Source organism: Microvirga sp. 2MCAF35 (assembly GCF_052115545.1).
Lineage (GTDB): Bacteria > Pseudomonadota > Alphaproteobacteria > Rhizobiales > Beijerinckiaceae > Microvirga.
Window position 1 is genome coordinate 1 of sequence record NZ_JBFRGW010000036.1, and the last position, 42,721, is coordinate 42,721.

44 protein-coding genes are annotated in these 42,721 nt (G+C 64.1%); 11 read left to right on the forward strand and 33 right to left on the reverse strand.

Features of this window, described 5'->3' with window-relative positions:
• Nucleotides 1-432 precede the first annotated feature (432 nt).
• Nucleotides 433-1,227 (reverse strand): bestrophin-like domain, encoded by a 795-nt coding sequence (locus AB4097_RS16650; protein WP_442041531.1) that lies wholly within the window; start codon nucleotides 1,225-1,227, stop codon nucleotides 433-435.
• 238 nt (nucleotides 1,228-1,465) lie between these two features.
• On the opposite strand from AB4097_RS16650, the gene AB4097_RS16655 reads away from it, so the two are divergent.
• Nucleotides 1,466-2,275: a class I SAM-dependent methyltransferase gene (locus tag AB4097_RS16655; RefSeq protein ID WP_442041533.1), complete on the forward strand. Its 810-nt coding sequence runs from the start codon at nucleotides 1,466-1,468 to the stop codon at nucleotides 2,273-2,275.
• Between the two features lie 76 nt (nucleotides 2,276-2,351).
• On the opposite strand, the gene AB4097_RS16660 is transcribed toward AB4097_RS16655, so the two are convergent.
• From AB4097_RS16660 to AB4097_RS16685, 6 genes are all read right to left on the reverse strand, one after another.
• Complete coding sequence (locus AB4097_RS16660) at nucleotides 2,352-2,840, reverse strand: hypothetical protein (protein WP_442041535.1); 489 nt, start codon at nucleotides 2,838-2,840, stop codon at nucleotides 2,352-2,354.
• Between the two features lie 81 nt (nucleotides 2,841-2,921).
• Nucleotides 2,922-3,149: a DUF6894 family protein gene (locus AB4097_RS16665; RefSeq protein WP_442041537.1), complete on the reverse strand. Its 228-nt coding sequence runs from the start codon at nucleotides 3,147-3,149 to the stop codon at nucleotides 2,922-2,924.
• 84 nt (nucleotides 3,150-3,233) lie between these two features.
• Nucleotides 3,234-3,557 (reverse strand): hypothetical protein, encoded by a 324-nt coding sequence (locus AB4097_RS16670; RefSeq protein ID WP_442041539.1) that lies wholly within the window; start codon nucleotides 3,555-3,557, stop codon nucleotides 3,234-3,236.
• A 304-nt stretch (nucleotides 3,558-3,861) separates the two neighbouring features.
• Complete coding sequence (locus AB4097_RS16675) at nucleotides 3,862-4,074, reverse strand: DUF6894 family protein (protein ID WP_442041541.1); 213 nt, start codon at nucleotides 4,072-4,074, stop codon at nucleotides 3,862-3,864.
• A gap of 81 nt (nucleotides 4,075-4,155) precedes the next feature.
• Nucleotides 4,156-4,371, reverse strand: coding sequence for a DUF6894 family protein (locus tag AB4097_RS16680; RefSeq protein WP_442041543.1), 216 nt, complete (start codon nucleotides 4,369-4,371; stop codon nucleotides 4,156-4,158).
• Between the two features lie 148 nt (nucleotides 4,372-4,519).
• Nucleotides 4,520-5,644: a diguanylate cyclase domain-containing protein gene (locus AB4097_RS16685; protein ID WP_442041545.1), complete on the reverse strand. Its 1,125-nt coding sequence runs from the start codon at nucleotides 5,642-5,644 to the stop codon at nucleotides 4,520-4,522.
• A 210-nt stretch (nucleotides 5,645-5,854) separates the two neighbouring features.
• Between AB4097_RS16685 and AB4097_RS16690 the strand changes: the two genes are divergently transcribed.
• Complete coding sequence (locus AB4097_RS16690) at nucleotides 5,855-6,406, forward strand: DUF2231 domain-containing protein (protein WP_442041547.1); 552 nt, start codon at nucleotides 5,855-5,857, stop codon at nucleotides 6,404-6,406.
• A gap of 59 nt (nucleotides 6,407-6,465) precedes the next feature.
• A complete protein-coding gene (locus AB4097_RS16695; RefSeq protein WP_442041549.1) occupies nucleotides 6,466-6,750 on the forward strand; it encodes a porin in 285 nt (94 codons plus the stop codon).
• Nucleotides 6,751-6,790: 40 nt separating this feature from the next.
• On the opposite strand, the gene AB4097_RS16700 is transcribed toward AB4097_RS16695, so the two are convergent.
• Both AB4097_RS16700 and AB4097_RS16705 read right to left on the reverse strand, forming a co-directional pair.
• The gene (locus AB4097_RS16700) at nucleotides 6,791-7,111 is read right to left on the reverse strand and encodes a hypothetical protein (RefSeq protein ID WP_442041551.1); all 321 of its coding nucleotides are present in this window, start codon (nucleotides 7,109-7,111) and stop codon (nucleotides 6,791-6,793) included.
• Nucleotides 7,112-7,186: 75 nt separating this feature from the next.
• Complete coding sequence (locus AB4097_RS16705; RefSeq protein WP_442041553.1) at nucleotides 7,187-8,005, reverse strand: hypothetical protein; 819 nt, start codon at nucleotides 8,003-8,005, stop codon at nucleotides 7,187-7,189.
• 290 nt (nucleotides 8,006-8,295) lie between these two features.
• Here AB4097_RS16705 and AB4097_RS16710 point away from each other — a divergent pair, with 290 nt between their 5' ends.
• Both AB4097_RS16710 and AB4097_RS16715 read left to right on the forward strand, forming a co-directional pair.
• Nucleotides 8,296-9,180 (forward strand): calcium-binding protein, encoded by an 885-nt coding sequence (locus AB4097_RS16710; protein WP_442041555.1) that lies wholly within the window; start codon nucleotides 8,296-8,298, stop codon nucleotides 9,178-9,180.
• Nucleotides 9,181-9,442: 262 nt separating this feature from the next.
• On the forward strand, nucleotides 9,443-9,598 hold the full coding sequence (locus AB4097_RS16715) for a DUF1127 domain-containing protein (RefSeq protein ID WP_442041557.1): 156 nt from the start codon (nucleotides 9,443-9,445) through the stop codon (nucleotides 9,596-9,598).
• 81 nt (nucleotides 9,599-9,679) lie between these two features.
• Here AB4097_RS16715 and AB4097_RS16720 read toward each other — a convergent pair whose 3' ends face one another.
• Complete coding sequence (locus AB4097_RS16720) at nucleotides 9,680-10,438, reverse strand: glucose 1-dehydrogenase (protein ID WP_442041559.1); 759 nt, start codon at nucleotides 10,436-10,438, stop codon at nucleotides 9,680-9,682.
• Between the two features lie 197 nt (nucleotides 10,439-10,635).
• Here AB4097_RS16720 and trmFO point away from each other — a divergent pair, with 197 nt between their 5' ends.
• Complete coding sequence (trmFO, locus tag AB4097_RS16725; RefSeq protein WP_442041561.1) at nucleotides 10,636-12,054, forward strand: methylenetetrahydrofolate--tRNA-(uracil(54)-C(5))-methyltransferase (FADH(2)-oxidizing) TrmFO; 1,419 nt, start codon at nucleotides 10,636-10,638, stop codon at nucleotides 12,052-12,054.
• A gap of 125 nt (nucleotides 12,055-12,179) precedes the next feature.
• Complete coding sequence (locus AB4097_RS16730) at nucleotides 12,180-12,404, forward strand: hypothetical protein (protein WP_442041563.1); 225 nt, start codon at nucleotides 12,180-12,182, stop codon at nucleotides 12,402-12,404.
• 27 nt (nucleotides 12,405-12,431) lie between these two features.
• On the opposite strand, the gene AB4097_RS16735 is transcribed toward AB4097_RS16730, so the two are convergent.
• The 5 genes from AB4097_RS16735 to yajC form a co-directional block, all read right to left on the reverse strand.
• Nucleotides 12,432-13,274: a phytoene/squalene synthase family protein gene (locus AB4097_RS16735; protein ID WP_442041569.1), complete on the reverse strand. Its 843-nt coding sequence runs from the start codon at nucleotides 13,272-13,274 to the stop codon at nucleotides 12,432-12,434.
• 1 nt (nucleotide 13,275) lies between these two features.
• Nucleotides 13,276-13,662, reverse strand: coding sequence for an Mth938-like domain-containing protein (locus AB4097_RS16740; RefSeq protein WP_442041571.1), 387 nt, complete (start codon nucleotides 13,660-13,662; stop codon nucleotides 13,276-13,278).
• 4 nt (nucleotides 13,663-13,666) lie between these two features.
• A complete protein-coding gene (gene secF, locus AB4097_RS16745) occupies nucleotides 13,667-14,605 on the reverse strand; it encodes a protein translocase subunit SecF (RefSeq protein WP_442041573.1) in 939 nt (312 codons plus the stop codon).
• A 12-nt stretch (nucleotides 14,606-14,617) separates the two neighbouring features.
• Nucleotides 14,618-16,225 carry a protein translocase subunit SecD gene (secD, locus tag AB4097_RS16750; protein ID WP_442041575.1) on the reverse strand — a complete coding sequence of 536 codons (1,608 nt, stop codon included), beginning with the start codon at nucleotides 16,223-16,225 and terminating at the stop codon, nucleotides 14,618-14,620.
• A 92-nt stretch (nucleotides 16,226-16,317) separates the two neighbouring features.
• Nucleotides 16,318-16,650, reverse strand: a complete 333-nt coding sequence (gene yajC, locus AB4097_RS16755) for a preprotein translocase subunit YajC (RefSeq protein WP_442041577.1) — start codon at nucleotides 16,648-16,650, stop codon at nucleotides 16,318-16,320.
• 223 nt (nucleotides 16,651-16,873) lie between these two features.
• Between yajC and AB4097_RS16760 the strand changes: the two genes are divergently transcribed.
• The gene (locus tag AB4097_RS16760; RefSeq protein ID WP_442041579.1) at nucleotides 16,874-17,749 is read left to right on the forward strand and encodes an ATP-binding protein; all 876 of its coding nucleotides are present in this window, start codon (nucleotides 16,874-16,876) and stop codon (nucleotides 17,747-17,749) included.
• 241 nt (nucleotides 17,750-17,990) lie between these two features.
• Here the strand turns inward: AB4097_RS16760 and AB4097_RS16765 are convergent, their stop codons facing one another.
• The 14 genes from AB4097_RS16765 to AB4097_RS16830 form a co-directional block, all read right to left on the reverse strand.
• A complete protein-coding gene (locus tag AB4097_RS16765) occupies nucleotides 17,991-19,064 on the reverse strand; it encodes a peptidoglycan DD-metalloendopeptidase family protein (protein ID WP_442041581.1) in 1,074 nt (357 codons plus the stop codon).
• A gap of 114 nt (nucleotides 19,065-19,178) precedes the next feature.
• On the reverse strand, nucleotides 19,179-19,850 hold the full coding sequence (locus AB4097_RS16770) for a protein-L-isoaspartate O-methyltransferase family protein (protein ID WP_442041583.1): 672 nt from the start codon (nucleotides 19,848-19,850) through the stop codon (nucleotides 19,179-19,181).
• 25 nt (nucleotides 19,851-19,875) lie between these two features.
• Nucleotides 19,876-20,640, reverse strand: a complete 765-nt coding sequence (surE, locus tag AB4097_RS16775; RefSeq protein ID WP_442041585.1) for a 5'/3'-nucleotidase SurE — start codon at nucleotides 20,638-20,640, stop codon at nucleotides 19,876-19,878.
• Between the two features lies 1 nt (nucleotide 20,641).
• Nucleotides 20,642-22,003: a serine--tRNA ligase gene (gene serS, locus AB4097_RS16780; RefSeq protein ID WP_442041587.1), complete on the reverse strand. Its 1,362-nt coding sequence runs from the start codon at nucleotides 22,001-22,003 to the stop codon at nucleotides 20,642-20,644.
• Between the two features lie 101 nt (nucleotides 22,004-22,104).
• Nucleotides 22,105-22,908: a twin-arginine translocase subunit TatC gene (gene tatC / locus AB4097_RS16785; protein ID WP_442041589.1), complete on the reverse strand. Its 804-nt coding sequence runs from the start codon at nucleotides 22,906-22,908 to the stop codon at nucleotides 22,105-22,107.
• On the reverse strand, nucleotides 22,905-23,513 hold the full coding sequence (tatB, locus tag AB4097_RS16790; protein ID WP_442041591.1) for a Sec-independent protein translocase protein TatB: 609 nt from the start codon (nucleotides 23,511-23,513) through the stop codon (nucleotides 22,905-22,907). Before tatB ends, tatC begins: the two co-directional genes overlap by 4 nt.
• A 73-nt stretch (nucleotides 23,514-23,586) precedes the next feature.
• Nucleotides 23,587-23,829: a twin-arginine translocase TatA/TatE family subunit gene (locus tag AB4097_RS16795; RefSeq protein WP_114947104.1), complete on the reverse strand. Its 243-nt coding sequence runs from the start codon at nucleotides 23,827-23,829 to the stop codon at nucleotides 23,587-23,589.
• A gap of 57 nt (nucleotides 23,830-23,886) precedes the next feature.
• On the reverse strand, nucleotides 23,887-25,011 hold the full coding sequence (locus AB4097_RS16800) for an ABC transporter ATP-binding protein (protein WP_442041594.1): 1,125 nt from the start codon (nucleotides 25,009-25,011) through the stop codon (nucleotides 23,887-23,889).
• Nucleotides 25,008-25,727, reverse strand: coding sequence for an SMC-Scp complex subunit ScpB (gene scpB, locus AB4097_RS16805; RefSeq protein ID WP_442041596.1), 720 nt, complete (start codon nucleotides 25,725-25,727; stop codon nucleotides 25,008-25,010). The genes AB4097_RS16800 and scpB overlap by 4 nt, the downstream gene beginning before the upstream one ends.
• Nucleotide 25,728: 1 nt before the next feature.
• Nucleotides 25,729-26,529: a segregation and condensation protein A gene (locus AB4097_RS16810; RefSeq protein ID WP_442041598.1), complete on the reverse strand. Its 801-nt coding sequence runs from the start codon at nucleotides 26,527-26,529 to the stop codon at nucleotides 25,729-25,731.
• Between the two features lie 40 nt (nucleotides 26,530-26,569).
• Complete coding sequence (gene nagZ, locus AB4097_RS16815; RefSeq protein ID WP_442041600.1) at nucleotides 26,570-27,589, reverse strand: beta-N-acetylhexosaminidase; 1,020 nt, start codon at nucleotides 27,587-27,589, stop codon at nucleotides 26,570-26,572.
• A 58-nt stretch (nucleotides 27,590-27,647) separates the two neighbouring features.
• Nucleotides 27,648-29,051 (reverse strand): SPOR domain-containing protein, encoded by a 1,404-nt coding sequence (locus AB4097_RS16820; protein ID WP_442041602.1) that lies wholly within the window; start codon nucleotides 29,049-29,051, stop codon nucleotides 27,648-27,650.
• Nucleotides 29,052-29,157: 106 nt separating this feature from the next.
• Nucleotides 29,158-30,918, reverse strand: coding sequence for an arginine--tRNA ligase (gene argS, locus AB4097_RS16825; protein ID WP_442041604.1), 1,761 nt, complete (start codon nucleotides 30,916-30,918; stop codon nucleotides 29,158-29,160).
• Nucleotides 30,919-30,968: 50 nt separating this feature from the next.
• The gene (locus AB4097_RS16830; protein WP_442041606.1) at nucleotides 30,969-32,183 is read right to left on the reverse strand and encodes a deoxyguanosinetriphosphate triphosphohydrolase; all 1,215 of its coding nucleotides are present in this window, start codon (nucleotides 32,181-32,183) and stop codon (nucleotides 30,969-30,971) included.
• Nucleotides 32,184-32,271: 88 nt separating this feature from the next.
• Here AB4097_RS16830 and erpA point away from each other — a divergent pair, with 88 nt between their 5' ends.
• Together erpA and AB4097_RS16840 are read left to right on the forward strand one after the other, a co-directional pair.
• Nucleotides 32,272-32,598: an iron-sulfur cluster insertion protein ErpA gene (erpA, locus tag AB4097_RS16835; protein WP_009764549.1), complete on the forward strand. Its 327-nt coding sequence runs from the start codon at nucleotides 32,272-32,274 to the stop codon at nucleotides 32,596-32,598.
• A gap of 83 nt (nucleotides 32,599-32,681) precedes the next feature.
• Nucleotides 32,682-34,541, forward strand: coding sequence for a hypothetical protein (locus tag AB4097_RS16840; protein ID WP_442041609.1), 1,860 nt, complete (start codon nucleotides 32,682-32,684; stop codon nucleotides 34,539-34,541).
• 152 nt (nucleotides 34,542-34,693) lie between these two features.
• Here AB4097_RS16840 and AB4097_RS16845 read toward each other — a convergent pair whose 3' ends face one another.
• Complete coding sequence (locus AB4097_RS16845; RefSeq protein ID WP_442041611.1) at nucleotides 34,694-36,997, reverse strand: NADP-dependent malic enzyme; 2,304 nt, start codon at nucleotides 36,995-36,997, stop codon at nucleotides 34,694-34,696.
• Between the two features lie 99 nt (nucleotides 36,998-37,096).
• On the opposite strand from AB4097_RS16845, the gene AB4097_RS16850 reads away from it, so the two are divergent.
• Nucleotides 37,097-37,717 carry a CatB-related O-acetyltransferase gene (locus AB4097_RS16850; protein ID WP_442041613.1) on the forward strand — a complete coding sequence of 207 codons (621 nt, stop codon included), beginning with the start codon at nucleotides 37,097-37,099 and terminating at the stop codon, nucleotides 37,715-37,717.
• Here AB4097_RS16850 and AB4097_RS16855 read toward each other — a convergent pair.
• The 3 genes from AB4097_RS16855 to aspS form a co-directional block, all read right to left on the reverse strand.
• On the reverse strand, nucleotides 37,689-38,783 hold the full coding sequence (locus AB4097_RS16855; RefSeq protein WP_442041615.1) for an acyltransferase family protein: 1,095 nt from the start codon (nucleotides 38,781-38,783) through the stop codon (nucleotides 37,689-37,691). The two genes, AB4097_RS16850 and AB4097_RS16855, sit on opposite strands and share 29 nt — an antisense overlap.
• Nucleotides 38,784-38,895: 112 nt before the next feature.
• On the reverse strand, nucleotides 38,896-39,750 hold the full coding sequence (locus AB4097_RS16860) for a glycosyltransferase family 2 protein (RefSeq protein WP_442041617.1): 855 nt from the start codon (nucleotides 39,748-39,750) through the stop codon (nucleotides 38,896-38,898).
• Entirely contained in the window at nucleotides 39,747-41,555 is a 1,809-nt protein-coding gene (aspS, locus tag AB4097_RS16865) for an aspartate--tRNA ligase (RefSeq protein WP_442041619.1), read from the reverse strand. Before aspS ends, AB4097_RS16860 begins: the two co-directional genes overlap by 4 nt.
• Nucleotides 41,556-42,721: the final 1,166 nt, after the last annotated feature.

The following is a 42,721-nucleotide window of genomic DNA, read 5'->3' on the forward strand; positions in this document are numbered from 1 at the left end:
CGAGTGGGCGGTGAGCCGGCGCTACATGTCGCTGGAAAGTCTGAGTTCGTTGAGCGATGATCCCGTTCGCAGGCTGTCGGCCGTGACCGCCTGAGCAACCCGGCTCAGCCGAGGACTGGCGCTCTTACACCACGCCACGGGACACGATCTGGAAAACAGCCCCGTGTAGAGAAAAACAGTGGGCATTATGAGGAGAATATATCCCGGCACAAAAAGGAACAACAAGCCGTAGATAAGCAAATTTGGAAAGATAAGCACAATTACTGAAGCAGTACCGCTCAGCTGCAAAACCCTCAGGAGGAACTTCGACATAAACCAACCTGCTTTAATGAGTGGTTATAACGTATAATATACCATCCAATCTTGTGGTCTATAATTTTGCGCATTCCTTCGCGGTCGCCTGCGCATTCTCTGTAGAAAGTCACCAGGACACTAAGGCCTTGAGGTCACCTGCGGCCCCTTCAACTCATCCTCCAGCACCATCTCATACGGCGCCGTGTCGATCGCAGCCGGGCCTGCATAGGGGTGGCTCAGGGCCAGGATGAAATAGAGCGCCAACCCCGTATAGGCCCCGTAAACGGACAGGATGGCGATGTGCGCGAGGTTGGCTGGGAAGATGAGGAAGAAGCCGACCATGATGGCGAACCCGGTCAGCGCCATCCACCAGAACAGGCTCGGCAAGCCGCGGTGGGCGAGCGCCAGCCGGGCCATCCGGTGATCCTGAAGCTCGTCCATGTTCATGATCAACCGGCCTCGCAGGGATTGCTGCTGGGGTGTGTCGGCCTTCAGGTTGAGGATGCCCATGTCGAGTTCGTTGTAGGCCTGTCTCGCCTCCCTGCTGCCTCGCGGATGAGAGGCCGCGTGCCATTCGTTCTGCAGGACCGCCGTCACATAGGCGCCAAGCTGGCCGCGCAGCACGTCCTTTTCCGGCCCGTTCCACTGGTTCAATTCCAGCACGATATGCTCGATCGTGGTGATCTCCTTCGAGACCTCCTGCTGCAGGTTCGTGTGGGTGGACTGCGCATCCGCGAAAACCAGCGCCAGGATGAGGCTGTGAACCGTGCCGATGCGAACGGCAACCGTTTCGGCCACATCCCGGGTCTTCGTCGGCAGGTCGTCGCTCAGCAGCCGGCGCAGGACGATGAACGGGATAGCCGAGGCTGCAATGGCGAGCAGCATCGCGAGGAGAGCCCCCAACCAGGCCGGAATCTGCAGAATGGCCGCCATGCTCGCTCCTGGACCCTGGGCGCCATCCTTCGGCACCGTTGCGAGGTCGCACAAGAGAGCATGCCATCGCGCCCGGTGCCATAGGGTTTTCCGGAGGAACGATGCGCTGTTCCTGGAGTGGAGCATCCCGGGAAAGGCGCATCCGAAGGCGATCCCGCCCGGATCCCTACCCCCTTTTGGGACCCTTGCCCGCCATGATCATCGGCATCATCATCGTCCTTCCACCTTGGAGGAGACGATGAGCTCCACCGATGCCGCCTTTGCCGGCTCGATCCCCGCTCTCTACGAGCGACATCTCGGCCCCCTTTTCTTCGAGCCTTTTGCCGAGGACATGGCGACCCGTCTGCGCGACGTCGCACAGGGACGCATCCTGGAGACGGCGGCCGGAACGGGGATCGTGACCCGGGCGCTCGCCAAGACGCTTCCGCACGGCGTGGAGATCGTCGCAACCGACCTCAATCAGGCCATGCTCGATCTCGCGGCCCAGCGGCTGCAGGCCCCGAACGTGAGATGGCAGCAGGCCGACGCACAGAAGCTGCCATTCGAGGATGCCTCCTTCGACGCGATCGTCTGCCAATTCGGCGTCATGTTCTTTCCCGACAAGCAGGCGGCCTACCGGGAGGCTCTGCGATTGCTCAAACCCGGCGGGCGCCTCGTGTTCAGCGTCTGGAACTCCCTCGATCGCAACGAGGTCAGCCGTATCGTCTCGGATGCGGCCGGAAAGCTGTTTCCCGAAGATCCGCCCCGGTTCATCGAGCGAGTGCCGTTCGGCTATTTCGACCCGGACCGGGTTCGCGGTGAGGTGCAGCAGGCAGGCTTCGAGAATGTCGACATCGAGGTCGTCGACAAGCTCACCCAAGCCGCCTCGCCGCGCGAGCCTGCCATCGGGCTTTGCCAGGGCAGCCCGCTTCGCTCCGAACTCGAGGCGAGGTCTTCGGGGCAGTTCGACGACATGACCGACAAAGTGACCGAAGCCCTCGCGGCCCGCTTCGGCAAGGCCGCTTTCGAGAACCGCATGAGCGCCCTGGTGGTGACCGCTTGGCGATAGCCACCATCGCGGCGTCTCAAAGAAAAAGACGCGGCCTCGCAAGGTCGCGTCTTTTTCTTTCATCATAAGATGGGGTTCAGCGCGAGGATAGACGGCTCGTCAGGCTGCACAGCGCCTGCATGTCGGAATCGAACGCACCAGGGGAAACCGAGACCGTGGCGCAGCTGCGACATAGCTTCATGCGCTCGTCCTCATTCATATTGCGAAGCTCGGCCCTGAGACGATTCGTCTGAGCCGGATTGCTCGGCCGTCCCGGATTGATGCTGCCGGTCGTGGGCGGGTTGCGCACGCTGCCGGTTCCCGTCGAGCCCGGGTTGACAAGGCTGCCGGTCCCGCCGGTACCACCGCCGACACCTATGCCGACATCCACATCGTCTCCGTTCGAGCCGCCGATCCCGGCGCTCACGCCGGCATTGACACCACCGGACCCGCCGATGCTGGCGCGGCTGCCTGCACTCACCCCGGAAGAACCGCCCACATTGGCGCCGAGCCCGGCATTGGCTCCGTCCGACCCGCCGATGCTCAGACCCAGTCCGGCTCCAAGACCACGCCCTCCACCGGACATTGGCGCCGAGACCCTCCGAGATCCCCCTGTTGTCACCGATGTTCACGCCAAGCCCGCTGCCAAATCGGCCGCGAGCGGTGCTCAATGCACGGTATTATGCAGCATCAGAGAATGAAGAAGTCTGCCTCGGGGGCACACGATATCGAGGCGCCAGCCGGACCAATCCTCGATATCGGCGCCAATCTCCTGGCGCAGTTCGGTGATGGCGAGGAGCGCCTGAGCCTTGGCGCTTTCCAAGTCATGAACTTCGATCCCCGAATTGTCGACGATCTCTTCATGATCGTTCACAAGGTGAAAGAAGCAGCGCATGTCGGGACCATCACCCACACGAACAGGATCACGTCTGCTAGCGGTTTTTAACGGCGAAGTGAAGAGATCATGCGCAGCAGATCGTCATTCATCCTTGACCGGCGCTTCACCCACGGGGTCGAAACTATCCAAAGCAACCCAGCCGATATCCGGCCGTGCGACAGGCACGAGATAAGCGCGTCCGCCCTCGAGCCGCTCGATCTGGCAGGTAATCGCCCGCTGGTCTCCTGGAGGACGATAGACCACCGTTGCCCCCACTTGGATCCCACCAGAGTCGCTCAAGGTCGCACGCATCGGCAACGACACCATCTCGGGAATCTGCGGCGAGGGGGCATCGCCATGACCGGCCCGGATCCTGTCGAGGGTGGCAATCGCCAGTCTTGCCCGGTCCCGGTATCGCTCGCTCACGGACCTCAGGAGAGCGCCGCGCGTGCGTCCAGGATACCACGAGGTTCCGCCAGCCTTTGCCAGCTCTTCTGCAACGGCTTCAATTTCTTCCTCTGTCACACCCGCCCCCGGACTTCAAACGCCACCCATGAGAATCATTGCACGATCTGATTGAGGAGTAATTAACGTACAGTAATGTAAGATTGTACTTTCAGGAACAGCAGATCACTAAAACTTTAGTACTTGAACTGACATCCTGGTCTACTCGCAACCGCCATTGCGGCGCGAGTTCTTCGACACAGAGCCTTGATCGGCAGGAACTGCATCAGAGCGATGCAACATGGATGAGTTCATCGCTTTCGTCCGTCACGGCGACGGTCCAGCAACAGATGGGATCGCTCTCTTGCAGGTCGCCACGGAGCTCCGTCGCCGCTCGATCGGCAGCGCCCCTGGCACTGGCGGTATCAGGCAGATCGATCCCTTCCTGATCCCAAATGAACCGATCTCTGGAACGAAGATGGAAATAGTAGCGGGGCATGTCGTCCCCTCCATCACGGCGATCACTTCATGATTTCGGAATACTCTCATGCATTTCATTCATGGAATGTAAGGATACGCACTAAACAGAAAGAACGAACACGATCCGCCCTGCCTCGTCGGTAATGACCGTGGTTCTATCGGGCAGAGCCTCGATGAAACTCAGCACGCGTTTCCAGGATGCGTGGGCCGCCTGGGCCTCTGACCCTCGCACGGTTCTCAGGTTCGGCAGATCCACACCCTCTCGATCCGGTATGAAACAGTCTCCGACTTGTACATGGAAATGATAGCGAGGCATGGGCGCTCCCAACACCCCCGACCTTAGACTACACGCGCTAGGCTTACGCGCTTTAACACAGGTTACGGGAGGTGGGTTTTAGAACGATCTTCAGGAGACGCGCGGCAGCGCCTTCGGCTCTTCTGCCAGGAATTCCAGCTTCACATGCTCAGGCTGCGATGACGATGTTCCGCCCGCCGCGCTTTGCCTGGTAAAGCGCCGCATCGGCTCGCCGAAGCAGCGTTCCCGCATCGATACCGGTACCCGTGATGCAGCCGACGCTGACCGTGACCCGGGCCAGATCGCCGAGAGTGTCGGCACCGGCGGCCGAAAAGGCATGACGAACACGATCCGCCAGGAGAGCGGCCTCCCGCGAATCCAGCGGCAGGATAGCGCCGAACTCCTCCCCGCCCAGCCGGCCGAAAGTGCCCTGCGGCAGGTGCCGCGCCAGCACCTCGCCGAAGATCGTCAGGATCCGATCGCCGGTATCATGGCCGTGGCGGTCATTGATGGCCTTGAAGTTGTCGAGGTCGAACAACATGCAGCTCACAGCCCTGCCACCCGACTGCGCAAGAAGGTCGGATGCGTTCTGCATGAAGGCACGCCGGTTGGGCACGCCGGTCAGCGGGTCGACGAGGGCCGCCTGCTTGTACTCGAACTCGACGCTCTCCTTGGCCATGGAGAGGAACATGAAGGCCAGGCTCGGGCCGAACACCACCAGAAGAAGCGCCATGGACGGCGACCAGCGGTGGGCCAGGGCATCGATCCAGGGAACCGAGGTCGGCGCGAGGGCAATCCCTATGCGGGACAAGTTGAACGCTGCCAAACCCAGCAGAAGCACCATCACGACACGCGAGGAGGCCAAAGGCCGTGACGCGTACCGCCCCAGCTCCCAGGCCGAAAGGATCGAGTAGGCAAAGGTGAGCAGCGATGCGAGTAGCAACCGCTCACTCTGTGAGGTGTAAATGAAGGGAAAGGCGCCGAGCCAGACTACAGCCCCCGCCAAAGAGGCTACAAGAGGCGCGGAGCGTCCGTTGAAAACGCGACAGCCCGTGTAGAGAGCGCCATAGCACAGCAGGCCTAAGGCATTCGCCACGAGCAGAACGGAATAAGCAGGCTGGCCCTGCCGGATATTGGCCGATCCGATCCCAAACGCGATCAGCCAGAACGCGCTTCCCCACCAGGCGAGCGCCTTGACCTTCCGGTTCAACGCCCAGGAAAACAGCAACAAGGTCCCTAACGCGGCCGAGAGCAGCGCGAAGGCGACGGTAAGCGTGGCAGGATCAAGGACCATCGAAGCGGCTGCCGTGGAGTTCGACCAGACGGCCGCAGACGAATTCCCACGACCCATTCCGATAGGGAATGCATGCCTACCGCTATCTCCCATCCGCCCTGAGATGTCCAGAACCTTGCCCTGCGGCGGATCGGGGCGCCGCCGCAGGGCAGCACCCGGAACGAAGACTTGAACGAGGCATTCTTCTCAGACCATCCCGGAGAGAGAACCATGGGCATGTACCATCGTCACGGCGTCCAGAGCACGGCGGCCATCGCCGGCCACCCACTGCACCATATGCTGATCGTGTTCCCGGTCGCGTTCCTGATCGGAGCCCTGGGCACGGACATCGTCTTCATGGCCGCACAGGATCCCTTCTGGGCCCAGGCATCCTACTGGCTCCTCATCGCCGGCATCGTCACCGCCGTCATAGCGGCGATCCCCGGTCTGATCGATTTCGTGACCATTAATCGGGTGCGCAATCTGTGGGTATCCTGGGCCCATATGGCGGCAAACCTCGTGGTGGTCGCGGTGGCGCTCATCAATGTGGGCGTCCGCCTGAGCGATCCGGCTGCGGGCGTACAGGGCTGGGGCATCTGGCTCTCGGGCATTCAGACTGCGCTGCTCCTGTTCAGCGGCTGGCTCGGCGGCGAGCTCGCCTACCGCTATGGCATCGGGGCGATCCGGGATTACAGTCCCAAGGCCGAGCAGTTCCACGTCGAGGTGGACCGGCCGGATGTCGCCTCCTCCTATGGCCGGCGCAGCAGATCGGACAGGGCCTGAGCGTGGCGGCGCAGCGGCCTTGCCACGATCGGATCGGGGCCGCTACACTCAAGCCCGTCATGAAGCGGCTCGTCTTGGCTCTCGCTCTTTCCGGCCTTGCGCTGACAGGTCAGGCGCAAGCCGCCTCGTCCTGTCCACCCGGCTTCGCCATGCTTCAGGCCTCCGATACCTGCGTGCGCATCAGCGGACGGGTGCGGGGTGAGACGCTGGTCGGCTCGTCTCGCCTGCGCGCCTCCGATTCCTTCCAGACGCAGGCCGGAGGGCGCATCCGGCTCGATGTGAGAAAGCAGACGGAATACGGCCCCGTCCGGGCCGTCATCTCCGTCGGCAATCTGGGGCGCTGACACTGGATAAGAAAAGAGCGCCCTGAGGCGCTCTTTCCGGTTAGTACCCGTCGTCGTAGTACTCTTCCCGGTAATAGCTCCGTCGCGGAGCATTGTACGTTCTGTAATATGACCTGTCATAAGTCCGGTATGTGGGCCGTGCCGTGGCTGCCAGAGCTCCGCCGAGGATCGCTCCGGTCACGCCGGCTGCGATGGCGGCATTGTTGCTGCCCCGCCTCTGAACATAATACCGCGGTGCGGCGTGATTTTTGTAATGCCCGTAGGCATGTCCTTTGCCCTTGCCGGGCCTGGCATCGGCAGCGCCGCTGAAGGACGTTGCAGCCAAGAGCGCTACGCTGATCGTTACGATAAGCTTTTTCATCGTCAGTCTCCTGAACTCAAAGAGAGGCAGGCGAATGGGGTCGGGACCCGTGCAGGGCCCCTTCTTTCGCTGCGATTACTGGTTCGAGCCGTTGCTCGGCGACGAGGAGCCACCCTGCTGCGGCAGGCGCAGTTTGGTCGAACCGCCGGAATTCGACGTGTTGCCGCTGGCGTTGCCGTTCATCTCCGTCCGGCTGCGGGTCGAGACGGAACCGGTCGTGTCAGGCGTGCTCGAGCGCGTCCGGCTGGTCGAGACATTCACGTCGTTGGACCGGCGCTGCTCTATGGACACGCCCACGCTCGGGGACGCGTCATGCGTCCGGCGAACCTCCGTGCGGCTCCGAACGGACACGCTGGGCTCGTTGATCTCTTCATAGCGGCGCACGGTCCTGCGACGAACCTCCACCGGCTGCTCTTCAACCACGTGGTAGCGGCGCTTCTTCGACACCACCTTGTTGGTGCGCTTCGTCTTCTTAACCGCGACCTTCTTGGCGGGCTTCTTCTTCACTACGGTACGATGAATCTCGGTGCTAGGCTCCTCATAGGTCGTCACGCTGCGGCGGCGTGTCACCGAAACACTCGGCTCGTTCACCTCGTGGACCGTACGGGAGCGGACCGACACGCCGGAACGTTCGCGGGTCTCGATACCGACGCGCGTGCCGGTGTCCTGCCGGCTGTGGACATTGACCTGCGCGCCGGTTGTTTCGCTGCGCGTCGCGCCCGTGGTCTCGGTCTGGGCCCGATTGCTGCTGCCGGACTGATTGCGCAGCAGCGTATTCGAAGTGGAAGACGACTGAGAACCCGTGTTGGCGTTCGTATTCGTCTGCATCGAAGTCTGAGCGTAAGCCGCACTGCTCAACAAGAGAAGAGCGGCGCCGAGAGCGACTTTCTTCACGGAACAATCTCCACAATAGTAAAGGTGGGAGATGAACGCCAACCCTCAGAGACTGTTCCCAATAACTTTAAGTAAGAGGTTTTATACTCGATTTCGCACTCGAAGATGAACAACCGTTCAAGATTCGGCTCAGAGAGTTCCACCAGACACAACCGATGAAGAAAGCAATCTGTTGCCCAACCAAATCTTTACCATTCTCCTGAATGATGACCCTTGCGTACATACAGCTCAAGTTCACGTTCATCGTCCTAGCTTGACGATACAGGACGTTCATCGGGAACAGCGCAGCCATGGCAGTTTTTCAGGCTTTCAACGCAGCGGGTGTCGGCTTCGACATGTCCGGCACCAACAGTTCGGGCTGGGCGTTCATCGGGGCCAATCCCTCCGTCACGACGGATCTCGTGCATGACAACGGTACGGTCGCCGAGTACGAGGTCGATGGCAGTGCGCTCGTCGATTACTTCACCGCCAAGTACTGGAGCGACGGGTACACGGTCATCATCGATGACCTCTTTTACGAGAACAACGGCGCGGACATCCTGACCATTCAGGACCTCGATCTGTATACGACGGTCGATGCGCTCCAGGGCTATGCCTGGTACGTGAACCTGAACAGGGGCCACGACACATTCTACGGCAACGATTACGACGATCTCATCCGTGCCGGAACAGGGAACGACGTCGTCTATGCCTATGATGGCGACGATATCGTCTACGGGGATGCGGGCGCCGACGCGCTCTATGGGGACTGGGGCGACGACGACCTGTATGGAGGAACGGGCCGCGATACTCTGGTCGGCGGGGCGGGGAGCGATTACCTCAACGGCGGCGCAGACAGCGATCAACTGACCGGCGGTACCGGCAAGGACTACTTCGTCTTCGACATCCGACCGTCCGGCAACAACGTCGACCGCATCGTCGATTTCCGGCCCGTGGACGATACGATCATGCTCGACAACCAGGTCTTCACCCGCGTCGGACGCGATGGCTGGCTTTCGGGCGGCGCCTTCACCACCGGCTCAGGTGCGCGGGATTCCTCCGACCGGATCATCTACAATAAGCAGACCGGTGCCCTGCTCTACGACGCCGACGGCATCGGCGGCGTCGCGGCGGTCAAGTTCGCCCAGCTCAAGTCTGGCCTGACCCTCACGAAGGCTGACTTCTTCGTGCTGTAGTCCCGAGCCCGGGCATAATTCCGAAAGCGTCATCATCTCCCCCGAAACGGCTCCGATTTGGAGCCGTTTTCCGTTTGGAGCGAGGAAGCCATTCGTGGTCCGCAACACAGTTAACGTGGCATTAGGACGGTATGCTACTAAAGCATAACAGACCTACATTATTACCACTCCTCTTCTGCACTGCACACACTTATATCCGCACTGCAAACGCAAGAACAAAGGCCACCGGTCACAGGGGCCGGTCACTTCTCAGGAGCTTCCCATGTTCGTATCCTACATTCTCTCTAAAGTCCGCGCTTATATGCGTTATCGCGAAACCGTCCGCGAGCTGTCACTGCTTTCGGACCGCGAACTCGACGATCTCGGCATCTCCCGCTTCCAGATCGAGAGCGTTGCTCGCCAGAACGCCGTCGCGTAAAAATTCGCTGCACTGCAGCAAAAGGCCCTAGCCCGCCCCCTCGGCGGGCTTTCGCTTGTCTGGGGGCTCGTTTCCAGATCTTTAGCGGCCCCCCGAAACCGGGAGATTGGCGCCCGTGATGTAGGAGGCGGCATCCGACATCAGGAAGAGCACGGCCTCGGCGATCTCCTCGGGCTCCCCGATCCGGTTGAGGGGAATGAAGGGGCGAATGCGCTCCATGCGGCCGACATCCTGGGTGCTGCGCTCGTGAATGTCGGTCTTCGTCATGCCGGGCGAAACGGCATTCACCCGAACGCCCTCGCCGGCCAGCTCCTTCGCCAGTCCCACGGTCAGCGCGTCGACGGCTCCTTTCGAGGCCGCGTACCAGACGTACTCGTTCGGGCTCCCGAGCGAGGCCGCGACCGACGAGATGTTGACGATGGTGCCGCCTGCCCCACCGCGGCTTGTGGAGAGCCGCCGCGCCGCCTCGCGCGCCACCCAGATGGCACCCAGCACGTTCACGTCCATGCAGGTGCGGATCGTCTCACCCGATGCTTGGTCCAGCCTGCTGGACTTGCCCGTAATCCCCGCATTGTTGACCACATGCGAGATGGGCCCCAGGGCCGCTTCAGCCTCGTCGAACAGGCGCACCACGTCCCCCTCGACGGCGACGTCGCCCTGGCAGGAAACCGCAGCCGCTCCCGATGCCCGGCAGGCGGCGAGCACCTGCTCGGCCGCATCCCGCTCGGATCGGTACGTGATCGCGACATCGTAGCCGCGTGCCGCCGCGAGCTGCGCCACCGCGGCCCCTATGCCGCGGCTTCCACCTGTAATAAGGACGACGGGACGCTTGGACTTCATGGCGCTTGAGCCTTTCCGACGGCACATTGTGCGGAAACCGGGATTGGGCCTTCCGCTCTGAGTGATCCATGAACTGAAAAATGAGCATCGCGCAGATTCCGAAAGTGGTCTCCGCTTTCGAATCCGATGCTTTCGTGAACCGGCTTAACTTGACCAGGGCTCCCCAGGAGTCAACAAAGCCGCTCGGGAGAATGACCATGAGCACCATCGAACCCATCCACGTCATCGGCGGCGGCCTCGCCGGTTCGGAAGCCACCTGGCAGATTGCCCAGGCCGGCGTGCCTGTCGTTCTCCATGAGATGCGCCCGGTGCGTGGCACCGACGCCCACAAGACGGAAGGTCTCGCCGAGCTCGTCTGCTCGAACTCCTTCCGCTCTGACGATGCGGAGACCAACGCAGTCGGCCTGCTGCACCAGGAGATGCGCAGCCTCGGCTCCCTGATCATGGCGAAGGGCGACGCCAACCAGGTTCCGGCCGGCGGTGCATTGGCCGTCGACCGGGACGGCTTCTCCGACGCCGTGACGGCTGCGCTCGAATCGCATCCGCTCGTCACCATCGAGCGCGGCGAGATCGCCGGCCTGCCGCCGGAGGAATGGTCCTCCGTGATCGTCGCCACCGGCCCCCTGACCTCGCCGGCTCTGGCCGAGGCGATCCTCGGGCTCACCGGCGAGACGTCGCTGGCGTTCTTCGACGCCATCGCGCCGATCGTCTACCGCGAGTCCATCAACATGGACATCGCGTGGTTCCAGTCCCGCTACGATAAGGTCGGGCCGGGCGGCACGGGCAAGGATTATATCAACTGCCCCATGACCAAGGAGCAGTACGACGCCTTCGTCGATGCGCTGATTGCGGGCGACAAGACCGAGTTCAAGGACTGGGAGGCCGACACCCCCTATTTCGATGGCTGCCTCCCCATCGAGGTCATGGCCGAACGGGGTCGCGAGACCCTGCGCCATGGTCCCATGAAGCCCGTCGGCCTGACCGATCCGCGCAATCCCGACAGGAAGCCCTACGCCATCGTGCAGCTGCGCCAGGACAACGCGCTCGGCACCCTGTTCAACATGGTGGGGTTCCAGACCAAGCTGAAATACGGCGCCCAGACGGGCATCCTCCGCATGATCCCCGGCCTGGAGAATGCCGAGTTCGCACGGCTTGGCGGCATCCACCGCAACACCTATCTCAACTCACCCAAGCTCCTCGACCCGACCCTGCGCCTGAAGGCGATGCCGCGCCTGCGCTTCGCCGGCCAGATCACCGGCTGCGAGGGTTATGTGGAAAGCGCCGCCGTGGGCCTGATGACCGGCCGCTTCGCCGCCGCCGAGCGGCTCGGCCGGCCGATCCAGCCCCTGCCGCACACCACGGCGCTCGGAGCCCTCATCAACCACATCACGGGCGGGCATATCGAGACCATCGACGAGGGGCCGCGCTCATTCCAGCCGATGAACGTCAATTTCGGCCTGTTCCCGCCTCTCGCCCAGGGCCCGAAGGCCGAGGATGGAAAGCGCCTGCGCGGCCCGGCCAAGGCCATCGCCCGCAAGAAGGCGCTCACGGACAGGGCACGGACGGATCTGGGGGCTTGGCTGTCGGACACAGCACTGCCTGCCGCGGCGGAGTGAGGGATCGATCAGACTGATGCTGCGAGACGCATGGCTTTCAGCGCAAGGCCTTCGGATCGCCCCGCCTCCCTGTGCACAGCCGCCGATTTGTTATAAAGTTGAATAACCCATGAGGAGATTCAACGATGAAACACGCGGTCCTGCTCGGCTTGATAGTCGCCTTTGGTCTTTCGCCTGCCGCCTATGGTCAGGAAAACACGAAGCCGAAGGAAGAGCTGAAATGCGACACCAACCCGGCGCCCGGAGAAGCGCCTCAAAAGATCCAGTATCGCCATAACGGCAAGACCTATATCGAGTATTGCTCGCTGGGTAAGAAACACGTCATCGTCGACAGCGGCCAGAACGGCTGATCGCGTCTCGAAGCTTGTGTTTGACCCCTAAAATGGCCCGCGCCAGAGGGCCCAGACGCGTCGCCATTGCGGCAGGTCGACGGGCGTATGGAACGGATCGTAGTTACGCCGCTCCATGACCCTGAGATAGGGTTCGACCAAGGCAAGCGGCTGGAAAGCGGGCTTCGCAGCGTCGGGGATGGTCGTCCGCAGCTTGCGTGTCTCGTCGAGATGCCGGCGCGCGACGGCGCGCAAATCAGATAAGGCCCCTTTCAGTCCCGGCCCACCGCGCCCGGTGACGATATCCTCGCGCACCACCCCGTGGCGGGCCAGGATTTCGGCTGGAATGAAGACCTGCCCCTGCCGCGCATGATGCGGAAAGGCGCGCAGGAGGCCGGTGATCGCGTAGGCGACGCCCGCATGGCCTGCGGCATCCGCCGTGCCGGGGTTGGAGCCGTCGGATAGAATGAGACTCGCAAGCTGGATCAGGCTGGACGACGTCTCGCCGCAATAGCCCTCGAGATCGTTCAGGCTCGGCATCGGATCGTCGTAGAGATCGAAGATCCGGGCATCGATCAGATCGACGAAGGATTGTCGCGGCAGGCGGAACTGCACGATGGTATCGTCGAGGGCGGCGGCGACCGGATTGGCGCGCACATCGCCCCTCGCCTCGCCTTGCAGCGCATCGCGCCACCATTGCAGGCGGATCTCGCCGACGAGCGCTTCGCGCACTGCCTCGCGGACGCGGGCGACCTCGAAGTTGAAGGCATAGAGCGCGTGGAGATGTGGCCGCTTGTCAGCGGGCGCGAAGAGGCTGGCCCAGTAGCGATCCGGATCGGCCTCGCGCACGAGGGCTTCGCAATGGGCGAAGTTCGAGATTGCCTCGGCCATATCAGGGAACGGCGATCAGCGCCGCAGCAACCTTGCGGTTCTCTGCGAGCAGGATGTTGTAGGTGCGCGCGGCGGCGCCCGTCTGCATCACGTCGAGACCGATCCCCGCTTCCCGGAACCGGGTGCGGAACGCACCCGGGATGGCCGCAATGTCGGCACCCGTGCCGAGGAGCAGAAGATCGATGGAATCGGCCTCGGCAAAGATCGGGTCGAGCGCCTCGTCCGTGAGCTCGGCCACGGCGTTCACCGGCCAGGCCCTGATCCCCGACGGCAGGGCGAGCAGCGAACCGCGATGGGACATATCCGCAAAGCGAAAGCCGCCGTTGCCATAGGCGTCGACCGGATGACGCCCCGGCAGGAAGCCATCGTAGAGGCGACCATCGCTCATGGTCCTACTCCGCTGCGGCGGCCCGACCCTCCGGCACCTTCACGCTCTCCGACCCGCGCAGGCCGATATAGATCAGCATGGGCGACGAAATGCAGATGGCCGAATACGTACAGATAACGACGCCGTAGAGCATGACCTGCGCGAAGCCCTGGATCGCCTGTCCGCCGAAGAGGACCAGCGCGAGCAGCGACAGCGCGGTGGTTACCGCCGTCATGATCGTGCGGGACATGGTGTGGTTGATCGACAGGTTCAGCAGTTCTTCGGCCGGCATCGTCTTGTAGCGGCGCATCAGCTCGCGGGTTCGGTCGAACACCACCACGGTTTCGTTGAGCGAATAGCCCACGATGGTCAGGATCGCCGCGATGGACGTCATGTTGAACTCGTGACGGGTGATCACGAAGAAGCCGATGGTGAGCACGATGTCGTGCAGCGTGCCGATGATGGATGCGACCGCCAGCTCGCGCTCGAAGCGGAACCAGAGATAGAACAGCACCGCGATGACCGAGAGCACGACGCCGATGGTGCCGGATTGTACGAGCTCACCCGACACGCGCGGGCCGACCGTCTCGACACGGCGGAAATCGTATTCGTTGCTGAACGTGTCACGGGCCTTCTGCACCACGGCCGTCTGCGCGGACTCGCCGCCGGCCTGGATCGGGAAGCGGAGGGAAACCTCGCCGCCCGTGCCGAACTCCTGCACCTCCACGTCGCCGAAGCCGAAGCTCTCGGCGGTCTGGCGGATCTGGGCGACGTTGGCCTGGCCGGACTTGGCCTGGATCTCCATGAGCGTGCCGCCCTTGAAGTCGATGCCGAAGTTGAGGCCGATCGTCACGAGCACGATCGCCGTGGCGATCGAAATCACGGCGGACAGCGGGAACGAGAAGCGCCGCAGGCGCATAAAGTTAAAGTGGGAGTTTTCGGGCCAGAGGCGAATGAGGCGCACGATACGCACTCCTTAGAACGGAAGGACTTTGGGACGCATCCACTGATACCAGAGCGCGATCATCATGCGCGTCAGGGTGACGGCGGTGAGCACGGTCGTTAGGATGCCGAGGATGAACACGACGGCGAAGCCGCGCACGGGACCGGAGCCGAGGAAAAACAGGATCAGGGCCGCGATCGCCATGGTGCTGTTCGAGTCGATGATGGTGGCGAAAGCCCGGTCGAAGCCTGCCTGGATGCCCGAGACGATGGAACGCCCGGAATGCACCTCTTCGCGGATGCGCTCGTAGATGAGCACGTTCGAGTCGACCGCCGTGCCGATGGTGAGAACGATGCCCGCGATGCCCGGCAGGGTTAGCGTGGCCTCGAGCACCGACATGAGGCCGAAGATGAGGCCCACATGGACGAGGAGGGCGATGTTCGCGATCAGTCCGAAGACGCCGTAGGTGGCGAACATGAAGATCACGACGAAGATGGCCGCCACATAGGTGGCCAACTTACCGGCCTCGATGGAATCGCGTCCGAGGCCTGGCCCCACCGTGCGTTCCTCGACGATGGTGAGCTTGGCAGGCAGGGCGCCGGAGCGCAGCAGGACCGCCAGGTTGTTGACCTGCTCGACGGTGAAGCTGCCGGAGATCTGGCCGGAGCCGCCGGTGATCGGCGACTGGATCGTCGGAGCCGAGATTACCCGGTTGTCGAGGACGATGGCGAGCTGGCGGCCGAGATTTTCCGTCGTCGCCTGACCGAAGCGCTGGGCGCCACGGATGTTGAAGCGGAAATTGACGATGGGCTGGCGGGTCTGGCTGTCGAAGGCCGGCTGCGCATCCGTCAGGTCGCCGCCTTCGGCAATCACCCGGCGCTCGACGGGAACGCGCTGGCCGCCCGCGTCTTCCATGGGAAGCATGTCGACGTCGGTCGCGCCCGCTTGAGCCAGCAGGCGGAATTCGAGATTGCCGGTTTCACCCAGCAGGGCTTTCAACTGCTGCGGATCCTGCAGGCCCGGAACCTGGACGAGAACGCGGTCGGCGCCCTGGCGTTGAATGCTCGGTTCCGTCGTGCCGGTGGCATCGATACGGCGACGAACCACTTCGATGGATTGGTCGACGGCGCGGCGCACGCGCTCGGTGATGCCCGCATCCGTGTAAGTCAGCGTGATCACGCCGTCCGGCGTCGTGTTGATCTGGATGGCATTGCCGCCACCCTGGCCCAGCATGGCATTGCCGATGGGCTGCGACAATTCCCGCAGGCGCGGCATGAGCCGCTCGCGGTCGGCGGCATCCGGCACGCGGATCTGCACGCCCCGCTGGACGGTCTGAATGCCGTTCTGCGACGAAACGCGTGTATCGCGCAGGATGCGGCGGACGTCGTCGCGCAGGAGCGTGATCTGGCCGCGCAACAGGTCTTGCCCATCGACCTCCAGGAGGACGTGGGAGCCGCCCTGCAGGTCGAGGCCCAGCACGATGGCGCGGGACGGAACGAGCCAGGACGGGATCCAGCTCGGAATGGCGTTCAGATAGGCCTGACGCTGCTCGCGATTCATCGTGCTCGGAACCGCAAGAAGCAGGCCGATCACAATGATCGCCATGGTGGCGATGATCTTCGACCTCGAGAAGCGCAGCATCGTCAGCTCAACCTTTCTCACACACCCTGCCGCATTCATTCTGCGGCGAACCGGCCCTTGTCGGATACGCAGAGGGCCGGCTTCTTTTCACATCAGGCCTTGACCGGCTCGCTCTTGGAGCGGACCTCGGAGATCATGGCCCGGGCCACCTTCACCTTCACGCCGTCGGCGATCTCGACTTCGATGTCGCTCGAATCCTCGAGGACCTTCGTCACCTTGCCAATGATTCCGCCCGAGGTGACTACCGTATCGCCGCGGCGCACGTTCTTGATCATCTCCTGGTGGGTCTTCACCCGGCGCTGCTGCGGCCGGATGATCAGGAACCACATGATCACGAATATGAGGATGAACGGAACGAATTGAAGGATCATCTCCATTCCGCCCCCGGCCGGGGCCCCTTGTGCGAAGGCAGGTGAAATGAACAAGCGGCTCTCCATGGATAAAGGCGCGTGGCAGGCCCGTTTTGGGCCCACCCGCGCCGGACGGGATTACAAAGCGTGGCGGACTATACCCATCGACTCGCCGAAATCAATGAAGTTCAAGGCCTTTCCCAAGGCTCCTGCACGGCGAAAGCCCCTCTGTCATGGACCGGACAGCCATTTTCGCGCTAAGCACGGCATCCTCACCGTTTCTTGAAGCCGGAAATTCATGCCCGCCGATCTGAACTCCTCCGAATCCCTGGCGCTTTTGACGCGGATCGCCGATGCCCTGGAGCGCCTCGTCCCCGCCGGCACGGCTTACGCCAGTTTCACGCAGGCCGATGCCTTCGTCTGGCAGGCCGCCGGGCGCAGGCTCTCCCCTGTCCCCAAGGTCAACCGGGTTGAGATGAGCCTCCTGCGCGGCATCGACCGGGTCCGGGACCAGCTCGCGGAGAACACCCAGCGCTTCGCCCGGGGCCTGCCGGCCAACAATGCTCTCCTCTGGGGCGCCCGGGGCATGGGCAAGTCGTCCCTGGTCAAGGCGGTCCATGCGGAGATCAACCACGCCAAGCCGGCCAACGCGCTTCCCCTCAAGCTGATCGAGATCCACCGGGAGGACATCGAAACCCTGCCGGATCTCATGGGGCTCCTGCGCCAGGATCCGCACCGCTTCATCGTCTTCTGCGACGATCTCTCCTTCGACGCGGACGACACCTCCTACAAGTCGCTCAAGGCGGTCCTGGAAGGCGGGATCGAAGGGCGGCCCGACAACGTGATCTTCTACGCCACCTCGAACCGCCGCCATCTGCTGCCGCGCGACATGATGGAGAACGAGCGTTCCACGGCCATCAATCCGGGCGAAGCCGTGGAGGAGAAGGTTTCCCTCTCCGACCGCTTCGGCCTCTGGCTCGGCTTCCACAAGTGCAGCCAGGACGAATATCTCGACATGGTTTTCGCCTATGTCGACCATCTCGGCCTGCAGGCCGACCGCGACACGATCCGGGCCGAGGCTCTCGAATGGGCCACGACCCGAGGGGCACGCTCCGGGCGCACGGCCTGGCAGTTCATTCAGGATCTGGCCGGGCGGCTCGGTAAGGCGATCTGAAGAAGAAATCAAAACTATAACCCTCATCCTGAGGAGGTCGCGGAGCGACTGTCTCGAAGGAGGATCCGGAGAACACTGAAACCTCCTTCGAGACGCAGACTTACGTCTGCTCCTCAGGATGAGGACAGAGTTTCGCAATGTTTCGTGACGTCTGAAACGACAAAGGGACGGTGGCTGAGCTCCACCGTCCCCTCATTCGACCGGCCTCGACAGGCGAGACCGATCTAAACTCTTGGCCTGATCAGCCGCCGAGATGCTTCATCGGATCGACGGGCTGCGCGCCCTTGCGGATCTCGAAGTGGAGCTGCGGCGACGTCACGTTGCCGGTTTGGCCGGAGGTTGCGATCACCTGGCCGCGCTTCACCTGCTCGCCGCGCTTTACGTTGAGCGAGCCGTTATGGGCGTAGGCCGAGACATAGCCGTTCTCGTGCTTGATCAGGACGAGGTTGCCGTAGCCCTTCACCTCGCTGCCTGCATAGGTCACGGTGCCGGCTTCGGCAGCCTTGACCGGTGTGCCTTCGGGAACGGCGATGTTGATGCCTTCATTGCCGCCATTGGCGCCGAACCCGGCGATGACGCGGCCGCGGGCCGGCCACCGGAAATCGCCCGACAGGCTGGCGGTCTGCTCGGGCTCCTGCACGGGAGCCTTGGCAGCCTCCGGCTGGGGAGCCGGCGCGACCGGCTGAACGGCGGGCTTCACTTGCTCGGGCTGGGTGAGAGCCGCCACCTTCGGCTGCTCCACGACCGGCTTCGGAGCGGACACGAGGGGCTTGGGCGCGGAGACCAACGGTTCATCGGTCGCGGCGGCGACCTGCATCGGCGCGGACCGGGCATGAGCAGGAGCGATTGGCGCGGGAGCCTGAGCCGTTTGCGTCATGCCCGGACGAACGCGTTTCGTCGGCTCGGCGGCAGCGCCCGGCGTGGTTGCGGCCGGCACCTTCGAGGTATCGACGAGGCGGAACTGGGGGCGGCTCGCAGACTGCGCCGGAGCGACCGGCATGGGCCGCGATTGAACCGGAGCGGGAGCGGAGGCGATGCGGGCAGGCTGCGACAGGGGCTGGGACTGAACCGGAGGCAGAGCCTGCGCCTGAACGGTCGACGTTGGCATCGGCGCGGCCGAATAGGAGGGAGCGGGTTGAGGCGCCATGGAGGCCGTGGTGTCCATGCGCTCGCTGGCCGCGAAGGGGTTCGAGAACGGGTTCTCGGCGAACCGCGCACTATCGGTACTGCAAGCTGCCGCCGCACTGCCGATCAGCCCCACCAGAGCGATCCGCGACACCGCACCCCAATGCCCAGAACACACACGCAAACGCATCACTCAACCCCAACCGAACGCAACTCGATGGAGCCATTAAAAGCCTGTTCAGGTTAAGCAACGGTTGACGTTAGGCGGTTTGTCGTAACCCTGTCCGAAAATATTTCAATTGGGTCAGAGTGTGGCCGCAATGCCGGTGACGAGGGGTGAGATGCGCAGGGCCGCGCCGACCGATTGCGTCAATTCACCCTCGGCATTGCGTTCGATCCGCACGAGATGCGGCACAGCCGCGATGGTAAGCGCCCCCACCAGGCGGCTCCCTGGTCCGAGAAGGGTCGTCACGGTCTCGGGGATTTCGGGACAGGCACCGTTGAGCAGGATCCGGTCGAAGCGGTCGCGCACCCGCGCGGCCAGGCCATCGCCTACTTCGACGCGTACCTTTCCCGCCTCGACGATCTTCAGGTGCTGCGCGGCGCTTTCCGCCAGCGTGTTGAAGCGCTCGACGCTCGTGACTTCCGCGCCGAGCCTTGCCAGCAATGCAGTGACATAGCCGCTGCCGGTACCGACCTCCAGAACGCGCTGGCCCGGCTGGACGCCCAGCGCCAGCAGCATGGCCGCGACCGTGGCGGGTCCCGTCATCGTTTGCCCGCAGGGCAGCGGGAGCGCCACGTCCGTGCGGGCGAGATCGGTGAAGCGGCGCGGGGCGAAGACTTCGCGCGGCACGAGTTCCATGGCGCGCAGGAGCGCCGTGTCGCGGATGCCCTTGGCGCGCAGGGACAGGATGAAGGACGCGGCACCGATCGCCTCCTGCTCGTCGCGGGCTTCCGCTTCAGGCAGGAAAGGCATGTCCTGGTTCATCGCGTCTGCTCGCTCATCCGCCGAACGCCTGCGCGTAGCGCGTCAGCGTCGGCTCGTCCGTCATGTCGATGCGAAGTGGCGTGACGGCAATGCGCCGGTTGGCGATGGCCCAGAGATCGGTGCCGTTGCCAGGCGTGAACGGGCGCCGTTCGAAGGCGATCCAGAAATAGGGATTGCCGCGCCCGTCCTGGCGCTCGTCGAGGCGCAGGAGTTCCTGCGTGCGCTGGCCCTGGTTGACGAGAGCCGTCCCCTCGACCTCCTCGGGCTCGCAATCGGGAAAGTTGACGTTGACGAGGATGCCCTTGTCGACGCCCGCCTCGAGGATCCTGCGCACGACCTTTGGGCCGTGATGCTCGGCGCATTGCCAGCGCGGCGCGTTGCGGGTGCCTGGCCCGTAGGCCTGCGAGAGCGCGATGGACGGGATGCCGAGGATCGTGCCCTCGATGGCACCGGCCACCGTGCCTGAATAGGTCACGTCCTCCGCCACGTTCTGGCCCCGGTTCACGCCGGAGAGCACGAGGTCGGGCCGGGCGTCGCGCATGAGGTGGCGCACGCCCATGATCACGCAATCGGTCGGCGTGCCCTTCACGGCGAAATGCCGGCTGGAAACCTCGCGCAGGCGCAGAGGATCGTTGAGAGAGAGCGAATGGGCGACGCCGCTTTGATCGGTCTCGGGCGCGACAACCCACACGTCGTCCGACAGGTTGCGCGCGATGGCCTCCAGGGTCTTCAACCCTGGAGCATGGATGCCGTCGTCATTGGTGCAGAGAATGCGCATGTCAGGCCTGACGCTCGATGCGTGTCATCCCGCCCATATAGGGCTGAAGCGCCGAAGGGATCGTGACGCTGCCGTCTTCGTTCTGGTAGTTCTCCAGAACGGCCACGAGCGTACGCCCGACCGCGAGGCCGGAGCCGTTGAGCGTGTGCACGAAACGCGGCTGCTTCTCGCCGGTCGCGCGATAGCGGGCGTTCATGCGCCGCGCCTGGAAATCGGAGCAGACCGAGCAGCTCGAAATCTCGCGATACATCCCCTGTCCCGGCAGCCACACCTCGATGTCGTACGTCTTGGTCGAGGAGAAGCCCATGTCGCCCGTGCAGAGCGTCATGGTGCGGAACGGCAGTTCCAGCTTCTTCAGCACGTTCTCGGCGCTCGTGAGCATGCGCTCATGCTCGTCGGCCGACGTCTCGGGCGTGGTGATGGAGACGAGCTCGCATTTCACGAACTGATGTTGGCGGATCATGCCGCGCGTGTCGCGTCCCGCCGAACCGGCCTCGGCACGGAAGCTCGGGGTGAGCGCGGTGAAGCGCAGCGGCAGTTCCTCCTCGGAGAGGATCTGCTCGCGCACGAGATTGGTGAGCGTGACCTCGGCCGTGGGGATCATGCCGTAGCGGGTGTCCTTGATGAGCTTGGCGACGGCATCGCGTGGCTGACCTTCGAGCGCAGCGGCCACGATCTGCTCGAGCGAATTGCCGGGGAAGGCCCAGAACTGATCGTCCTCGAATTTCGGCAACTGCGCCGTTCCGAACATGGCGTCGTCCCGCACCAGCAGCGGCGGGTTCACTTCCGTGTAGCCGTGTTCGGTGGTGTGAAGGTCGATCATGAACTGGCCGAGCGCGCGCTCCAGGCGCGCCAGACCGCCTTTCAGCACGACGAAACGCGAGCCGGAAAGCTTTGCGGCCGTTTCGAAATCCATGAGGCCGAGCGCCTCGCCGATCTCGAAATGCTGCTTGGCGTTGTTCATGGTCGGCGGCGTGCCGAAGCGGTGGCGCTCCACGTTGCCGTGCTCGTCGGCACCGACCGGCACCTCTTCCTTCGGGATATTGGGAATGGCGGCAAGGACCGCGAACAGCGCCTTCTCGGCAGCACGCTCGCCCTCCTCCAGCTCCGGCATCGTCTCCTTGATCCGGGCGACCTCGGCCATCAGCTCCTGGGCCCGGGACTCGTCCTTCTTGGCCTTCGCCTGGCCGATCTCCTTGGACAGGGCATTGCGGCGCTCGGTGGCGGCTTGCAGGGCGGAAATCGCGGCCTTCCGGGTATCGTCGAGGGCGATCAGCTGCGCGGACAGGGGCTCCATGCCCCGGTTCCGGAGGCCTTGGTCGAAAGCCGCGGGGTTCTCGCGGATGGAACGGATGTCGTGCATGGGATGAGGACCTGCTTCATCGAGCGGCCCTGCCCTTTCCGACGAGACCGACCCTTCACCTTATGCCGAGGATGGCGGCCGATGTGGAGTCCTTTCGGCCTCTACCCCTCTGCCGCGCGCGCGGCCTCGGCTTCCGCACGCTTCTTCTCGACCATGGTCACGGAGAAGATGGATGCCTCGTAAAGAAGCAAGGTGGGGATCGCAAGGGCGAACTGGCTGATCACGTCCGGCGGCGTGAGGACCGCGGCGAGCACGAAGACGAAGACGATCGCGTAGCGACGCTTGTCCTTCAGGAACTGCGAGTCGATGATCCCGGCTCGGGCGAGCAGCGTCAGGACCACCGGAAGCTGGAAGCAGATGCCAAAGGCGAAGATCAGCGTCATGATCAGCGACAGGTACTCGCTGACCTTGGGCAGGAATTCGATGGCCGGGCTCGTGTCCGTCGCCAGCTGCTGCATGCCCACGGAGAAGCGCATGAGGAGCGGCATGGCGATGAAATAGACACAGGCCGCGCCGATGAGGAAGAGAAGCGGCGTCGCGAAGAGATAGGGGACGAAGGCGCGGCGCTCGTTCTTGTAGAGGCCCGGCGCCACGAACTTGTAGATCTGCACGGCGATGACCGGAAAGGCCAGAAAGCCGGCGCCGAAGGCCGCGACCTGGATCTGCGTGAACAGGTATTCGAGGCCGTGGGTATAGACTAGGTGTGCCCTCTCGGGCGAGCCGACCGCGAGGACATAGGGCCACACGAGCGCGTTGTAGATGTACTTCGCGGCGGCGAAGCAGATAAAAAACATGATCACGAAGGCAACCAACGCCTTGATCAGGCGTGAGCGCAGCTCGGTCAGGTGCTCGATCAGAGGCGCGCGCGAAGCTTCGACCTCATCGTCTTCAGCGGCGGTGGTCATCCGGCTTTCGCGTCCGATTTTTCTGGTTTTTCTGAAAGTTGCTCGGCAAGGGCAGCCTGCTGGGCCTCATACTCGGCCTCCCGCCGCAAGGATTCGGCGATCTCTGTGGCCGGATCCACGCTCGGCGGAAGCGGCAGCTCGACTAAGGGATCGGCAGGTACCGGGTCACGCCCTTCCACCACCGCCTGAACCGAGGCATCGGAGGCCTCCTTCACAGGCGTTTCCGGCTCGGACGCCGCGACCTGATCCGCCGTCACCGGCGGAACATCCTGCCTGGTCTCAGTCTCGGGAGCCTTCACGGCCGACGCCACGGGCGCTTCGATCGATGTCTTGAGCTCATCCCGGATCGTCTGGATCGGGTTGAAACTCGTATTGCCGACGGAGGAGACGGAATCGTTCATCCCCTGAAGCTGCTTCTTGACCTCGTCGAGCTCGGCCTCGCGCATGGCCTCGTTGAACTGCCCCTGGAACTCCGCCGCCATTCTGCGAAGCTTCCCCGTCACCTGCCCGACCGTCCGCAGCGCCTTCGGCAGATCCTTCGGGCCGATCACGATCAGCGCGACGGCGCCGATCACCATGACCTCACCCCAGCTCATGTCCAACATGACGTGGCCTCGAACCTGCCTTTAGGTACTCACGCGTACTGACACGCCGCTCCGAAGCGGCGGCGCACGAAGCTTAGCCGACCTTGTGGTCCGTCGTTGCGGTGCTCGTGGGAGCACCCGCCTGATGGTCGAGGGTGCGGACCGGCTCGGACGGCTGCACCGGCTTTGCCGGCGTATCGTCCTCGGACATGCCCTTCTTGAAGGCCTTGATGCCCTTCGCGACGTCACCCATCATGTCGGAGATCTTGCCGCGTCCGAACAGAAGGACGACGATCAGACCGACGACGATCCAGTGCCAAATACTCGTGCCACCCATGGCAATTCCTCCTGCGCCTGAACAGGCGCGGCTTCTCGATATGAACTCGCCGCCAACCTATGCGTCGGAGGCGGCGAAAACAAGGACATCCTTAGTCGCGATCTCGATGCCCACATCCTGTCCCTCCTTCACGCCAACGGGATCGTGAACGCGTGCCTGCAGGGGGCGGTCAACCCCCTGCACATCAATGTGCACCAGATCGACCTCGCCGAGAAAGCGACGAGACATCACACGTCCCGGCAGGCAGAAGCCTGCGGGCTTGAGCTTTACCCCTTGAGGGCGCACGCAGACGATGGCCGGGCCATCCTTCAGGTGCGGCGCCGGGAAGACGCCCACCGGACAGGAGACCTGGCCGTTGCGGACCACGCCCTCAAGCTCGTTGAAGTCGCAGAAGAAGCGGGCCGCGAACAGGTTCGCCGGGCGGCGATAGATCTCCTCCGCCTCGCCCTGCTGGATGATCGTGCCGGAACGCATGAGCACGATCCTGTCGGCGATCCGCATCGCCTCCTCGGGATCGTGCGTGACGACGATGGTCGTAGCGCCGGTTTCTCTCAGAATTGCGACGGTCTCGTCCCGGATCGCATCGCGCATGCGCCGGTCGAGGTTCGAGAACGGCTCGTCCATGAGCAGGACGCCGGGACGCGGCGCAATCGAACGGGCCAGCGCCACCCGCTGCTGCTCGCCGCCGGAGAGCGTATGTGGGTACTCGTTGGCATAATGTTCGAGCCCGACTCGGGACAAAGCGCGCCGCGCCGCGATGCCAACCTCGGAGGCCGAGAGATCCTTGAGGCCGAACATGATGTTCTGGAGGATCGTCATGTGCGGGAACAGGGCATAATCCTGGAACATGAGCCCGATGCCACGCCTCTCCGGCTCCAGGAAAGTCCTCGGTCCGCTGACTTCCCGCCCGTCCATGAGCACCCGGCCTGAGGTCGGCATTTCGACACCCGCGGCGATGCGTAGTAGGGTAGTCTTGCCGCAACCGGAATGGCCGAGCAGGCAGACGATCTCCCCTGGCTCGATGGTCAGCGAGACCCCGTCGAGCGCCCGCTGGCTGTCATAGGCCTGGACGATGCTCTCGAAGGTCAACTGGGCCGGAATCGACGCACCCGCCGTTCCGCGCTGCCCCCAGCGGGGCAGACGAAGCAGGTCGCGCGCGGCTCCTGCGGGTCTTGCGTTCATTCCTCGCCCACCTCGGTCTGGTGCATGTCGAGAGGCTGAAGCAGATCGTCTTCGAGCGGATCCTCGTCCTCACGCAGGGCGTCCGCATCGGAGGGCGTCGGCACAGAGAGGTCCGAAGGCACGCGACCTTCGATGAAGCCTGCACCCTTGAGCTCCTCGAGACCCGGAAGGTCCTCGATGGCGTCGAGGCCGAAATGCTCCAGGAAGCCCGCTGTCGTGCCGTAGGTCACCGGACGGCCGGGAGCCTTCCTGCGCCCCCTCAGGCGAATCCAGCCGGTTTCCAGGAGGGTATCGACGGTGCCCTTGGAGGTGGCGACGCCGCGGATCTCCTCGATCTCGGCACGGGTGACCGGCTGGTGATAGGCGATGATCGCCAGTGTCTCCATGGCGGCGCGGGACAGCTTGCGTTGCTCGACCACATCGCGGGCGAGCACGAAGGACAGGTCGCCGGCCGTGCGGAAGGTCCATTTCCCGGCCACCCGGACGAGATTCACGCCTCTGGGAGCGTAGAGCTCGGTCAGGTCCTGAAGGATCTTCTCCACATCGGCGCCTTCCGGCAGGCGCCCGCTCAGCTCCTCGACGCTCAGGGGTGCGGGCGCGGCGAACAGGAGCGCCTCGGCGATCCGCATGGCCTCGCCGTGATCGGGAACATGGCTGATCTCCTGCGCCTCGGCTTCCGGCATCTCGGTCGCATCGTCCTGCATATCGGGCAGCATCCTAAGCTCCTGCCTCGGCCGGGTCGGCCACGGGTTTGACCCAGACCGGGGCGAAGGCCTCGTCCTGCCGAACCGTCAACTTGCCCTCGCGCACCATTTCCAAGGTGGCTGACAGGGCAGAGGCGAGAATCGTCGGTCGCATGGCAGGCTCGACCATGTATTCCATCAGATAGGTGTCGAGGGTCACCCAGTCGTTCAAGTGGCCGACCAGCCGCTCAAGGGCCTCCCGGGCATCGACCAGCGACCAGACGTTCCGCTTGTGCAGGGACACCCGGGCGTTGAACTGGATCTGCCGCTGCTGGGCATAGGCCTTGAGGAGGTCGTAGAGGCTCGCCTCGTAGCGGGAATCCCGGAGGATGACCACGGGCTCGGGCGCGCCTCGGGCGAAGACGTCGCGCCCGAGCCACGCACGCTCGCCCATCTTCTTCGCGGCCTCGCGGATCGCCTCCAGGCGCCGCAGGCGCAGGGCCAAGGCCGAAGCGAGCTCCTCGGCGCTCGGTTCCTCGCCCTTCGGCGGCTCGGGCAGCAGGAGGCGCGACTTGAGGTAGGCGAGCCAGGCCGCCATCACGAGGTAATCCGCCGCCAGCTCCAGACGCATCCGGCGCGCCGCCTCGATGAAGGCGATGTATTGCTCGGCGAGCGCCAGGATCGAAATGCGGTGGAGGTCCACCTTCTGACGCCGGGCAAGCTCCAGCAGGAGGTCGAGCGGCCCTTCGAACCCATCCACGTCGACGAGCAGGGCGGGCTCGCTATCGGCCCGCTCCGTGCGCTCAACGTCCTCGAAGGGTAAGGGATTTGCCATCGACCGTACTCAATTCACAGAGTTCGAACCTTCATTAGCTTTAGGCGATCATCGCAAGAGCAGAATCGAGCCTGGACCGGGCATCCACAGGATCCAGAGGCTCCGGATCATGCGTGATGCGCGCTAACGCTGCGTTAGCGCGCCGCAAGGCTTCTCCGCTTAAGGTAGGGGCAGCCTCGGCGATGGCGCTCATCTCCTCCATCTTGCCGTTGCAATGCAGGGCCATGTCGCAGCCGGCCGCGAAGGCGGCCTCCGTCCGGTCCCGGAACGAGCCGGAAAGGGCGTGCATCGACAGATCGTCGGTCATCACCAGCCCGTCATAGCCGATATGGCCGCGGATGATCTCCTGCATGACGACGGGAGAGGTCGTCGCGGGCCGCTCCGGGTCGAGAGCCGTGTAGACCACGTGCGCCGTCATGGCGAGGGGCATGTCGGTCAGCATGCGGAACGGCGCGAAATCGTGGCGCTCCAGATCCTCGCGGGAAGCATCGACCACCGGCAGGGCCAGGTGACTGTCGGCGCCGGCGCGGCCATGGCCCGGCATATGCTTGACCACCGGCAGCACGCCACCCGCCAGGAGGCCTTCAGCGGCGGCCCGGCCCAGAATGGCGACCTGGCTCGGGGTCTTGCCGTAGGCCCGATCCCCGATCACGTCGTGGGCGCCCGGCGATGGGACGTCCAGGACCGGCAGGCAATCGACCGTGATGCCGACCGAGCGGAGATCATGAGCGATCAGCCGGGCCCCGAGCCGGGCGATCTCGCGTTGGACGAGCGGATCGTTCGCGTGAAGGCGGCCATAGACGCTGCCCGATGGGTATTTGGGCCAATGAGGCGGCCCCAGGCGCTGAACCCGCCCCCCCTCCTGGTCGATCAGGATCGGAGCGTCCGCCCGGCCGACCGCCTCCCTCAAGGAGGCGCAGAGCGCCCTCACCTGCTCAGGCGCCTCCACATTTCGGCGGAACAGGATGAATCCCCAGGGATCCGCCTCCTTGAAGAAAGCGACCTCGTCAGGGGTGAGCTCGGTGCCGGAGCAGCCAGCAATAAAGGCGCGGGTGTTCATACCCGCGCCTTAAGTCTCCTGCTCGACAGGGTCAAGGAATCTTGCCCGCCAAGCTGTTTCAGTTCTTGGCGACGAAGCACTGTCCGCCCTGGCCCTGCAGCTTGGAGCAGAGCGAGGAGGCTTCCTCCTTGGATAGGGGTCCGACGCGAACGCGATAGATGGTGTTGCCGTTCACCTCGGCCTTGCGGATAAGGGATGGCATGCCTTCGAGGTCCGGATACTTACGCTGGAAGGATGCGAAGGCGGTTTGGGCACCGGCTTCCGAGTTCGCGAGGCCGAGCTGCACGGCGAAGCCGCCGCCGGGCGTCGTGTCCGCAGCCGTAGCCGCCGGGGCAACCGGCTGGACGGACGCGACCTGCGTCGGTGCGGGCGTGGCTGCGGCCGGCTTCGGGGCTGGAGCGGGCGTGGCGGGAGCCGCGACCGGAGTGCTCGCGGCCGCACGGGGCTGGGCCGATGCAGTCTGGACGGGGGCCGGCGTCGCCTGAGCCTGGGGCGGTAGGGTCATGGCTGCGGGCGCCGCCGGCTGGGCTGCCGGATGCTCCGAACCTGCCACGGTGCCGTCAGGACGGATCGTGACCGTGCGGACTTTCTTGGGCTCTCCGAGATTCAGGCTGGCGGTTTGCTGAGGCTTGACCGTGCCAGCGGGGATTGTACCGCCCGTAGCATCGGCCACGGCGCCTCCATTCATGCGCACGGCCTGCTGCAAGTCGACCGGCTGCTCCTCGCGGTTGACCACCTTGGTTGCCGTATTCTGGTTGGCGCGCTCGTAGATCTGCTTGTTCTGGTTCGGGATTTCGACCCCGCCGGGGTTCTGCGGCTGGATCTTGGTGGGCTCGTTGTTGGCCTTCACGAGCGGGGGCTCACCCCCGGTGACCGCCGACGACCCCGACGCCAGATAAGCTCCTCCGCCGCCAAGCACGACCGCGCCGACGACCGCCGCAATGGCGACCATGCCCTTGCGGGAGCGACGCTTCTCGACCGGTGCGTAATCCTGCGGTTGATCGTAACCCTGCTCGGCGTAATGCCCGGCCTGGTCGGCATAGTAATCCTGCGCATAGGCCTCGTTGCCGTAGGCATCGTGATCCTGGGAACCGGACTGGCGGGAGTAAGCGGGCTCAGGGGTGCGGACATGGCTCTGCGGGTATCCGCCGAGATCGAACGACGGCGCGGCGTGACCTCCCTGCGGTGCACGGACCGGCACCTCGCGAGCCCCTTGCGGCACGGTGTCGCGGGAGGCGAAAAGATCGTCGATTGAGGAGCCCTGCTGGCGTGGACGATTGGCGCCGTCATTGGCCAAAATGCTTTGAAATGGGTCGTCTTGCCCCACGATTCGAGCCAATTCCGCGAGCGGATCGGTCCGCCCGGCGGTAGCCGGCTGGGATTGCGGGGTACCCGCCTGCGCGAGTTGCCGTTCGATCTCGTTGAGGTCGACGGCAAAACGGGGCTTCACTGATTCGCTCATGCGCCGGATCTCCAGTTACGCGACAGGAGCACCGTTGCTCCGCCTGCACGACGTGACGAGACCCGACGCGAATGCTTCGTAAGCGATTGATCCGCTTAAAGAAACACTATCGCATTTCGTCGGGTGCCGTGACGCCCAGGATTGCGAGACCAGATGCGAGCACGCCCTTGAGGGCATGCACGAGAGCGAGTCTCGCTTGTGTTGAATCTTTATCAGTTAGATTAACAAAGCGTAATTGCGGCAAGTCTTTGCCCTTATTCCATAGACTGTGGAAGGCGCTCGCCAGGTCGTAAAGATAAAATGCGACCCGGTGAGGTTCATGAGCTTCTGCCGCGGCCTCGATCGTCCGGGGAAACTGAGCAATACGATGGACGATGTCCATTTCCGCTTCGTCACGGAGAATGGACAGATCCGCCTTCTCGAGCTGAGCCGCCGAAAAGTCCACGCCCGGGAACGCCTCTCCAGCCTGCCGGAGGACCGAGGCGCAGCGGGCATGGGCGTACTGGACGTAGAAGACCGGGTTGTCCTTGGACTGCTCGACCACCTTGGCGAGGTCGAAATCGAGGGTCGCATCGTTCTTGCGGAAGATCATCATGAAGCGGGCGGCGTCCCGGCCCACCTCGTCGACCACCTCGCGCAGCGTCACGAAGTCACCCGAGCGCTTCGACATCTTCACCGGTTCGCCGCCGCGCAGCAGCTTCACCAGCTGGCAGAGCTTCACGTCGAGGTCGGCCTTATTGTCTGAAACAGCCTTCACGGCCGCCTGCATGCGCTTCACGTAGCCACCGTGGTCCGCGCCCCAGACGTCGATCATGGAGGCGAAGCCTCGCTCGAACTTGGAGCGGTGATAGGCGATGTCGGAGGCGAAATAGGTATACGAGCCGTCGGACTTCAGGAGCGGGCGGTCCACCTCGTCGCCGAAGGCGGTGGCGCGGAACAGAAGCTGCTCCCGGTCCTCCCAATCCTCGTCCTTCTGTCCCTTGGGGGGCGGCAGGCGGCCCATATAGACGAGATCGCGGCCGCGCAGCTCCGTGATGAGCTCCTTGACCTGATCCACCGGGCCCAACTGCAGGGAGCGCTCCGAGAAGAACAAGTCGTGGTGGATATTGAGGGCCGCGAGGTCGTCCCGGATCATGTCCATCATGGCGTCGATGGACGTCTCGCGCACGAGTGGCAGCCACTCGGATTCCGGCTTGTCGAGCAGGCTCGTGCCGTATTCCTTTGCCATCCGCTCGCCGACCGGCTTCAGGTAGTCGCCAGGATAGAGTCCCTCCGGGATCGCGCCGATATCGTGGCCAAGGGCTTCCTTGTAGCGGAGATAGGCCGAGCGGGCGAGGACATCGACCTGCGCGCCGGCATCGTTGATATAGTACTCGCGGGTGACCTTGTAGCCCGCAAAATCGAGAAGGCCGGCCAGGGCGTCGCCGAAGACCGCGCCCCGGCAATGGCCTACATGCATCGGGCCTGTCGGATTGGCCGAGACATACTCGACATTGACCGGCGAACCAGCCCCCTGCCCGCTCCGCCCGAAACCGTCGGTGTCGACGACGGCGGCCCGAAGGACCTCGTGCAGGACCGAAGACTCGAGGCGGATGTTGATGAAGCCGGGACCGGCGATCTCCACGCTGGTGACGCGCGGATCGCCCTGGAGGTCGGCGACGAGAAGCTCGGCCAGGGCGCGCGGGTTCATGCGCGCCTCCTTGGCCAGCACCATGGCGGCGTTCGTGGCGAGGTCGCCGTGGGAGGGGTCGCGCGGCGGCTCGACCACGACGCGGCTGACGTCCAGCCCCGACGGTATCTTACCCGCCTCGGCCAACCGGCCGAGCGCATCCGCAACCCGCTTCTCAAACAGCCCGAAAATATTCATGGTACTTTGTCTCTGAGGGGCCTTCGGCCCCGGAATTCCATGGGTGCCGCCTAGCGCAGGTCCGGCGTCACGTCAAACAGGCGCCGGTGCTCAAGGATCGCATAGCGGTCCGTCATGCCGGCGATGTAATCGGCCACGCGGCGGGCGAGCCGGGGCTCGTCGTCCTTCGGCAAGTCGGCCTGCCATTCCTCCGGCATCAGCTCCGGCTCGGCCTTGAAGCGCCGAAAAAGGTCGCGCAGCACGGCGTCCGCCTGGGCGCGGACCCGCATCACGTCCGGGTGCCGGTACATACGGGCATAAAGGAACCGCTTGATGGAGGCGTCGGCCTCCTTCATGGCGTGCGAAAAGCACACCATGGTGTCGTCGGCCCGCCGGATATCCTCCGCGCTCTGCGGAGACAGCGCCGCGATCCTGCGCTCTCCTTCCGCGACCACATCCTCGACGAAGCGGGTGATGACGCGCCGGGTCAGCTCGTGAATCCGCCGGGAGAGTTCGAGGGTCGGATAGCGCGCGTCGATATCCGTCAGGAGGCCGTCGAGAAACGGCACCTCGCGCAATTCCTCGATCCTGAACAGCCCGGCCCGCAACCCGTCGTCGATGTCGTGGGCATCGTAGGCGATGTCGTCGGCAATGGCCGCCGCCTGGGCCTCTCCTCCGGCATGGGTGCCAAGTTCCAGGTCCTGCTGGGCGTTGTATTCGAGGATCGCCAGCGGAACGCCCCGGGCGGCATAGCGCAGGGTCGGCTGCCCATCGGCACCCAGGAGCGGTCCGTTGTGCTTGACCAATCCCTCCAGCGTTTCCCAGGTGAGATTGAGCCCGTCGTATTCCGCGTAACGGCGCTCCAGGCGAGTGACGACCCGCAGCGCCTGGGCGTTGTGATCGAAGCCGCCGAACCCGGCCATGCATTCGTCGAGGGTATCCTCGCCCGTATGGCCGAAGGGCGTATGGCCCAGGTCGTGGGACAGCGCCAGCGCCTCGGCCAGATCCTCGTCGAGGCCGAGCGAACGGGCGAGCGCCCGGGCAATCTGGCTCACCTCGATGGTGTGGGTCAGCCGGGTCCGGAAATGGTCGCCCTCGTGATAGACGAAGACCTGCGTCTTGTGCTTCAGGCGCCGAAAGGCCGAGGAATGGATGATCCGGTCCCGGTCGCGCTGGAATTCGCTGCGCGTCGGCGAGACCGCCTCCGGGAACAGCCGGCCTCTGCTTCCCCAAGGGTCGCAGGCATAGGGGGCTCGCCATCTCTCGCCAAAGGGCCGCACAATCATCCCCGGGTTGAAGCCTTGTCAGCGCGCACTTACCTTGCTCTTAACATCTTATGCAAGAATTGCGTCCTTGCGAGGACTGGAAGTGCCCATGACCGGTATCACCCTGACTGACCGCGCCGCCCGCCGCATCAACGAGATCATGTCGTCCGAGCCTGCGGGTTCCCACCTGAGAATCAGCGTCAACGGAGGCGGCTGCTCCGGGTTCCAGTATGCCTTCGACGTGGACCGGACCCGGCAGGACGATGACCTCGTGATCGAAAGGGATGGGGCCACCGTGGTCGTGGACGAGGTGTCGATCCAGTACATGGACGGCTCCGTGATCGACTTCGTGGACGACCTGATCGGCCAGTCCTTCAAGATCGAGAATCCCCATGCGACCGCATCCTGCGGCTGCGGCACCTCGTTCTCGTTGTAAAATCGTTTCGCAGCGCCCTATTCTCCCTCCGGCATTTTCATTAAGGCTCGACCGGCGCCAGATTCGCCGGCCTGGGGGACAAGATGGGACTTCGTTATCGCGCAGGCGTCTGCGCATTCGGCTTGATGGCATGTTCTGCGGCTTTGCAGTTCGAGCCTGCCGTGATCCGCGACCTCGTGGTCGACAATGGCGGCCACCGTATTGCCGTAGGAGCCGTCAAGGTTCCGCTCTGGAGCGCGGCGTTCGCGCAATCGGCCGACAGCTTCAGCCTGGAGAACGTGAACTTCACGTTTGGGTCGACGACCTATGAAGCCAAGCGGATCGAGTTCTCCGGTGTCTCATCATCGCGGGCCGATATCGAGGCGCTGCTTTCCTCGACCTCGACGGAGCCGATGGAAAGCCGCCTCAAGCGCATCACCGTGAAACAGATCACGATTCCCGAGGCGCGGGTGAAGCAGACCATCGGCGCGCAGTCACAGACGACGACCTACCGAAATGCCACGCTGAGCAACATCACCGACGGCCGGGTTGCATCGATCCTGATCGAGACGAGTGCGACGCAGACGAGCGGCGACGCGAACACGGCGCTGATCAGCACGGGCCGCACGCGCTTGGACGAACTCGATCTGCCGGCTCTCGCCCGACTTTATGAGACGAAGGCCGACAGCGCCTCCGCTCCGCTCATCAGGATCTACGGCGGGTTCTCTATCGAGAACACCGAGGTTGCGGATGCTGAAGATGGGGTGACGATCAAAATCGCACGCTTCAGCGGGCGCGATTTCCAGGGGCGCCCGACCAAGGATTCCTGGACAGGCACCGTGGGTGCCCTGACCGAGATGGCCGAGCGCAAGGACCTGTCCTCCGGTGATCAAGCTCGTCTCGTTTCGGCAATCGCCGATCTCCTCGACGCGTTCCACATCGGCGTCATGGAGGCGTCCAGCATCGAGGTGAACTCCAAAGGCAAGGATTCGCCCGGTCAGGCGCGCATCAACCGCATCGCCTATGCAGGAGGCACGGATGCTCAGCCGGCCGACGTGCGATGGGAAGGTTTCGAGTTTTCCGACAAGGACAACCACGTCAGGATCGACGGCCTGAGCCTCACCGGCTTTTCGTTCAAGCAAACGATCGAAGGCTTGAGAGCCCTCCAGGGCAAATCCTTCGACGAGATCGACCCTGCCGCGATGCGCAGCCTTGTCCCGACCTTGGGGACGCTGCGCCTGTCAGGCCTCTCCATCGACGGAACCACCGACGACGAAGGCAAGAAAGTGAAGGTTCAGGCCGGACTGAAAGGCTTCGAACTGACCGCCGACCAGCCCGTCAACGCCGTTCCGACCAATATTCGCATCGGCCTGCAGAATTTTGCGATGGCTCTGCCGTCGAACAGCACAGACGACGGCATCAAGGAGCTTCTGGCACTCGGCTACAAGAACGTCGACGTGTCGCTCCTCGCCGCCGCCGCCTGGAACGAGGCCACGAGTGAAATCATGCTCAACGAAGTTTCGTTCCAAGGTCAGGACATGGGCAGCATCGGCTTGACCGGCCGCATCGGCAATGTCGGCAAGGACATCTTCAACGCCGATACGGCCCTTGCAACCGTCGCGCTGCTCGGTGCGAAGGCGAAGGCGCTCGATCTTACGGTGGAGAACAAGGGCCTGTTCGAGCGCTACATGACCCAAGCCGCGAAGGAGCAGAAGACGACGCCGGAAGCCCTGCGCCGGACCTATGCCGCGGCTGCGGCCTTCGTGGTGCCGGCGATGATCGGCAACTCCGAACAGGCTCAGACCCTGAGCCAGGCTATCGCCCGCTTCATCGCGAAGCCCGGCAAGCTTACGGTCAACGCAACCCCCAAGGACCCATCAGGCTTCGGCATCGCGGAAGCGGTCGTGCAGCCGGATCCCAAGGCCATTCTCGACAAGCTGAATGTGAGCGCGAAGGCGGAGTAGTCCCGCGCTTCTAACTAAACTCAACCTCATCCTGAGGAGGTGCGAAGCACCGTCTCGAAGGATCGTCCAGAGTGCACTGGAGACGCCCTCGTCCTTCGAGACGGTGCTTCGCACCTCCTCAGGATGAGGGCTCTCCTTAGAGCTTAATGGCCTCAAATCAGCGTCGGCTGATCCTCTTCCGCCGCCTGCGCCTCCACGACTGCGATGGCCGTCAGGTTGACGATGCCGCGTGCCGTCACGGACGGGGTCAGGATATGAGCGGGCTTGGCCGGGCCGATGAGGATCGGGCCGACGGGAAGGGAATCCGCCAGGACCTTCGTGAACTGGAACGCGATGTTGGCCGCGTCCAGGTTCGGCATGATCAGCACGTTGGCCTCGCCCTTCAGGCGAGAGTTGGGGTTGACGCGCTCGCGGATCATCTGGGACAGGGCCGCGTCCGCCTGCATCTCGCCGTCGACTTCGAGATCCGGCGCGCGCTCGTTGATGCAGGCCAAAGCCTCGCGCATCTTCAGCGCCGAGCGGCTGTCCGCCGCGCCGAAATCCGAGTGGGACAGGAGCGCGATCTTGGGCTCGATGCCGAAACGACGCACGTGGCTGGCGCAGGCGATGGTCATGTCGGCGATCTCTTCCGCCGTCGGATCGAACTGCACATGCGTGTCGGCGAGGAAGTAGGCGCCCTTCGACGTGATGACGAGCGACAGGGCCGCCATCTCGTGCACGCCGGGCGCGAGCCCGATGATGTCCTTGATGTGCTTGACGCGGGACTGGAAGCGGCCCTCGAGCCCGCAGATCAGCGCGTCCGCATCCCCTCGCCTCACGGCGAGCGCGCCGATGACGGTGTTGTTGGTGCGCACGAGCGTCCGCGCCGCATCGGGCGTAATGCCCTTGCGTCCCGCAGCCTCCACGTAGGTGGCGACGTAATCGCGGTAGCGCGGGTCGTCCTCCGGGTTCACCAGCTCAAAGTGCCGCCCGATCTCCATGGACAGGCCGAAGCGCTTCATGCGCGCCTCGACGACGCTCGGGCGCCCGATCAGGATCGGCCGGGCGATGCCTTCCTCGACGACGACCTGCACGGCGCGCAGCACGCGCTCGTCCTCGCCCTCGGCATAGATCACGCGCTTCGGATCGGCCTTCGCCTGCGAGAACAGCGGCTTCATGATGAAGCCGGAGCGGAACACGAAGCGGCCGAGCGATTCCGCATAAGCCTCCAGATCCTCCAGGGGCTTCTTCGCGACGCCAGAATCCATCGCCGCCTTGGCGACCGCCGGAGCGATGCGCAGGATGAGGCGCGGATCGAAGGGGCTCGGGATCAGGGACTTGCGGCCGAAGGGATGCGCTTCGCCGCCATAGGCGCGCGCCACCACCTCGGACGGGGCTTCACGGGCCAACCCGGCGATGGCCTTCACGGCGGCGGCCTTCATCTCCTCGTTGATCGTGGTCGCCTGCACGTCGAGCGCGCCGCGGAAGATGTAGGGGAAGCACAGGACGTTGTTCACCTGGTTCGGATAATCCGAGCGGCCGGTGCAGATCATCGCGTCGGGACGGGCGGCCTCCGCCGCCTCCGGCATGATCTCGGGGTAGGGATTGGCGAGCGCCATGATCAGCGGTCGCGGCGCCATCTGGGCGAGCAGCTCCGGCTTCAGGACGCCACCGGCGGACAGGCCGAGGAACACGTCCGCATTGGGGATGACGTCGGCGAGCGTGCGCGCATCGGTCTTCTGCGCATAGACCGATTTCCAGCGGTCCATGAGCTCGTTGCGGCCTTCATGAACCACACCTTCGATGTCCGTGACCCAGATGTTCTCGCGCTTGGCACCGAGCGACACGAGCAGGTTGAGGCAGGCGAGCGCCGCGGCGCCCGCCCCCGAGGTGACGATCTTCACGTCCTCGATGCGCTTGCCGGCGAGTTCGAGCGCGTTCGTCACCGCCGCGCCCACGATGATGGCCGTGCCGTGCTGGTCGTCGTGGAAAACCGGGATGCCCATGCGGGCCTTCAACCGCTCCTCGACCTCGAAGCATTCGGGCGCCTTGATGTCCTCGAGGTTGATGCCGCCGAAGGTCGGCTCGAGCGCGGCGATCACCTCGACCATCTTGTCCACGTTCTTCTCGGCCAGTTCGATGTCGAACACGTCGATGCCGGAGAACTTCTTGAACAGGACCGCCTTGCCCTCCATCACGGGCTTGGACGCAAGCGGGCCGATGTCTCCGAGGCCCAGAACGGCCGTGCCGTTGGAGATCACGGCCACCAGGTTCTGGCGCGATGTGAGGTTGGCGGCTTCCGCCGGATCGGCCGCGATGGCCTCGCAGGGCGCGGCCACGCCGGGAGAATAGGCGAGCGCCAGGTCGCGCTGGTTGCCGAGGGGCTTGGTCGGCTGGATCTCGAGCTTTCCGGGGCGCGGATGCTGGTGGTAGAACATCGCTCCCGACTTCAGATCCTGCGAGATGTTGTCTCCCATCCCCGACGCTCCTTGCACTGACCAAACCACTATGGAGGCTCTTGTGCGCGCCCTTCACCCTGCCGTCAATGTTCTTGTCTTAAGCTGCGGGGACGCGCGATGAAGCTTCGGCATCACCTGAAGAACTGGCGCAACCCGCACAATCAGACCCGCGTCCACCTGGCCTGGATGGCCGGACGCTACGGCTACGAGATCGGCGAGTTTACCTACGGCAAGCCCAAGGTCCGGTTCCCCGAGTCGGGACGGAAGCTCACCATCGGGCGCTACGGCTCCATCGCCGACAAGGTGGAGATCCTGCTCGGCGGCAACCACCGCACGGAGTGGGGCACAACCTATCCCTTCTCGGCGTTCCGGGGTCTGTGGCCCGGAGCGCCCCGGAGCGAGGATTACCACACCTCCCGGGGCGACGTGATCATCGGCCACGATGTCTGGCTCGGCTCCGGCGCCATCATCATGTCTGGTGTGACCGTAGGGCATGGCGCCGTGGTCGCTGCCCATGCCGTCGTGACCAGGGACGTGCCGCCCTACGCCATCGTCGGCGGCAATCCGGCCAAGGTGATCCGCTACCGTTTCGACGAGGAGACCATCGCGGCCCTGCTCGACGCACAATGGTGGGACCTGCCGCGGGACAAAATCGCAGCCCTGATCCCGCTCCTGCAGAGCGACCGAATCCGCGAGCTGGTCGCGGCCGTCAAGGTGCTGCGGGCTCAATCGTCCTGAGGGTCCGGCGGCCGAGCGCCTTGGCCTTCAGGCCAAGCGCCGGCTTCTCGATCAGGTACCATGACGCGGCCGCAACCAGCAGGGTGACCGCCAGCGACGGCGCCAGCAGCGCACCGGCGGCCATGCTCGGCCAGAGCGTGTGCAGGCTCTGCTGGATCGGCCAGCCATAGAGATACGTGCCGTAGGACAGGTCCGCCTTGGGCTCGTAGGAAAAGCGCGTGAGCGCCGGAGCGAAGGCAAGCCACAGGATGCCGTAGGTGGAGGCGAGGAACAGGAGCGTCTTGTAGAGGAAGGTCCCGGCGCTCAGCCACGTGGCGAGGAGGAGCACCAGCACGAGGAGCCCCGAAAAGCGAGCCCGGCTGCGCCACACATAGAGCGCGCCGCCGAAGGCGAAGATCAGCGGCAGGCGCAGGGCCGTTTCCATGCCTTTGGGAGCATCGGGCAGCAGGAGACCGAGCCCCACCAAGCCCAGCGCCAGCCCGGCCACGAGAACGAGCGCAACGGCCCGGGACTGCAGCAGTCCCAGGAGCCCCACGAGGAACACGCCCACATAGCACATGACCTCGTATTTGAGGGTCCAGACGGTCCCCATGGGAAGCACGAGAGGGTTGTTGGAGAACACTCCCGGCAATTCGGTGTTGCTCTTGAAGCTCGTGAGCGTCGCCGTGATGAAGCGGCGTAAGGACGGGCTCCCGAGGTACTCGCCGATGGGCAGCGTGGTCATGGCGCTGCCCAGGAGGAGCGACACGGCAAGCACGGCCACGATCAGGCCGGGCGCGATGCGCAAGGTCCGGGCGATGGCATAGTCGCGCCAGCCGCGCCGGTCGAAGCTCATGGTGACGAGGAAACCGGAGATGGCGAAGAATCCGTTCACCGCATGCTCGCCCAGGGTGAACCCGGTGGACGCGACCAGCGGCTCGTCGGAGAGTTCGCCCGTGGTGACGCTGAAGGCGTGGGAGACCACGACGGCGAGGGCAAGGCCCAGGCGGATCAGGGTGAGGTTGTTGTGAGGCCCGGCGATCGCGCTCTCGACCTTTACACCTTGCCAGGGACGCGGACGAGCCATCGTGCCGGTTATACCTTCTCTCCGGCGCCTGCTGTCGGAGCCTGTCATGACAGGCCTTAAATCAACCGCGACAGCACGGCAATATGCCGGAGCGGTCGCACCGTGGTTCCCTTCAGAACGCCTTGCGCCCCCTCATGGCAGCCCAGGATCCCGCCGCAGAGCCGCCATAGCGCTCGACGAGCTTGCGCCGGAACGTCAGGCTCGCGCCGAGGGTCTTGAGGGCATTGACGGCGAACATGCCCGGTGCCGGGTTCGGCAGCCCGTATTTGCGGCTCACATAGGCCCTCGACCAGGCCTGATGCCAGCGGGAGGCGAAGATGCGGCCGGGCTTGTCGCCGCTCGACCGTCCGCGTCCATGCCTCACGACGGACTGCGGCACATAGACCAGTGCCGAGCCAGAATCCGCCACGCGGCGACAGAGGTCGTCGTCCTCATAGAACAGGAAGATGTTCTCGTCGAAGCCGCCGAGCCGCAGGAAGGTTTCACGGCGGATGAGGAAGCAGGCGCCGGAGAAGAACGGCGCGCAGGCCTCGCCTTCCGGCACGACGAGCTTGCCGCCGGGATTGGTCAGCGAGGCGGCGAGGAGGGAGCGCGGCTGATAGAACACCCGTCCGCTCGGCTCGACGATCTGCGGCGCGAAGAACACCGCATCGGGATAGCGCCGCGCCGCATCGACGAGAGCCGCGACGGCGCCCCTGTCGACGATGCAGTCTGGATTGACGATCAGCACGAACTCGGTCTCGGCCGCCCGAACGCCGGTATTGTTTGCGCGGCCATAGCCCTCGTTGCGGACATTGCGGATGACGCAGGCGCCCTGCCCTTCGGCCATGGCGACGGTGCCGTCCGTCGAGGCGTTGTCGACCACGATCACCGGCACGCCGTCCGCCCGCAGCGCGCCGAGACACTCCGGCAGCGCGTGGGCGCTGTCGAAGGTCACGACGATAGCGGTCACATCCTGGCGGCTCATTTCTCCGGCAGGTTCGTCCGGATGTGGAGTTCGCGCAGCTGCTTCGGGGTCGCCTCGGAGGGCGCGCCGAGCAGCAGGTCTTCCGCCTTCTGGTTCATGGGAAAGAGCGTGATCTCGCGCAGATTATGCGCGCCGCAGAGCAGCATCACGATGCGGTCCACGCCCGCCGCCATACCGCCGTGGGGCGGCGCGCCGTACTGGAACGCGCGATACATGCCGCCGAACCGCTCCATGACCTCCTTCTCACCGTAGCCGGCAATCTCGAAGGCCTTCACCATCCGGTCGGGACGATGGTTGCGGATCGATCCCGAGGCCATTTCGTAGCCGTTGCAGACCATGTCGTACTGGAAGGCCGTGATCTTGAGGATCGTGTCCTTGTCCGTCGGGTCGAGAGCCATGAAGGCGTCGTGGTCGAAATCCGCCATGGAGAACGGGTTGTGCGAGAAGTCGATCTTCTTCTCGTCCTCGTTCCACTCGTATTGCGGGAAGTCGACGATCCAGCAGAATTCGTACCGGTCCTTGTCGATGAGGTTGAGCTCCTCGCCGATGCGGGTGCGGGCCTTGCCGGCGAGCGATGCCGCCTTGTCCTCGACGCCGGCCGAGAAGAACACCGCGTCACCCGCCTTGATGCCGGCCTTCTCGCGGATGGCGGCCTGCGCGGCTTCGGGGATGAACTTGGCGATGGGGCCTTTGCCGGTGATCTGGCCGTTCTCTTCCTCGAACACGATGTAGCCGAGGCCGGGCGCGCCTTCCGAGCGGGCCCAGTCGTTGAGCTTGTCGAAGAAGGAGCGCGGCTGCGTGGCGGCACCCGTGGCCGGGATGGCGCGCACGACGCCGCCGGACTTGATGACGTTCTTGAACGCGTTGAAGGTCACGTCCTCACGGGTGAAGACCTCCGACACGTCGGCGATGATCAGCGGGTTGCGCAGGTCCGGCTTGTCGTTTCCGTATTTGAGCATCGACTCGAAATACGGGATGCGCGGGAAGACCTCGGTCACCGGCTTGCCGTCCGCGAACTCCTTGAACGTGTCGCGGATCACCGGCTCCATGGTCTGGAAGATGTCTTCCTGGGTGACGAAGCTCATCTCCACGTCGAGCTGATAGAACTCGCCCGGCAGGCGGTCGGCGCGCGGGTCCTCGTCGCGGAAGCAGGGCGCCATCTGGAAGTACCGGTCGAAGCCGGAGATCATGATCAGCTGCTTGAACTGCTGCGGCGCCTGCGGCAGGGCGTAGAACTTGCCGGGATGGATGCGCGACGGCACCAGGAAGTCGCGCGCGCCCTCCGGTGAGGAGGCGGTCAGGATCGGCGTCGTGAACTCGAAGAAGCCGATATGCTGCATGCGGCAGCGCAGGCTGTTGATGATCGCGCCGCGCTTCATGATGTTGTTGTGCAGCTTCTCGCGGCGCAGGTCGAGATACCGGTAGGTAAGGCGGGTCTCCTCGGGATATTCCTGGTCGCCGAAGACCGGCATCGGCAGCTCGGCCGCCGGGCCCAGCACCTCGATGTCGGTGATGTAGACCTCGATCATGCCGGTCGGCAGCTCCGGGTTCTCGGTGCCGGCCGGGCGCTTGCGCACCTTGCCGTCGACCCGGATCACCCATTCCGACCGGGCCGCCTCGGCCTGCCTGAATCCCGGGGAATCCGGATCGATCACGCACTGCGTCATGCCGTAATGGTCGCGCAGGTCGATGAACAGCACGCCGCCATGGTCGCGGATGCGGTGGCACCAGCCGGAGAGCCGGGCGACCTGGCCGACATCGGATTCGCGGAGCGCGCCGCAAGTATGGGAACGGTAACGGTGCATGGAGGCGGACATGGGAAAGCCTGCTGGTTCGATTTGAAGCGCAACATCCATGGGAGCCGGGGGAAGTCAAGGCGGAAGGACGAAATGACCTCACACGGCAGCGCTCCCGCCCCTGACGGGGCGAGTGGCTGTCGGCTGGTCCTGGCTCGTCTCATTGGTCGAGGGAAGCGCGGGACTTGGATGTCTTCTCCCGCTCCAGCGGAGCGCGCGAAGATCGGGTCGGGACGGGAGATCCGCCCGGACGGGAAGACAACCGTCTCCCGCGCACGGCTTTTCGATCCTGAGCCTCGCTCTCCAGCCCGTCAGGGACGTACCCTCAGAGGGCGCTACGGCGCGTCTTGTCGCGCAGCTCCGGGTGCACCGGTGCCGGCGAGGCTCGGGAGACCGACGCCGCAAGCCTGCCCGAACAGGTCCGGCGTCTGGTTCCTCCACTCAGGACCCCGGCATGGCGGGACAGCGTCTTTCCCGTCAGCGGCCAGAACCGTATCCGGCCTCCTTCGCCGACGCCTCGGGCGCGTCCCTCATGAGACCGGACAGCAACGATATAGCCAAGATTAGGACGATTGTCAAGAACATAATGTGAACAAAATGCTCGCTTCCGCCTCGTGTCAGCCTGGACCTCGTATTGGTGATCTGACCTGGGAAAGATGCTTTCTGCCTCAGCTGTGCTCCGCAAAATCATAATGAATGCAATTGAAAGCGAGCGAATGAAATGTTATTTTATGTAATCAAATTTTCCGTAGTTGGCATCTTCGCAGCCACTCTAGAGATTTTTTCAGACTAAGGAGCATCCGAGGTGACGATCACGATCAATCAGATCACCGATCAACCATTAGAGATTCAATCGAATGAACCGATTTTGGTTACGGAGTTTGGAGGAATCCATGTAAGCAGCAATGCAGCCAGCAGTAATCGATGCATCTATAGTTACGGGACCATTAAAGTTGATATTACGATCAATGGGTCTGTGAAAACGACTGCAGAAAGCGCATCCGCTCTATACCTTTTCAAAGGGAACTTAGTGCCCGTTTGAGAATGTCGCACGGGGTCGGATTGGGGTAGTCTCAAGCCCACATGAGGCGGATGTGGACCAAAGAACATCGCGAGCGCCAGAAGGCCTTTGAGCGGCGGCGCTACCCGACCGACCTGACGGATGAGGAATGGGA

Excerpts from the sequence above, each read along its gene's own strand:
- AB4097_RS16650 (WP_442041531.1), bottom strand. The coding sequence starts at position 1,227 with ATGGCGGCCATTCTGCAGATTCCGGCCTGGTTGGGGGCTCTCCTCGCG.
- AB4097_RS16655 (WP_442041533.1), top strand. The coding sequence starts at position 1,466 with ATGAGCTCCACCGATGCCGCCTTTGCCGGCTCGATCCCCGCTCTCTAC.
- AB4097_RS16660 (WP_442041535.1), bottom strand. The coding sequence starts at position 2,840 with ATGTCCGGTGGAGGGCGTGGTCTTGGAGCCGGACTGGGTCTGAGCATC.
- AB4097_RS16665 (WP_442041537.1), bottom strand. The coding sequence starts at position 3,149 with ATGCGCTGCTTCTTTCACCTTGTGAACGATCATGAAGAGATCGTCGAC.
- AB4097_RS16675 (WP_442041541.1), bottom strand. The coding sequence starts at position 4,074 with ATGCCCCGCTACTATTTCCATCTTCGTTCCAGAGATCGGTTCATTTGG.
- AB4097_RS16680 (WP_442041543.1), bottom strand. The coding sequence starts at position 4,371 with ATGCCTCGCTATCATTTCCATGTACAAGTCGGAGACTGTTTCATACCG.
- AB4097_RS16685 (WP_442041545.1), bottom strand. The coding sequence starts at position 5,644 with ATGGTCCTTGATCCTGCCACGCTTACCGTCGCCTTCGCGCTGCTCTCG.
- AB4097_RS16690 (WP_442041547.1), top strand. The coding sequence starts at position 5,855 with ATGGGCATGTACCATCGTCACGGCGTCCAGAGCACGGCGGCCATCGCC.
- AB4097_RS16695 (WP_442041549.1), top strand. The coding sequence starts at position 6,466 with ATGAAGCGGCTCGTCTTGGCTCTCGCTCTTTCCGGCCTTGCGCTGACA.
- AB4097_RS16700 (WP_442041551.1), bottom strand. The coding sequence starts at position 7,111 with ATGAAAAAGCTTATCGTAACGATCAGCGTAGCGCTCTTGGCTGCAACG.
- AB4097_RS16710 (WP_442041555.1), top strand. The coding sequence starts at position 8,296 with ATGGCAGTTTTTCAGGCTTTCAACGCAGCGGGTGTCGGCTTCGACATG.
- AB4097_RS16715 (WP_442041557.1), top strand. The coding sequence starts at position 9,443 with ATGTTCGTATCCTACATTCTCTCTAAAGTCCGCGCTTATATGCGTTAT.
- AB4097_RS16720 (WP_442041559.1), bottom strand. The coding sequence starts at position 10,438 with ATGAAGTCCAAGCGTCCCGTCGTCCTTATTACAGGTGGAAGCCGCGGC.
- trmFO (WP_442041561.1), top strand. The coding sequence starts at position 10,636 with ATGAGCACCATCGAACCCATCCACGTCATCGGCGGCGGCCTCGCCGGT.
- AB4097_RS16730 (WP_442041563.1), top strand. The coding sequence starts at position 12,180 with ATGAAACACGCGGTCCTGCTCGGCTTGATAGTCGCCTTTGGTCTTTCG.
- AB4097_RS16735 (WP_442041569.1), bottom strand. The coding sequence starts at position 13,274 with ATGGCCGAGGCAATCTCGAACTTCGCCCATTGCGAAGCCCTCGTGCGC.
- AB4097_RS16740 (WP_442041571.1), bottom strand. The coding sequence starts at position 13,662 with ATGAGCGATGGTCGCCTCTACGATGGCTTCCTGCCGGGGCGTCATCCG.
- secD (WP_442041575.1), bottom strand. The coding sequence starts at position 16,225 with ATGCTGCGCTTCTCGAGGTCGAAGATCATCGCCACCATGGCGATCATT.
- AB4097_RS16760 (WP_442041579.1), top strand. The coding sequence starts at position 16,874 with ATGCCCGCCGATCTGAACTCCTCCGAATCCCTGGCGCTTTTGACGCGG.
- AB4097_RS16765 (WP_442041581.1), bottom strand. The coding sequence starts at position 19,064 with ATGCGTTTGCGTGTGTGTTCTGGGCATTGGGGTGCGGTGTCGCGGATC.
- AB4097_RS16770 (WP_442041583.1), bottom strand. The coding sequence starts at position 19,850 with ATGCCTTTCCTGCCTGAAGCGGAAGCCCGCGACGAGCAGGAGGCGATC.
- surE (WP_442041585.1), bottom strand. The coding sequence starts at position 20,640 with ATGCGCATTCTCTGCACCAATGACGACGGCATCCATGCTCCAGGGTTG.
- serS (WP_442041587.1), bottom strand. The coding sequence starts at position 22,003 with ATGCACGACATCCGTTCCATCCGCGAGAACCCCGCGGCTTTCGACCAA.
- tatC (WP_442041589.1), bottom strand. The coding sequence starts at position 22,908 with ATGACCACCGCCGCTGAAGACGATGAGGTCGAAGCTTCGCGCGCGCCT.
- tatB (WP_442041591.1), bottom strand. The coding sequence starts at position 23,513 with ATGTTGGACATGAGCTGGGGTGAGGTCATGGTGATCGGCGCCGTCGCG.
- AB4097_RS16795 (WP_114947104.1), bottom strand. The coding sequence starts at position 23,829 with ATGGGTGGCACGAGTATTTGGCACTGGATCGTCGTCGGTCTGATCGTC.
- AB4097_RS16800 (WP_442041594.1), bottom strand. The coding sequence starts at position 25,011 with ATGAACGCAAGACCCGCAGGAGCCGCGCGCGACCTGCTTCGTCTGCCC.
- scpB (WP_442041596.1), bottom strand. The coding sequence starts at position 25,727 with ATGCTGCCCGATATGCAGGACGATGCGACCGAGATGCCGGAAGCCGAG.
- AB4097_RS16810 (WP_442041598.1), bottom strand. The coding sequence starts at position 26,529 with ATGGCAAATCCCTTACCCTTCGAGGACGTTGAGCGCACGGAGCGGGCC.
- nagZ (WP_442041600.1), bottom strand. The coding sequence starts at position 27,589 with ATGAACACCCGCGCCTTTATTGCTGGCTGCTCCGGCACCGAGCTCACC.
- AB4097_RS16820 (WP_442041602.1), bottom strand. The coding sequence starts at position 29,051 with ATGAGCGAATCAGTGAAGCCCCGTTTTGCCGTCGACCTCAACGAGATC.
- argS (WP_442041604.1), bottom strand. The coding sequence starts at position 30,918 with ATGAATATTTTCGGGCTGTTTGAGAAGCGGGTTGCGGATGCGCTCGGC.
- AB4097_RS16830 (WP_442041606.1), bottom strand. The coding sequence starts at position 32,183 with ATGATTGTGCGGCCCTTTGGCGAGAGATGGCGAGCCCCCTATGCCTGC.
- erpA (WP_009764549.1), top strand. The coding sequence starts at position 32,272 with ATGACCGGTATCACCCTGACTGACCGCGCCGCCCGCCGCATCAACGAG.
- AB4097_RS16840 (WP_442041609.1), top strand. The coding sequence starts at position 32,682 with ATGGGACTTCGTTATCGCGCAGGCGTCTGCGCATTCGGCTTGATGGCA.
- AB4097_RS16845 (WP_442041611.1), bottom strand. The coding sequence starts at position 36,997 with ATGGGAGACAACATCTCGCAGGATCTGAAGTCGGGAGCGATGTTCTAC.
- AB4097_RS16850 (WP_442041613.1), top strand. The coding sequence starts at position 37,097 with ATGAAGCTTCGGCATCACCTGAAGAACTGGCGCAACCCGCACAATCAG.
- AB4097_RS16855 (WP_442041615.1), bottom strand. The coding sequence starts at position 38,783 with ATGGCTCGTCCGCGTCCCTGGCAAGGTGTAAAGGTCGAGAGCGCGATC.
- AB4097_RS16860 (WP_442041617.1), bottom strand. The coding sequence starts at position 39,750 with ATGAGCCGCCAGGATGTGACCGCTATCGTCGTGACCTTCGACAGCGCC.
- aspS (WP_442041619.1), bottom strand. The coding sequence starts at position 41,555 with ATGCACCGTTACCGTTCCCATACTTGCGGCGCGCTCCGCGAATCCGAT.